Below are 56,821 nucleotides of genomic sequence, written 5' to 3'. Positions count from 1 at the left end.
GAAAAAGACGCGAAAGTGCACGACGTACTGCTGATGGCAGCGGCCAACCTGCAACTCGCCAGCCCGGATGCGGCGCTGCGCCTTAAGGCTGTCAAACTGCTCGGCGAATCCAGCGATCCCAACATGCAGGCCAGCCTCACGCGCTTAACCCAGGCCAGCAATGAACCCGATACCAGCGTGCGTGATGCCGCCGCCGCCAGCCTGAAGCAGATTAAACAGCGCCTGATGTGGGGCGATCTGCTCGGTCAGGCGTTTACCGGCCTGTCGCTCGGTTCGATTCTGCTGCTGGCCGCGCTCGGTCTGGCGATCACCTACGGCCTGCTGGGCGTAATCAACATGGCGCACGGCGAAATGCTGATGCTGGGTGCCTACGCCACCTGGTTTGTGCAAAGCCTGTTCCAGCAGTTCGCACCGCAGTGGCTGGCCTGGTATCCGCTGCTGGCGCTGCCGGTGGCCTTTCTGGTCACCGCCTGCATGGGCATGCTGCTGGAGCGCACCATCATCCGCCATCTGTACGGACGTCCACTGGAAACGCTGCTCGCCACCTGGGGTATCAGCCTGATGCTGATTCAACTGGTGCGCATGCTGTTTGGCGCGCAGAACCTGGAAGTGGCGAACCCAGGCTGGCTCTCCGGCGGGCTGCAGCTATTACCGAATCTGGTGCTGCCGTACAACCGTATCGCGGTGATCCTGTTCGTGTTTGCCGTGCTGGCCCTCACCTGGCTACTGCTGAATAAAACCCGTCTCGGCCTGAGCGTGCGCGCCGTGACGCAAAACCGCGCAATGGCCGACTGCTGCGGCGTGCCGACCGGACGTATCGATATGCTGGCGTTTGGCCTCGGTTCTGGCATCGCCGGACTCGGCGGCGTGGCGCTGTCGCAGCTCGGCAACGTCGGGCCGGAGCTCGGTCAGGGCTACATCATCGACTCCTTCCTCGTGGTGGTGCTGGGTGGCGTCGGCCAACTGGCGGGCACCGTGGTCGCGGCCTTTGGTCTTGGCATTCTTAACAAAGTGCTGGAGCCGCAGATTGGCGCGGTGCTGGGAAAAATCCTCATTCTCGTGCTGATCGTGCTGTTTATCCAGAAACGTCCGCAGGGCCTGTTTGCCTTCAAAGGGAGGGTGATTGACTGATGAGCCAGCCAATGACGTTAACTATTGCGCGCAAAGCGCCACGCCTGACGCTCAGCCTCGGCGTGGTGATCGCTGCGCTGCTGCTGGCGCTGCCGTTCTGCGCCCTGCTGCCCGCCACCCATCCGCTGTCGATCTCCACCTACACGCTAACGCTGGTCGGCAAGATTCTCTGTTACGCCGTGGTCGCGGTGGCGCTCGATTTGGTGTGGGGTTACGCCGGGCTACTGTCGCTCGGTCACGGCCTGTTCTTCGCGCTTGGCGGCTATGCGATGGGCATGTATTTGATGCGCCAGGCATCCGGCGACGGCCTGCCTGCGTTCATGTCTTTTCTTTCATGGAGTGAGCTGCCGTGGTTTTGGGCGGGCACGCAACATTTTGCCTGGGCGCTGTGCCTGATCATGCTGGTGCCGGGTTTACTGGCGCTGGTGTTTGGCTTCTTCGCCTTCCGCTCGAAAATCAAAGGCGTTTACTTCTCAATCATGACGCAGGCGCTGACCTACGCTGGCATGCTGCTGTTTTTCCGCAACGAAACCGGCTTCGGCGGTAATAACGGCTTTACCGGCTTCACCACATTGCTCGGCTTTAACGTCACCGCTACCGGCACGCGTATTGGACTGTTTGTCGCCACGGTGCTGCTGCTGCTGGTAAGCCTCGGCATTGGCTTCGCGCTGGCACGCAGCAAGTTTGGCCGCGTGTTGACCGCGGTGCGCGATGCGGAGAACCGCCTGATGTTCATCGGATACGATCCCAAAGGCTTCAAGCTGTTTGTCTGGACGCTGTCGGCGGTGCTGTGCGGGCTGGCGGGCGCGCTCTACGTGCCGCAGGTTGGCATTATCAACCCCAGCGAAATGTCGCCAACCAACTCGATTGAAGCGGCGATATGGGTGGCGCTGGGCGGACGCGGCACGCTGATTGGTCCGCTGCTTGGTGCCGCCATCGTTAACGGAGCCAAAAGCTGGTTCACCGTCGCCTTCCCGGAATATTGGCTGTTTTTCCTTGGCCTGATGTTTATCCTGGTCACGCTGTTCCTGCCGCGTGGCGTGATTGGCCTGCTGCGCCGGAGGCGTGATGACTGAACAACTGTTTACCCAACCTCATCCCTCGGATCGCTATCGTGAACAAAGCGATCCGGTATTGCAGCTGGAGAAGATCAACGTGTCGTTCGACGGCTTTCGCGCGCTCACCGATCTCTCACTGAAGATCGGCGTGGGCGAACTACGCTGTGTGATCGGCCCCAACGGCGCGGGAAAAACCACGCTGATGGATGTGATCACCGGTAAAACCCGGCCGGATAATGGCCAGGTGATCTACGACCAGGATACCGATCTCAGCAAAATGTCGCCGGTGGAGATCGCGCGCGCCGGTATTGGGCGCAAGTTCCAGAAACCCACGGTATTCGAAGCGCTAACGGTATTTGAGAATCTGGAAATCGCGCTGAAAAACGACAAATCGGTGTGGGCCAGCCTGCGTGCGCGGCTGAACGGCGAGCAGCAGGATCGCATTGATGAGGTGCTAAAACTGCTGCGGCTGGGTGCCGAACGCCAGCGCAAAGCCGGTTTGCTGTCGCACGGCCAGAAGCAGTTTCTGGAAATCGGCATGCTGCTGGTACAGGACCCGCATCTGCTGCTGCTGGATGAACCGGCAGCCGGCATGACCGATGCCGAAACCGAATACACCGCCGAGCTGTTTCGCAGCCTCGCCGGTAAGCATTCGCTGATGGTGGTCGAGCACGACATGGGCTTTGTTGAAACCATTGCCGATCACGTCACCGTGCTGCATCAGGGTCAGGTTTTGGCCGAGGGATCGTTACGCGAAGTGCAGGCGGACGATCGGGTTATCGACGTTTATCTGGGGCGTTAACATGCTGCAAGTCGCGGAACTGAATCAATATTACGGCGGCAGCCACATTCTGCGCGGCCTGTCGTTTGAAGCGAAGCCGGGTGAAATTACCTGCCTGCTGGGACGTAACGGCGTGGGTAAAACCACGTTGCTGAAATGTTTGATGGGGCTGATCCCGGCTAAATCCGGCGAAATTCGCTGGCAGGATAATGTGATCAACAGCCGCAAGCCGCATCAGCGCGTGCAGGCCGGTATCGCTTATGTGCCGCAGGGGCGCGAAATCTTCCCGCGTCTGACGGTGGAAGAGAATCTGCTGATGGGGCTGGCGCGTTTTTCTGGCGCACAGGCCAAAGCGGTGCCGGAGGAGATCTATCAACTGTTTCCGGTGCTGCGTGAGATGAAAGCGCGCCGCGGCGGCGACCTGTCGGGCGGACAACAGCAGCAATTAGCGATTGGCCGCGCCCTCGCCTGTTCACCAAAGCTATTGATCCTCGATGAGCCAACCGAAGGGATTCAGCCGTCGGTGATCAAGGAGATCGGGGCGGTAATCCGTCAGCTGGCGCAGCGCGGCGATATGGCGATCCTGCTCGTCGAGCAGTTTTATGATTTCGCCGCCGAACTGGCCGACAGCTATCTGGTGATGTCGCGCGGCGAGATCGTGCAGCGCGGCGCCGGATCCGCCATGGAAGCCGAGGGCGTACGCGGATTAGTAGCGATTTAGTTGCACCGTTTCTTTGTACGGTGCGCATTTATGCATAGCTGGAGATCAGGTTGCCATGAATGGCGCCCCTAAGGGATTTATAGCGATTTTGAGACTGGACATGCACTGCAGCCGCAGCGTGGGTGTTGAGGCGACATCCCAACCCGCTGAACGAGTGAGGGATTCCAGGGCGAGCCGCATGGATGCGGCGAGAGGTGGCGCTGAGCAGGAGCGAATCGACACCGGTCCGTCAGGAATCGTGAAGGAGTGAAGGGACCGCGTAGCGGCGGGTTGGGCTGGCGCAAGGCCCGGGAGTGCAGAGGGCGCGGCCAGGCGCCCTCTGCTCGGTCGCCGCACAAAAATGCTGTAACTGCCTAAGCTCAAGGCGAACGAAAGTCGCACTGCGCTTGAGTTATTGGCATTACGCCATGAATGGCGCCCCTACAAAATCCCGGTCTCAACGCTGAAATGGCGCTGTTCGCCGGGGGCCAGCTCAATCAGCGTGCCGGCGCGCTGTGCGGCTTTGAAACCCTCCGGGCGGCAGGTTGACGGCAGCACATAGGCGGCGACCTGCTGATCGCGGTTATGCAGCATCCAGCGCGTGGCGTGCGGGAACTGTTGGCTGGAGAAGCGTGTCATCAGGGCAAACCCTTGCGGTGAGTGCAGCTCGAACTGCATCTCATCACCGTACTGCTGGAGATCGTCGGCGAAAAACACGATCTCCGGATCGCACATCTGCGGCTGATCCAGCTGCTGAAACGCCTGCGGATCGCGCGCCAGTTGATCGGTGTATGCGCGCCACTGCGGGGTAGGTTTGACGTGCGCCGGGATCGAACTGCGCAGCTGGAACGCATCGGTCGGGATCGACTGCTGGAAACGCCCTTGATCCAGCCAGGCGCTGTTCAGATGACACATATACTGCAGCGGCATCGGAGCGCCTGCCAGGTTAGTGACGTTCATCTCAATGTGCAGGCGCGCAGCATTGGCCTCAAGGCGCACCGCCGGTGCGGCAAGATAGTGATGGCCAAAGCCCTTCACATACTCGGTTTCGCCCTCCAGCGACAGGCGATCGTCCTCCAGTACCATCCACGCGCTGTCCATGCGCGCGCAGGCCATTTCGCCATGCAGCGGATGATCGTCATCCTCTGCCGGACAGCCGTTGGCCAGCAGCCCGGAGTGGAAAGCGAAACAGCCGTAGGTATCAATGATCGAACTGCCGGGCAGCGGCTGCTTAAAGCTGTGGCCCATGGTCAGCGAATGGCCGTCAAAGTTAGCGTCCCACACCATCTGACCGTAAAACGGCAGTACGATCACCGTGCCGCGTGGATTGCTGATGCGTACCGCTTCCACGCCTGCGGGATAGCGAAACAGCTCGACGTGGAACGTTTCGTTGCGCAGCAGCGTGGCTGGCGTTTCATGAAACTGCTCACGACGTAACGGTAAACGGGTTTTCATGGCATCTCCTCAACTAAACGACCGGCTGCTTCTGCCTGTTTTTTATGACGCAGCTCGCCCCAGAAGAAGTAACCCACCCAGGCGAAGCACAGCAGCGAAACGCCGAACGCCAGCTGCATCGATCCCAGATGATCGGAGACGAAGCCCTGAATCGCAGGAATAAAGGCAGCACCGACAATCGACATCACGATAAACGCGCCCGCTACTTCGGTGTATTTGTTATCGACGGTAGCCAGCGTTCCAGCGTAGATCGTCGCCCAGCACGGACCAAACAGCGCACTGACCAGGATGGCGGCATACACGGCGGTAAAGTTTGGCACAAACATCACATACGCCAGCGCCAGAGCACCCAGCAGCGAGTAGGCAATCAACACTTTTTCCGCACGGAAGCGCGTCATCAGGACGTTGGCGATAAATTTACCGATAAAGAAGCCGATGAAGCTGTAAATCATAAAGTTAGAGGCATGGCGTTCATTGACCGCGCCGAGCGTCAGCGCCAGACGAATGGTGAACGACCACACCGCCACCTGCATGCCGACATACAAGAACTGCGCCAGAATCCCGCGTTTGAAGTGACGATTCGCCGCCAGGTAGCGGAAAGTCTCGCCGAGCGACGGCAACGATTTTTCACTGCTTTCCGGTTTGCAGCGCGGATAGCGGGTGAAAAGGAACAGCAGCATCACTACCACCAGCACCATCACCAGATATTTGTAGGGTTCCAGCGTATGCTCCAGCATGGTGAGACGGAACGCATGCGCCTGTTCCGCATTCATGCCGGCCAGCTGACTTTCCAGACTGTCGCCCTCCTGAAACACCAGATATTTGCCCAGCACGATGCCCATCAGTGCGCCCACCGGATAGAAGGTCTGGCTGATATTCAGGCGCAGCGTGGCGTGATCGCGATGACCAATCATCGAGCTGTAGGTGTTGGCGGCGGTTTCGAGGAAGCTCAAACCGATGGCGATGGCGAAAATCGCCGCCAGGAACATGGTGTAGGTTGCCATGTGCGACGCGGGATAGAACAGCACGCAGCCCACGATATACAGCGCCAGTCCCAATAAAATCGCCAGTTTATAGGTGGCTTTGCGGATCACCAGCGAGGCCGGAATAGCGATCAGGAAGTAGCCGCCATAGAACGCGCTCTGCACCAGCGCGCTGGCGAAATCGCTTAACGCGAACACGCTTTTGAACTGGGTGATCAGGATGTCGTTCAGACTCGCCGCACAGCCCCACAACGGGAACAGGCACGAGAGCAAAATGAACTGGAACAGCGGCGTTTTATTCAGATAGCCATCAGATTGCTGAACAATGTTCGGTTGCATAACTCGACCTCAGTGAACGTTGAGAAAACGCTGGAAGGTTTCCGCGTCGGGATAGGAGCGCTGCGTGCCGCGACCGGTCACGCTGCAGGCGGCATAAGCCGAGGCTTGCGCCATCGCGGCCGGGATATCGCCGCTTTTCACCAACTCGTGGGCGAAGCAGCCGATAAAGGCATCGCCCGCGCCGCTGGTATCCACCGCTTTTACCGCGGTGGGGGCAACCTGATGCACGCTGTCGCCAGACATCCACAGCGAACCGCGCCCGCCCAGCGTGATGATCAGGTTTTTCAGCCCGCGTTTGAGCAGCGATTGCCCCGCCAGCTTCACCTCTTCATCCGTGGTGACCGGCATGCCGGTGAGGATCTCCAGCTCGGTTTCATTCGGCATGAAAAAGTCGCATTTGCAGGCGTAGTCGATATTGAGATCCGCCACCGCCGGTGCCGGATTGAGGATCACTTTGATGTCATGCTGACGGGCAAAATCAATGGCGTAATAAACGGTCTCCAGCGGGATCTCCAGCTGCAGGATGATCAACTGGCAGCTTTTCAACGCGTCAGCGGCGGCATCGATATCGGCTGGCTTCAACTGTTGGTTGGCACCTTTAATAATCAGAATGCGGTTCTGCGACTCATCGTCGACGAAGATAGGTGCCACGCCGCTGGAGGTGCCTGGCGCGGTGGTGACGAAGCGGGTATCAACGCCTTGCTGCTGCAGATTGGCCACGGTATTCGGCGCGAACAGATCGTCGCCGACTTTACTCACCATCATCACGCTGCCGCCCATCTTCGCCGCTGCCACAGCCTGATTGGCACCTTTACCCCCGCAGCCGATGGCAAAATCGGGTGCTTCCAGCGTTTCGCCCGCTTTAGGCAGCTGATTGGTATAGGTAATGAGGTCCACCATATTTGACCCAATAACCGCAATATCCATTGTTTTCTCCCGGTGAATTTTTAGCTTTATAATGTTATTAAAATAACAATATCAGGTTAATAAAGTTAATTATGTGATAAATTTCACACCTCGACATCCTGATAAAAAGCCGATAAACAGCCCTTCATTCGTAGAAATGAATGTTATTATTCTAACAATGGAACAACATTGAGAATCAGAGCGAAGCGGCTTGAGAGCAACACGTTGGCGGCATTGCATGAGGTTTGCGGGCCGATCTCATTACAGGTAAGATTGAAAACTGGCCTGCTGGATACGTCGCAAATCATTAAAATATGTGAGATTTATCGTGATTTTTGACCAGGCCACTTCGACTTCAGGATTAATTACGCAGAGATGATCATGGAAACCCGGCGCGACGAACGTATTCACAAGTTGGCTCAGGCGCTGAAACGCACCGATAAACTGCACCTGAAAGACGCGGCGCAACTGCTGGGCGTGTCGGAAATGACCATCCGCCGCGATCTCACCGAACCGGCTTCAACCGTGGTGCTGCTGGGCGGCTATATCGTCAGCGATCCGAAAAGCCACGCCGGACACTACTTCATCTCCGATCAGCACGGTCAGAACGCCGCACGCAAACAGCGCCTGGCGCAGGCTGCTGCGGATCTGATCAGTGAAAATGACACGGTATTTTTTGATTGCGGCACCACGCTGCCGTACATCGTAGATGCGATTCCTGACACCTTGCCGTTCACCGCCATCTGCTGCGCGATGAACACTTTCCTGGCGTTGAAAGAGAAACCGGCCTGCAACGTGATCCTGAGCGGCGGTGAGTTCCACGCCGATAACGCGCTGTTCACGCCGATTGGCGCGCACTCGATCCTCGACGATCTCTGCCCGACGCTGGCGTTTATTTCAGCGGCAGGTATCGATCAGGAACAGGGCGCCACCTGCTACAACATTAACGAGCTGGCGATGAAGCACCACGCGATGCTGCGCGCACGTCAGCGCGTGCTGGTGGCGGACAGCAGTAAATTTGGCAAAGTGCTGCCCGCGCGTATCGGTGAATTGCGCCGTTTTGATTTGCTGGTCAGCGATAGCGCACCCGAACCGGCGCTGAAGAGCTGGCTGGCACAACAGAATATTCCGCTGCGATTGCCTAAAGCTTAGAATTCCTCTGTTTCTATTACCGGGAAACAAAACCAGACCCTAAATACTTCGTGTTGCAGGAAGGCGGCAAGTGGGTTCATCCCCAGGAGCATACATTAGTATGTGACTGGGGTGGACACACGCAGCCAACGCACCTGCAGCGCGAAGTATGACGGGTATGAATAAAGGGTGAAAACAGCTAAACTTCTGTACCTAAAGTTCATAACTCACAGACCAAAAGGCTCAATACAACGTGGCTCAATTCGTCTATAGCATGCATCGCGTCGGCAAGGTCGTTCCGCCGAAGCGTCACATCCTGAAGAATATTTCTCTTAGCTTCTTCCCTGGAGCAAAAATCGGTGTACTCGGCCTGAACGGCTCGGGTAAATCGACGCTGCTGCGCATCATGGCCGGTATCGATACCGATATCGAAGGGGAAGCACGCCCACAGCCGGGCATCAATGTGGGTTATCTGCCGCAGGAACCGCAGTTGAACCCGGAGCACACCGTGCGTGAATCCGTTGAAGAAGCGGTTTCAGAAGTGGTGGGCGCGCTGAAGCGCCTCGACGAAGTGTATGCGCTGTATGCCGATCCCGATGCGGATTTCGACAAGCTGGCCGCTGAACAGGGCCGTCTGGAAGAAGTGATCCAGGCGCACGATGGTCACAACCTCGATACCCAGCTGAACCGTGCCGCCGACGCGATGCGTCTGCCAGACTGGGACGCCAAAATCGCTACCCTTTCCGGTGGTGAGCGCCGCCGCGTTGCGCTGTGCCGTCTGCTGCTGGAAAAGCCAGACATGCTGCTGCTCGATGAACCGACCAACCACCTGGATGCCGAATCCGTGGCGTGGCTCGAGCGCTTCCTGCACGACTTCGAAGGCACCGTTGTGGCGATCACGCATGACCGTTACTTCCTGGATAACGTGGCTGGCTGGATTCTGGAACTGGACCGCGGTGAAGGTATTCCGTGGGAAGGTAATTACTCTTCCTGGCTGGAGCAAAAAGATCAGCGTCTGGCGCAGGAAGCTTCTTCTGAAGCGGCGCGTCGCAAATCTATCGAGAAAGAGCTGGAGTGGGTGCGTCAAGGCGCGAAAGGCCGTCAGTCGAAGGGCAAAGCCCGTCTGGCACGCTTTGAAGAGCTGAACAACACCGATTACCAGAAGCGTAACGAAACCAACGAACTCTTCATTCCACCTGGCGCACGCCTCGGCGACAAAGTGCTGGAAGTGACCAACCTGAAGAAATCGTATGGCGATCGCGTGCTGATCGACGATCTGACCTTCTCTGTACCGAAAGGCGCGATTGTTGGCATCATCGGCCCGAACGGCGCGGGTAAATCTACGCTGTTCCGCATGATGTCAGGTCAGGAGCAACCGGATTCCGGCACCATCGAGCTGGGCGAAACCGTCAAGCTGGCGTCGGTTGATCAGTTCCGTGACGCGATGGACAATTCCAAAACCGTGTTTGAAGAAGTGTCTGGCGGTCAGGACATTATGCGCGTTGGCAACACCGAGATGCCAAGCCGTGCTTACGTTGGTCGCTTCAACTTCAAAGGCACCGATCAGGGCAAACGCGTGGGTGAGCTGTCAGGGGGTGAGCGCGGTCGTCTGCACCTCGCCAAGCTGCTGCAAGTCGGCGGCAACCTGCTGCTGCTTGATGAACCAACCAACGACCTCGACATCGAAACTCTGCGCGCGCTGGAAAACGCCCTGCTGGAATTCCCGGGCTGTGCCATGGTGATCTCGCATGACCGTTGGTTCCTGGACCGTATCGCCACCCACATCATCGATTATCAGGATGAAGGCAAGGTGGAGTTCTTCGAAGGTAACTTTACCGAGTACGAAGAGTACAAGAAACGCACCCTCGGCGCCGATGCGCTCGAGCCGAAGCGTATCAAGTACAAGCGTATGACGAAGTAAGCCTGTTGCTGTGAAAAAGGCGCCATTAGGCGCCTTTTTTTATGGCTGAATCAGCTGCCCAGCATCTGCTTTACTAACTCGACGCAACGTAGGAAGCGCGTGTCGTAGTCATCTTCTTTAACGTGCACAAACTCAATATTGTTTTCACGCAGCATGGTGATCAGCATGGTCTGGAACTCGCGACGATCCATTGAGCTGCCGAGGCTGCGCAATCCATCCGCCACCCAGGGCACGTTGTTTTCCAGCAAAATCACCAGGTCGAAACGGTATTCATCAATTAACGCCTGCACAAACGGGTGCTCGCGACCTTCGTACTTGAGGCAAAACGCCTGCGTAGTGATGAAATCGGTATCGATAAAGGCGACTTTACTGGCGTACTTCACCGCGAAGTCGATGTACTGGGCCTGACCGAGCGCGATTTTGTCGTAGTCGGAATATTGCAGCGCCATTTCGTCGCCACCGAGGTGTGAGAAGACATAATCACGGCCATATTCCCATGCGCTGGTGGTGTTGAAGATGTTCGCCAGCTTGTTCACCAGCGTTGATTTGCCGCTCGACTCGCCGCCCAGCACCGCCACGGTGCGCACGAAGAATGGCTTCACTTCGGTCGGGATGTATTCCCAGTAGCGGAACGGATCCTGACGAATCTGCCCGCCGCTGATGTTCATAAAGGATCGATTGGGATCGATCACCACCGCCGGAATGCCGAGGTGCTGCTCATACATCGCGGCATCCGGCTCTTCACTGGTGTAGATACAATTCGGCTCAATGCCCTGCTCAGCCAGAAAGGTTTTGACGCCGCCGCTCCACACATCCCAGCCGTGCGGATAAGGTTCAATGCCCTCTTCATCAAACGAATGGATGCGGATATTTTTCTGGTATTTGAAGGTTTGCAGCAACCAGCGTAGTCGATCGCTGATGGTCGGCTGCTGCGACATGGCGCTGTTTTCAAACAGTTCACGATCGCGCGGCTCGTCGTGGCCCATGATGATATGCAGCTCATCCACCTGACTGCAGGCGCGCTGGATTAAATAGATGTGGCCGGTATGCAGCGGATAAAATTTCCCGAACACCACGCCAACGGTTTTATCGCGGCGCGGAAATTCCAGGCCAAGAAAACGGTGCAGCGCTTCCAGCTTCTGCGCGCTCGGGCTTTTAATTTTGGCGTTGAGCAGCTGGCTTAAGTAGCCTTTGGTCATTCCGCTGGCGTCGGCAACCTGCTGCAGCGTGTGGCCTTGCTGGCGAATGGCTGTTTTCAGGTAGTCAAACGATGACATTTAGTGCCTCCTGCGTGGAATAAAGGGCGGTGCGGCCTTTAAGACGGTGCGCATAAATGCGCACCCTACAAACGTAGGGTCGGCATTCATGCCGACCGGTAAAACTTACAACTCATCCAGAATCGCTAACGCATCCGCCAGCTTCTTCGCGCTGTACACCTTCATCCCTTCGACCGGTTTCTTCGGTGCATTACCGGCCGGGACGATGGCGCGCTTAAAGCCGTGTTTCGCCGCTTCGGAAATGCGCTCCTGGCCGCTCGGCACCGGGCGAATTTCGCCGGCAAGGCCCACTTCACCAAAGATCACCAGATCCTGCGGCAGCGGACGATCGCGGAAGCTCGACACCATCGCCATCAGCAGCGCCAAATCGACGCTGGTTTCGGTGACTTTTACGCCGCCGACCACGTTAACGAACACATCCTGATCCGCCATCTGCAAGCCGCCGTGGCGATGCAGTACCGCTAACAGGATTGCCAGGCGATTCTGCTCCAGACCCACCGCGACGCGGCGTGGGTTGCCCATCATCGAATGGTCCACCAGCGCCTGAATCTCGACCAGCAGCGGACGCGTACCTTCCCACAGCACCATCACCGAACTGCCCGAGGTGATCTCATCACCGCGTGACAGGAAGATGGCCGACGGATTGCTGACTTCGCGCATGCCTTGTTCGGTCATGGCGAACACGCCCAGCTCATTCACCGCGCCAAAGCGGTTTTTATGGCTGCGTAAGGTGCGGAAACGGGAATCAGCGTCGCCATCCAGCATCACCGAACAGTCGATACAGTGTTCCAGCACTTTCGGGCCGGCCAGCGAACCGTCTTTGGTGACGTGACCGACCATGATGATCGCCACGCCGCGCGTTTTGGCGAAGCGTGTCAGGTAGGCGGCCGTTTCACGCACCTGCGCTACGCTGCCCGGCGAGGATTGGATCTCCGCCATGTGCATTACCTGAATCGAGTCGATCACCATCAATTTCGGCTGCTCCTGCTCGGCGATCAGGCAGATCTGCTCGATGCTGGTTTCCGACAACATATTGAGGTTTTCGGTCGGTAATCCCAGACGATGGGCGCGCATCGCCACCTGTTGCAGTGACTCTTCGCCGGTGACATACAGAGTTTTCATCCCTTCTGCCAGCTTGCACATCACCTGCAGCAGCAGCGTCGATTTACCGGCACCCGGATTACCACCAATTAAGATGGCGCTGCCCGGCACCACGCCGCCGCCCAATACGCGATCGAACTCTTTGAAACTGGTTGAGAAACGCGGCAGGGCTTCGAGGCTGATCTCCGACAGCTTCTGCACGCGGCTAACGCCCGCGTTGCCGCCGGCATAACCGCTCAGGCGCTCATTACGCGCCGCCGCAGGCGAGGCGGCAATGCGCACCTCGGTGATGGTGTTCCACGCATGGCAGGCGCTGCATTGCCCCTGCCAGCGCGGATAATCAGCGCCGCATTCGTTACAAACGAAGGCGCGTTTTGCCGCTTTGGCCAAATCAAATCCTCAGTTAACGCTCTTCGTGAATCAGGCTGCCGGTCAGGATGCAGAACACACCCATCAGGTCAGCATGACGGATGATGATTTCCGTCTGCTCATTCACTTTAGGTTTAGCATGATAGGCGATACCCAGCGCCGCGGTTTTAATCATCGGCAGATCGTTGGCACCATCGCCAATCGCCACGGTTTGTTCCGGAGCAATTTCAAAGCGCTGTGCCAGATCGTTCAGGGTATCGGCTTTAAATTGGGCGTCGACAATTTGTCCCAGCACCTGGCCGGTTAGCTTGCCGTCGCGAATTTCCAGCTCGTTGGCCACCGCCGCGGCTAAATGCAGCGTCTGGCGCAAATAGTCGGCGTAGAAGGTAAAGCCGCCCGAGGCGATCGCCACCTGCCAGCCCAGCGCCTGCAGCTTCTGCACCAGCGTGGTTAAGCCTGGCATCAGCGGCAGCGCATCGCGCACTTGCATCAGGATATTGGCATCGGCGCCCGCCAGGGTGCCGACGCGCTCGCGCAGGCTGGCTTTGAAATCCAGCTCGCCGCGCATCGCGCGCTCGGTGACTTCCGCCACCTGCTCGCCGCAGCCCGCCAGTTTGGCGATCTCATCGATGCACTCAATCTGGATCGCGGTGGAATCCATGTCCATCACCAGCAAACCTGGCGTTTTCAGATGTGGGATTTTGCCAAGCGGCGCCACATCAAAACCGGCTTCATGCGCCAGTTTGCTGGCGCGCGGCGTCAGCGAGCCTGCCAGACGTATCACCTGATACTCATCGACATTCCAAGCGCTGACGATCACCATCGCCGCCCCCAGCTTATGCTGATAATCGGTGAGTTTTTGTTTATCGAGCCCGCGCCCATACAGCAACCAGCCAGTCCGACCAGCACGGTAATCCAGCGGCATCACTTCATCACCGCTGAGGGAAAGGGGTAAACCCGGCCAAAGTGAAACATCGGCGGGCAGATCGCACCAGGTAAGACGATTTGGCATTACAGCTCCTGTAGGGACAACAAAACCACGCAAGAGGCTACCTTGTCTGCGCGGGTTCTGGCAACATAATTGCCAGCCTTTCTGCTGTTACATCACACGGGTTTCTGATGGTTAAAACCGCACTGAAATTTCGCCTGCATCGCACGGTGATTGTTCTTATCTCGCTGGCTCTGTTAGTGGTTCTGATGCAAGGCGCATCCTGGTTTAGCCTCGGCCATCAAATGGCTCGCTCTGAACAAGTGGAAGAACTGGCGCGCACGTTGACCAAACAGGTGGCGTTTAGCCTTAAACCGTTGATGGATAACAGCGACGATAACCGCACGCAGATTGCCGCCATCCTCAATCAGATGACCGACAACAGCCGCATTCTTGATGCTTCCGTCTACGCCGATGATGGCAGCCTGGTGGCGCACAGCGGCGAAAGCATTAATGTGCGCGATCGGCTGTCGCTGGATGGCAAACGCGCTGGTAGCTACTTCAACCATCAAATTGTGCAGCCGCTGGAAGGCAAAGATGGCCCGCAAGGTTTCCTGCGCGTCACGCTGGATACTCACGTGCTGGTGACGGAATCACGTCAGGTGGATAACACCACCAACATCCTGCGCCTGATGATGTTACTGGCGCTGGCCATCGGCATTATCCTGACGCGCACCCTGCTGCGCGACCGTCGCACCCGCTGGCAGCAATCGCCGTTCCTGCTAACGGCGAGCCGCACGGTGAAAGAGGATAAAGAGAAAGAGCAAGAAGAGGCGGCGGCGGCAGCCACTGAGAATGAAAAAGAGCGTTAAGCCATTTTATGCATTGTTACTTCCATCGCTTCCAGTTGCTGTAATGCCTGCCCGGCAATGCTGCGGAAGTTCGCGCTAAACGCAGCATCCTCTGCAATCGCTTGCCAGTAGATTTTCGCCATAGCGCTGGCAGCGCGCCACACGGCGCCTGGCAGCGCGAAATCCAGCGTCAGTTTGACTTCATCGCGCATGTGCCCCTGAGAATTGGGCGCCAGCGCCATCGGCAGCATGTCGTAAGCCGGTGTCAGGCTGAAACGTTCTTCATCAGTAAAGAAAGACAGATTGCCCGCGTGCATGTCGCTATTGGCAATCAGTCGTCCAAACGCCCACTGCAAAGTCCCGCGTTCAACCGCTACCGCATCAACACGTTGCTGACGCTGCAACTCACGCAGCGCATCCGGCCAGTGTTGTTGATGGCCGATAAACTCTGCGCTTACCGCTTCTAATGAACTCATGCAGCGTCGACCACGTTGATGAATGCGATCAAAACGCTGCACTTCGAGGAACAATTGTCCATCGCTATCAATCAGCTGGCTATGTGCGGCAGGCAATCCCGCCGCCAGTAAATGCTGCAACGCCAGATGCTCCGCGCGTAACAAATCACGCCAGCGCTCAGCATTATCACTTTGACGGGCGACGGTAAATTTCACCAGACAATGACGATCGCCATTCGCCGTTGCGGCATAGCACAGGAATTTCGGTTGTTCGCCGCCAGCCGATGAGCCCGGTTCATCGCCGCTCAGCGCCTGTTGTGCCATCAGCGGATAACGCGCGATTTTTTGCGCCTCGCTGATGGCTTGCGGTGCGGGCTGTTGCAGCCAACGCTGGTATGTCATGTCGCCAACAATAAAAGCGCCCGGCATATCGATGCCGCCGCTTGCCAGCGCCATCAGGCACTGCTCATCACTCCAGAGACGAATATCATCCGTCAGCCCGAGCTGTGGCGCGTATTCACGGCCCCATTGTCGGCCCAGAAAACCTTGCGGACGCATCTCCTGCAGGAACCACGGTAAGCCGTCATAAAAGCGGCCTTGATCGTGCTGGTCCAGATGCAGACAACTGCCCTGCGGCCAGGTTGGCAAAAGGATGCCAGCGGGCGATGCCTGACCTTCAGCAGAAATACGATACAGCGGGAAGCGGCTTTCACCCCGGATGGGCCGCAGCAACGCATAACGCGTCGCGCGCGCTTTGCCCCATTTGATAATCTGCGGCTGCTGACGCAGTTGGCGTGAAAGCGTGGCCTGGCTGATATGCAATCGAGCCAGCAGATCCGCCGCGCTAAGCGGTCCTTCCAGCAGCAAACTTTGTAGCTCAGCCATTGCCGCCACCTTACCTGATGAATAGATTGATGAATAGATTCATGCATAGATAATAACATAAAAAAAAGCCCGCATAGCGGGCTTCTCAGCATCATCACGATGGTAACGATGAATAGATACTTTTAACCTTCCGTCAGAATCGTTTCCAGCTCGGCCAGCGTTTTCACCTGCCAGGTTGGCGTGATGTGATCGGGTAACGGACGCGTACCGTGATCGATCCAGCAGGTCTTCAGGCCGGCATTCATGCCGCCGAGAATATCTGATTCTGGCGTATCGCCGACCATCAGCACGCGGCTGCGATCCGGGTTGCCCAGCAAGGCCAGCGTGTGATCAAAAATCGCCACGTCAGGTTTCGGTACGCCAACTTCTTCAGAAATCACCAGCGCATCAAACACATCGAGGAATCCGGTACGCTCAAGTCGCGCCTGCTGTAACGCAGTGAAACCGTTGGTGATGATAGCGATTTTCACTTTGCCTTTCAGCGTTGATAACAGGTGGGCTGCGCCTTCCAGCGGCAGGCAGATATCGGCCATTGCGCTGAGGAAATCACTGTTGAGTACTTCGGGTGCGACGCTCAGCTTTTCACCCCACAAGGTGAAGCGGCGCGTTTGCAGCTGCAGTGCGGAAATGGTGCCGTTCTGGTAATCGACCCACAGCGGCTTGTTGATCGCCTGATAATCGGTGTAATCCTGCGTAGAAAATTGCACGTCATAGCGGGCAAACATGCGCTGCAAACCGGCATAAGCATCGAAATGGAAAAGCGTTTCGTCTGCATCAAACAGGATGCAGTCCCAATCGTTTAGCATGGTGCTCCTTAAAGCGTTAGCGCCATAATGATGGCATCTTCTCGTCCGCTGGCAGTGGGATAATAGTTGGGGCGTACGCTCACCTGATGGAAATCCAGCTGCTCATACAACGCAATCGCCGGCGTATTTGAGGCGCGCACTTCCAGCCATAGCGTCATGACGTCGCGCTGCTCGAGCTCAGCAATCAGATGCTGCAACAGCTGGCGCGCCAGGCCGCGGCGCTGGAAGTCGGGATCCACCGCAATATTGAACAGCGACGCTTCATCCAGCACCACTTGGGTGATGGCGAATCCGGCCAGCTTACCTTCAACTTCAATGCGGATATTAACGAAACGTTCGCCTTGATTGCTGCTAAACGTCTGCTCGCTCCACGGAAAAGCATGTGCGCGGCGCTCGATCGCCAGCAGCTGCGGCTGGTCTTCAGGGGTGACTAAAGAGATGGCTGTCATGGTTACACATCTGTTGCCACAGGGCGCGTTTTGCTGCGCCGCTGCTGATCAGTTCATTGAAAACGGCGGTGTTGAAGGTAATGCCGTTAAAGGGATGTTCGCTCTCAACGCCCAGCAGCCAACCGGCGCAATCGACCTGCTCCGGCAGCATTTGCAGCTGGTCTGGCGTTAACGCCATGACCTGCGCGGGTTGAATGTTCAGCGCGCGCAGCACGTCGCGAATCAGCGGTTCTTGTAGCGTGGGTGCCTGTTCGGCCACCAAAACCAAACGCGTGTCGGGCAAAAGCGTGACGGCAATTTCCCCTTGCAGCACGCGCGGACGCCGCAGCTGATACTGCGTAATCCCCATTTGCTGTAGAAGCCAGTCGCGCCTTGTGCTCATGCTATTACCCGTTATGCTGCCAGAATGCGACGCTATGCTAGCAAACCCATCGAACATGCGCCAACAAAGCACTATAATCGCGGCTCTGATTTAACAGGAGCGTTCCATGTCTGCTTTTACCCCGGCCAGCGAAGTGATTCTGCGCCACAGTGATGAATTTACTGCCCGCAACGTTTTATTTGCTGGCGACCTGCAGGATGACCTGCCCGCCCAGCTAGAAACCGCGTCGAGCCGCGTGCATACCCAGCAATATCATCACTGGCAGAACCTTAGCCATCGCCTTGGTGAACGTGCGGTTTACAGCATGGTTGCAACCGCGGCCGATGTTGAAGGCTGCGATACGCTGGTTTATTACTGGTCGAAGAACAAACCCGAAGCGCAGTACCAGCTGCAAAACCTGCTCTCTCTGCTGCCGGTAGGCTGCGATATCTTCGTGGTGGGTGAAAACCGCAGCGGCGTGCGCAGCGCCGAAGGCATGCTGGAAGCGTGGGCGACGCTGGAGAAAGTTGATAGCGCGCGTCGTTGTGGCCTGTATCACGGTCGTCTCGATAAGCAGCCAACCTTTGATGCCAGCAGCTACGGCCATACTTATCAGCTCGAGGATCTCACCATCCATACCTTGCCGGGCGTGTTCAGCCGTGATGGTCTGGATATCGGCAGCGATCTGCTGCTCTCCACGCTGACGCCGCATTTCCGTGGCAAAGTGCTGGATATCGGTTGTGGCAGCGGCGTGCTGGCAACTGTGATGGCGAAAGTGTCGCCGCGCGTGCGTCTGTGGCTGTGTGATGTGCATGCTGCTGCGATTGAAGCGAGTAAAGCTACGCTGGCCGCCAATGAACTGGAAGGTGAAGTGTTTGCCAGTAACGTTTTCTCTGACGTTACCGGCCGTTTCGATATGATCATCTCCAACCCGCCGTTCCACGATGGCCTGCAAACCAGCCTTGAAGCGGCTAACACGCTGATTCGCGGTGCGCTTAAGCATCTGAACAGCGGCGGCGAACTGCGTATCGTGGCTAACGCCTTCCTGCCGTATCCACAGATTTTGGATGAAACCTTTGGCAATCACGAAGTGCTGGCGCAAACCGGACGCTTCAAAGTTTATCGCGCCGTATATGGTCGCGGTGCCAAAACGCGTTAACAGCAGCGCGGCGGCAGAAACGTTGCTTTTTACAGCGATCGTTTTGCCGTCGCGAAATATGTGTTGACGCAATGAGTAAAATCTCTAAAATGCGCCTCCGTGGTTAGCAATACTTTAGGGTGTTGTTAGTTTGCGATGGTGGCGGAATTGGTAGACGCGCTAGCTTCAGGTGTTAGTGTCCTTACGGACGTGAGGGTTCAAGTCCCTCCCTTCGCACCAAACTAAAATCACACAGTTTATATCTGCGCACTGAGCGATGGTGGCGGAATTGGTAGACGCGCTAGCTTCAGGTGTTAGTGTTCTTACGGACGTGAGGGTTCAAGTCCCTCCCTTCGCACCAATGCGACGATATAAACAGACAACTAAGATGCGATGGTGGCGGAATTGGTAGACGCGCTAGCTTCAGGTGTTAGTGTTCTTACGGACGTGAGGGTTCAAGTCCCTCCCTTCGCACCAACAGTTGTCACTCCTTTCGAGCAGTAAATCCCCCCGAAAGATTTTTCAACGAACTTCACGCTCTCAGCGTGATGTTGTCGTTTCTGCGATTTGATCAGATAACGTGGAAATTGACCGACACCGCCGCTAAGCCGCCCGCCAATGCCAGACAAGATGGCAGCAACAGATAGTGACGCAGGCGATGGTGAAACAGCATCACCACGGTCAGCAGCAGTGCCACAATCATCACCACTCGCCATTGACTGAAACTCGGTTCCCATAACGCAAAAATCGGCATCGCCGCGCAGGGTAATAACACGCCCCAACCGCTATCCAGACGTTTACCCATTACCCAGCTCACGCCCCATAGTCCGCAGGCGGCTATTATCGCCATGATCATCGCGCAACCCTCAAATGATAAATATTCGCATTATCATATGACAATATTTCTCATCTTGCAGCGAATTTTTGTCGCAAGCCATGCCGGATGACAGAATTACTGGAAAATGCTAAATTGCCGCCGATAACAATATCGCTAAAACAACAATAACGTGCTCTCTATCCGGGTAGGTAAACTATTACTTGCGGGTAGCGCTTTGATATATCAGGGCTGTCACGAGAATAATAATGAAATTACAATCTTATGATAAGTTGAAACAGAGTAAATATCGGCTGTCGCTGATGCTATTTCTGTTTCTTAATGTCGCCGTTTCGCTTTTTTGCCTGCTGCCGATTTTAGGCAGCGATAGCCCAATACGCTCGCTGCCGGTGGACGTTGTAGCGGGCTTCAGCTCCACGCTGCTGGTTATTTGCTTAATGGCGTCAAAACAAAAATTACCGCTATTAAATCCTGTGGCTTTTATTTTGGGTGCGCTGTGGGCGTGGCATATTAACCACAGATATCATCTGGTTTACTATTTTGATGGCAGCTTTTTAATTATCAGCCTGTTAAGCGTGTTCTTTATCAGTGCCATTGCGCTGAGTGATTATTTGATTGCATTCTGTTTACACATCACACCGCCGGTATTAACCGTGCTGTTATTGGATGATGGCCAGCATTTAATGATGATCTTATTCACCATTACGCTGCCATTAATCGGCTTTTCACTGCACCATTTAATGCGTCGTCGCTTTGATACCTTCACCCGTCGGCTGGTGAGCCAGCTGTATGAGGAAAAAGAGAGCTTCAGCGATTTGAGCATGCTCGATCCGCTTACCGGCTTGTACAACCGCCGTGGATTGAAGAATCGCCTTGATACCATTCTGGAAAACCACGCCGGCAGCCACTTTGTGCTGCTGCTGGATATCGACCACTTTAAAGCCTACAACGACAATTACGGCCATGCGATGGGCGATCAGGCGCTGGCGCGCGTGTCCGTGGCGATCCGCGACGCGGTGCGTTCGCGCGATGTGGTCACTCGCTACGGTGGCGAAGAGTTTCTGGTGCTGATGACCAATGTAAACGCCTCAATCGCAATGAAACTGGCTGAACGCATTCGTCAGTACGTGGTGGATTTGGAAATTCCGCACCGCTTCAATGAGAAAGTCTCGACGCACGTCACCATCAGCGCTGGCATCGCGCCCATCTTTGCTGACGATTTTGACCAGGCAGTCGCCAATGCTGACCGCGCGCTGTATGTGGCGAAAAATCAGGGACGTAACACTATTCTGGCGTGGGAGGATTTGCCGAAATTGACGCAGGCGAGTAATGAACTGATATAAGGCCTTGTCATTACCCAACGCACACCTCGTCGCGGCGCAATTTATTGCGCGATAAAACGCGCCGCGACGAAATGTGCGTTAACAGTTGCATGTGCAGAAATGTTGTTCAAAATGCTGGGAACGATTATCATTTGTCTCTCGATTCCCGTTATCACTCAGGACCGGCATGGCCATCATCACGCGTCAGGATCATCGCTTCAGCGAGCATCCACTGATCTTTATGCAGAGCGATCGCAGTTTAGCGAGCGCACTGGAAGATCTGATGCGCGATCAACGCAGCTACATGCTGGATAACCTCAAGCTTGGCCAGCCGGCACCCGCCGGGACGTTAACTCTGGCTGAATGGTCCAATCCGCTTCACTATCGCCGCCTGACGCAGCGCTACAGCGATTATCTCTATCGCGATCATCCTGATGCGCAGCAGGAAGCTAAGCCGCTGCAATCGCTGTGGGCGCAGTGGTATTTTGGCCTGCTGCTGCCACCGCTGATGATGGCGTTATTGCAGGAACCGCGTGCGCTGAACTGCTCGCCGCATCTGATTCACGTTGAGTTTCACGAAAACGGCCATCCGTGCGCATTCTGGCTGGATGTGCAGGAAGATGAGGATGCGCGCTACCTCAATGCCCAGCAGCGTATCGATCGCCTGATTCAGCAATGCCTGATTCCGGCGGTTAACGGCATGACGCAGCACGGTGATATCAATGCGAAGCTTATCTGGAACAACATGGGCTTTTCGTTTTACTGGTTCCTTGGCGAATTGAAAAACCAGTTGCCAGAAGAGACGATTTTGCAGCTGGAACAGGCGCTATTTTTCAGCAAATCCCTGCTCGATGGCAGCGATAATCCGCTGTATCGCACCATGATCCCGCGTAATGGCGAAATGGAACGACGCAGCTGCTGCCAGCGCTATCGTATCCCCGATGTAGAACGTTGCGGTAACTGCACGTTAAAAGCGGTGTAGCCCTCGCGCATTCTGTTACAGATTCTCCTTTTCTCCCGTTTACACTTTTCCAGGCTTATGGCATTTTTTCGGCTCTGTTTTTACCGGAGATAACAATGAGCCTGGAGTCGGTACGGCACTTCTTTGCCGAACATGCACCGGATATCGACATCATCGAGATGCCGGAAAGCACCGCCACCGTTGAGCTGGCCGCACGCGTTCATGGCGTTCAGCCTGGGCAAATCGCCAAAACCCTGTCGCTGAAAGTGAAAGATGCCATCGTGCTGATCGTTACGCGCGGCGATGCGCGTCTCGACAACCGCAAGCTGAAAGCTGCGCTCGGCGCCAAGGCGCGCATGTTAAGCGTGGATGAGGTGGTGAACTGGACCGGACATCCGGTCGGCGGCGTTTGCCCGTTCGGGCTGGAAAATCCGCTTACCGTCTATTGCGATGTGTCGCTGCGCAGCTTTGATGAAGTGCTGCCCGCAGCCGGATCGATTCATAGCGCGGTGCGCATTTCGCCGCAGCGCATGGCGGAACTCACCGCGGCGAAATGGGTTGACGTCTGCGAGGCGCTTTAAGACGACTCGCGCGCGGCGGCACCGGAGATTTCGATGCCGCGCGTCTCGCGACCAAAGGCCACTAATACGCAAATCAGCACCGCCACCGTTCCGGCGACAATCGCCATGCCCAAACCATAATTGCCGCCGTGCGCCTCGGCGATACGCGACTGCAGCGTCGCATTCACGGAGGCGATCAAATTCCCCAGCTGATAGACAAAGCCCGGCAGCACCGCGCGCGCATTGGCGGGCACCAGTTCGGTAAGATAGGTCGGCACCACGCCCCACGCGCCCTGCACCATAAACTGCATCAGAAACGCGCCGATACCGATCATCCATGAACCGCTGGAGAAGGCCCACAGCGGCAACACCGGCAGCGCGAGGAATGACGCCAGAATAATCGCGCGCTTGCGGCCAATGCGCTCGGAGAGTGCACCAAAGGTAATGCCGCCCAGCATCGCCGCGATGTTGTAGCTGATGGCAATGATGCTGACGGTGTGCGGATCAAACTGATGCTGCACTTTCAGGAAGGTGGGATAGAGATCCTGCGTACCGTGGCTGAAGAAGTTAAAGCAGGCCATCAGCAGCACCATATAGATACAGATTTTCCAGTGCTGGCGGATAATCGGCAGCAGCGCATTGCTCTCTTTCCGCTCGCGCGCCGCCAGCCACACGGGCGATTCCGGCACTTTGAAGTAGATAAACGGCAGCAGCAGAATCGGCAACGCGCCAATCAGGAACATGCCGCGCCAGCCGACCGTTTCGAAGAACAAACCAAAAATCACCGACGCCAGCAGATAGCCGCACGGATAACCAGCCTGGAAGATGCCGGACATCAAGCCGCGCGAGCGATCCGGAATGGTTTCCAGCGCCAGCGACGACGCCACGCCCCAAATCCCCCCCATCGCCACGCCGTAAATCACGCGGAAACCGAGGAACGCCGTGAAGGTCGGCGACCACGCCGACAGAAGCTCAAACGCCGAGAACATCACGATATTGAGCATCAAAATCGGTCGGCGGCCATACTTCTCCGCCAGCCGACCAAACAACAGCGCGCCGATCGGGCGCACGGCGAGCGTGAGCATGATGGCAAGAGAAACATCGGAGACGCTGGTATGGAAATACTGGGCAAGATCGCTGAGGACAAACACTAAGATGAAGAAGTCGAACGCATCCAGCGTCCAGCTCGCGAAACTGGCAAAAGCCACGTTGCGCTGGGTCGCAGTCCAGTTGAACATGTTGGTATCCTGTCTGATTAGCTTCCGGTTCGTTGGCCGGATTTATAGTAGAAGTTACCGCGCGAATAATTTCACGGGTTACTAATTTGTTAACTATTTGTATATAGCATGTCAGAAAGGCGGGCTGTGGCGGGAATTGCCAGCGAGTGATGCGCGGTGTAAAAAAACGTGTCATTGATGGAGGCAATATCCTGTAGCGGCGCGTTTTATCGCGCCGTTACGGCAGGTGCAGTCAACAATTTTATAACTGATTAAATGCCTTTTCGATCATCTCAAGCAGCAGCGCATTATTAACGGTTTGAATCACATGCACCAAGGCGCCGGTCTGCGGTGGCACGCCAATATCCAGCCGCAGCGGCGTGCGATAACGCCAGCTTTTGCCGCGCGTGGCGCCAGGTCGCAGCTCAATATCCACATGATAATCCACGCCGTCGGCGACACGCTGATTCAGCAGCCACGCCACCACCAGCGCATCGTGTATCCAGCAACCTGGCAGATGACGGGTGCGGATCGAATAATCGATCCACGGCCGCAACGTCTCGCGCACAAACTGCGGCAACGGATGATCGTTAGCGGTCAGTCGCGTGAGATCCTGCTGCGTCATCAGAGTTTGCGTGGTGGCGTCCATTGGTACCAGCGTGATGGCAGCACCGCTGTGCAGCACCTGATGCGCGGCTTCCGGATCGAGGCCAAAATTGGTGTCTTTGATGTAATCATCCAGCGCGAACACACCGCCCATAATCACAATCTCTGCCACCGATTCAGCCATCTCTGGATAACGCTGCAGTGCCAGCGCCACGTTGGTCAACGGGCCAATGGCTACCAGCGTAAACTCGCCGGGATTGTCACAAATCAGTTGGCCCATTACGCCAGCCGCATCATGTCCATCCGCCGGAATACGCTGCGGTTGACGAACGCCGCGCCACAGTTCACCGAGCTTTTCATCAGCAACGTGGTCAAGACGCGCACGCCACGGCGCAGGATCTTCACGCAGCGCCTGCAGCGCGCCCTGCACCACCGGAATGTTGCGTCCCAGCCGCTGCAGCAGATCTTTCGCAACCTGCGCACCCACCGCGCTCGGCGTGTTGCCGGTCACAGTGGTAATCAGTTCCAGCGACAGTGACTTTGAGGCCAATGCTAACGCCAGCGCGAGGCCATCGTCGGTGTTGGCGCCCGCTATACCGTTTCCCGGATCACAATCAATAATCAATCTTTTCATAGTGTTATAATTTTATTCTTGTTGAGTAAGCACGCAGCCACAGGACTCACCGATTTCTAAATGGTGAGGAAATTCCGCCAGCTTCGCGTCGCCATCCCAATTTTTGAGCATAGCAATCGCACTGCGCGCCATATCGCGCAGCGGCTGACGTACGGTGGTGAGCGTCGGCACATGAAACGCCGACTGATCGGTACCGTTAAAACACACCAGCGCGACATCCTGCGGCACGCGCAGTCCATGCTCCGACAGCGCACGAATGCAGCCAATCGCCTGGCCTTCATTACTGGTAAACAGCGCGCGCGGCACACGACCGCTGGCCACCATGCGCTGCGCGGCGTCGTAACCGCCCTGCCGCGTGTAGCTGGCAGGGAAAATCATTGCCTCATCTGCCAGCAACCCTTTCTGCGCCAGCGCATCGCGCCAGCCGTGAATACGGTCCTGCGCGTTAAGCATGTCCAGTGGACCGCTGATCATGCCCACCTGCTGATAACCGTGGCTGAGCAGATGCGCGGTCACCTGGCACGCCGCTTCGCGCTCATTGACGCGCAGCATGCCAACGCCTGGACGCGGCTCAATGCGATCCAGCATCACCAGCGGCGTACCGCTGGCCTGAATCACATCGATGTAGGGATGGCGATCGACGCTGTTGTAAAACAGGCCATCAACCTGACGATTTAACAGGCCCTGAATAATCTCCAGCTCGCGTTTGCGATCGTCGCCGGCATCCCCCAACAGCATGACGTGGCCGTGATTCATCGACTCCTGCAACAGCATGTGCGCCATCGAGGCAACAAAGGGATTGCCGATGTTTGGCACCACTAAACCAAAGGTTTTAGTGCTGCCCGAAGCCAGCGCGCGCGCTACCGCGTTGGGGCGATAGCCGGTCTGTTTGATCGCCTCCAGCACGCGCTGACGCGTGGCTTCTGCCACCGGACGCGGGCCGTTATTGATCACGTAACTGACCACCGCCACCGAGGTGCCGGCGATTTTTGCCACGTCCGTGCGCGTTACGTTTCCGGTTGGAGATTTCGCCATTCCTTTGCCCCTGCGTAAATGCCATTGGCCGGAATATCCGGCCAATGGGGGTTGTGATTTACGCGATCCTGCTGGTCAGATGGCATCTTCCGGCAGATTGAGATCGCGTCCGCGCGTTTCCGGCGCCACGAAAGTGGTGAGAAAACCGATGCTGGCCATCGCCGTGAAGTAAACCGCGATCGGCCACCAGTGTCCGGTAAACGACAGCAGCGCCGCCGCCACTAATGGTGCGGTGCCTCCTGAAAGGATAGACCCTAGCTCTTTCGCTACCGCCATCTTGGTGTAACGACGCTTCACGCCAAACATCTCGACGCCCCACGCTGCCTGCACGCCGAAAATACCCAGCGATGCCAGCGCCATGCCGACCACAATCACCGCGATGACAATCGTCGGGTCGCGGCTGTCCATCAGGCTAAAGGCGGGCCAGGCGTAGAACATCAGCAATAAGCAGAAGCAACGATAGGTTATACGGCGACCGAAGCGATCCGACAGCCAACCGGCAAACGGAATAATCACGAAGCCAAGTAACGAGGCGATGAACACCGCGGTGGTGGGCACCGACTTATCGATCATTAGCACTTTGGCGACGTAACCGACGATAAAGCCCTGCGCCAGATAAGAAGGGCCGTTTTCGCCGATGCGTAAACCCACCATGGTCCAGAAGGCGCGGGTGCGACGCCAGAAACTGCGCGTATCCACTTCTGCTTTCGCCTGCGCCAGCGTGGCGTTTCGTTCGGCCTGCAATTCCGCCTGCTGGCGTTCAAACACTGGCGTTTCTCGTAGATGACGACGAATCCACAACGCCACCACCGCAATCAACACGCTGCTGAGGAACGGAATACGCCAGCCCCACGCCAGTAAGCTCTCTTTGTCCATCTGGATCACCGCCAGCCAAACCAGCGAGGCGATCAGCGTACCGCTGTTTGAGCCCAGCGCAATCACCGACGAGACCAAACCGCGACGCTCAACCGGCGCGTATTCGCCCAGCATCACTGTGCCGCCGGACAACTCTGCGCCCGCCCCCAAACCCTGGGTAAAGCGCAGCAGCACCAGACACGCCGGTGCCCAAACGCCAATGCTGGCATAGGAGGGAATCAAACCGATTAATGTTGTGGAGGCGCCCATCAGAATGATGGTCGAGATCATCACCGTTTTGCGGCCTTTACGATCGCCGATCCAGCCGAAAAGCAAGGCACCAATCGGGCGGGCAATAAAGCCAACCGACCAGGTGGCAAAACTCGAGAGCAAGGCGATAGTCGGGGTGGCTTCGGGGAAGAAGACATCACCAAAGATAATGCCGGCAGCGAGGCCATACAGCGCAAAATCTGCATATTCCATCGCGGTGCCGAGCCAGCACGAGAAGGTGGCGCGCCAGAAATCTTTGCGGCCGGATGATGTTTCAAGCCGCGCGTCGGCAGCTGAGGAGGATGTCAGTGAGCTTTGTTGCGAAACCGTCATAACCCAATCCCTGAATGAGGTAAAAACAGCAAACGCCCTTCCGTGGGTCAGTTCCCTTGCAACAAGCGGAACTCCCCGGTGGCGACGTTCAGTAGGCAAACCTGGATGAAAAATCAGTAATGAATTCCCTGGTGTTGGAATCCGCTTCTTCGCCTGTTCCCGCCGATGTAATTTTCATCGATCGCATTAGTAAGGCAAATGTAACTGGGTCATCTCAAGGCCAACTTCGTCTCTGGCACCGTGAGTTATCACTATGGGCATAGTCTATCTACGCGCGTAGATAAATCAAGCAAAAATAGTGAAATTTATTAGATAAACTTCACTATAACTCATGAGCACAAGATAAAAGAGGCGTTAATTCATGACATTACATCTAATGCGCGTATGCAAGAAATGTCTGATTACAACGTAATTAACGATTATTGCTTACCATTTAACGGCGCATACTGCATCTTCATCGCGCTGGTTTTCGCACAGTTCAGTTAAAGTTTAATGACACACCCGCAATATTCTTAAATGCCGTTACCGGTGCGCGACTGACTCAGCGTCTGCATTACACTGGAGAAAGATCACTCAGGAGCGCTATGACCATTATTCTTATGCGACACGGTAAACCCAATCATCCGGTCACGGGGCGCTTCACGGCTCGGGCGCTGGCCGACTGGTGTGAAGGTTACGATCAGGCTGATATTTGCGACTCCCCGCCGCCGCGCAGTCAGACTATTGCGCGCCTGGCGAGTGTGATCGCCACCAGCCCGCTGCCGCGCGCCCGCTCGTCGTTAACGCGGCTGGGCTTGCAGCCGCACGCGGTGGATGAGGTTTTTAGCGAAGTGGCGATACCGACGTTGCCGTTTGAGCGTTTACATCTGCCGCTCAACGTCTGGCTGGCGCTATTGCGCTTGTTGTGGCTGTGCGGCTATGCCGGCCATGTCGAATCGGTGCAGCATGCGCGTGAACGTGCCCGTCTGGCGGCGGATAAACTGGTGGTGCTGTCGCAGCAAGGCACGGTGTTATTGGTTGGGCACGGCATCATGAATAAGCTGATTGCACGCGAGTTACGCAAGCGCGGCTGGCAAGCCGAAAAACATGCCAGCAGCCGCCACTGGAGCAGTGCGATTTATCATCGCCCGTTTATTTAAGGTTTGAGCTGAAAGTAACTCAGCACTTCACAACCGGTACCGGCCTGCGGCGTGGCAATCACTTTCATCTGCTGCAGATCAATCAGGCTGAGCGAACCGTCGCCCTCATTAGCAATCAGCAAGCTGTGATTATCCTCACTGAAGCAGCCATCCATCGGCTTGTTGCCGACATGAATATCGCCGAGCGGATTGAGCAGCTCGTCAAACAGCGTCACCACCGGCTCCTGATCGCCAATCGCCACCAGCCGCTCGCCGTTGGCACTGAAGCGCACCACCTGACACGGTTGCTGGTGGCCCGGCAACGTCAGGCGCTGGCGGATACGATGGCTTTGCCGATCCACCACATACAGCAGCGGCGCATCGGCGGCGCTCGCCACCAGATAAGGATGTTTCGGCGAGGCGGCGATGCCGGAAATCGAGCCGGGCATCAGAATATTGTCAATAATCCGCCCTTCCGCCTCACACAGATCCACCACGGTAATGCTGGCGTCCTCTTCATTCTCGGTGAACAACTTGCGACCGCTGGGCGACAAAGTGAGTCGGTGCGCATTGTGCGAAGGCAGCTGAATGGTTTTCTCCACGCTATCGCTAACGGGATCAATCACCGCCACCACCGCGCTGTTTTCACAGCAGAGATAAACTTTACCGTCTCGTCCCAGCTGGCCGCTGTGCGGTGCTTTTAACGGCGACAGATCGATAAAACCACTGATCTGCCGCAGGCGCAGATCGATGATCGCCACTTTGTGGCCGGGATGCGGATTGTCGCCGTGAATGCCGTCGCCGTAGATCGGCACGTAAGCTTTCTCCAGCTGCGGCAGCATCAGAAGCTCGTGTGGACGCGGCGGAAAGGTATTTAACTCTTGTTCAACGGCAAAGGTTTCGGGATTGAGAAACAGCACGCGATTGCCCTGCTTATCGACCGCCAGTAATCCACGGTGGTGTCGCTGCATAGTGTCTCCTTTTGTTCGTCACCTCCTTTAAGCGTAGCCAACCCGCAATCAGGAGGGGATTTTCGCGGCAGGCCAGCGAAAAATGCAGCGAGGTTAACACGTGATCTCACACGCAATTTTTAATCCGCCCCGCGACTTACGCCACGCAATTGTTATTTTATTAGGAATAGTCTCAATGAGATAAAATAGAATAATCAACAATCCACGCGGTTATTTATCGTTAATTTAAAGCTTAACGGATCCTTGATTTTCCGGTTTATCTGAAAGGATCAAAAAGTGATAGCCGCGCCGCACAGAATGTTTTATTAAGCATAGGAGAGTACTTTTTACACACAGCCTAAAGGACAATCAAGAGCGCTCAGCGCCGCGATCAGGGACGCCTTGCCACCATAATCACAATAATCAGGTGCATCATGAATAAAAAACGCCTTCAGCCAGCGTTAACCCTCTGGCATAACTGGAAAAGACTCGCTTTTACCAGCCAGACTTTCCTGCAGAAAAAACAGCATAATGCGCTCTGTGCGCCGGAATACGATCCCAGCCAGGAGGACAATATCGTGTTACTTTCTGGCGAAAAAGATCTGCCAGAGATTCCAAAGAAAGTCTGGATGTATTGGGATAATGAATATTTACCGAAATCAATGGCGTTAAATATTAAAAAGATTCGTCAGGATAATCCCGATCATGAAATTCATTTATTAAATCGTTTAACGATAAAAGAAGTTTTACCGGATTTTATCTTTACCTCGACCCAATTAACCGCCCAACAACGCAGCGAAGTGATTCGTCTGGAATTACTGTTGCGTTATGGCGGCATTGCCATTGATTGCAGCACTTTATTATTTGAAGATCTCTCCTGGGTACATCGCGCGCATCAGGAACGTCGCATGGATGTGATTGGTTATTATCACGAAAACGCCACCGTCAACTATCTCGCGCCGGTGATTGAGAGCTGGTTCCTGGCGGCAACCGCCAATAATCCCTTTATCCGCGAGTGGCAAAAACATTACGCACCGATCAAACATCTCGGCGAACAGAATTACTTCAGTGAATTGACCAAGCGCGATGATTATTCCCTGCTGACGCAGAAAATTGCGCAGCCGCAGCAGCAATTAGGTTCTCTGGCGCAGCAGATCGCCATGCGTGAACATCGCCGGGTGAATCTCTATCTGCGTAAATGCGAGGCGAACGCTTATTACTATCAGCGTTTAAGCGGCTGGAAAAGCGAGGCGTTTGCCCACGCGGTGCTGTTTCACCAGCGTCCACTCACGCCGCCACCGGTGATTAAACTCAGCGGCAATGAGCAGTTGCATCTCGACTTCAACCTGCGGCTCGGCAACTACAACCGCGGCAGTTTGTTGGGTCAGATGATGCAAACGCCTGCGCCGATCGCGCTGGCATCACCCATCAACAAAGCGCGCGCGTAACCAGTGAATTAAGGTGGTTACCGCCCGTGGTACCTGTGCGGCATACGGGCGCACCACCCACAACCGGTCGGCGAACGCATCCACCGCTTGCCACTGCGGCAGCACCTGCTGCAGCGTGCCGCTGGCGAGTGCCGCGCTGGCACTGAAATCCGGCAGCATCGCAATGCCCAAACCCTGCAATGCGGCATCGCGGATCGACTCGCTGTTGTTGGTGGCAAAGTTGCCCTGAATCTTCACCTGCACGGTTTCGCTGCCGCCGTCCGCTAATCGAAAGCGCCACTGCGGCGACTCGAGTCCGCGCGGATAATAAAGACAATTATGCTGCTGCAACGCCTGCGGTGAATCCGGCAGGCCGTTTTGCGCCAGATATGCCGGCGACGCCACCAGCAGCGCGCGGGTTTCACACAGCGGCAGCGCAACATGGGTTTCCGGCAGGCTATCACTGTGGCGAATCGCCAGATCAAAGCCTTCACTGCCGAGCGACACCAGACGATCGGTGACATCCAGCTGCAAGCGCACCTGCGGATAGTCACGCAGGAAATCGCCAATGATTGGCACCAACTGCTGACGCGCAAACGCCACCGGCGCTGTGACGCGCACCATGCCACGCACCGGACCGGCTTCATCGCGCACGCTGAAAAAGCTCTGCGCGATACGCGCGAAGGGATCGCGCAGCTCATCCACCAGCTTTTCACCGGCGGAAGTCAGTCGCACGCTGCGCGTAGTGCGCTGCACCAACGCCACGCCCGCCATCTTTTCCAGCTCTTTAATCTTCTGACTCATCGCCGCTTTACTGACGTCTAATCGTTCCGCCGCGCGCGTAAAACTGCCGAGCTCAGCCAGCACGGTTAACCAGTGCAAATGGACCCAAAGGCTATCGGTTTTAATTTCTTTCATATCGATTGTTCAAAATAATAAATAATCAATTCAACCAGCGCGCTTTTTCTTTCCGGCAGCAAGCGGCAGCATAGCGCCACATCCTACTCTTTTCATGTGAGCAAAAACGAGGTTTTATTTATGCCGTTACTGACATTCGACGTTATTCAGGGCCGTTCAGAATCAGAAATCCGCACATTGCTGGATGCCGCACACCGTGCGGTCTTAACCGCCTTCAAAGTCCCGGCGCGTGATCGTTATCAGATTGTTCACGAAAACAAAGGTTATCAGATGGTCTTTCAGGATACCGGCTTAGGCTTTGCGCGAACCGACAATCTGGTCATGGTGCGCGTATATACCAGCCCGAGAAGTGAAGAACAGAAGTGCCTGTTTATGGCAGAGTTAGCACGCGAGCTGCTGGAAAATTGTGGCGTACAGGGCACGGATTTGATGATTAGTTTTATCACCAACAGTAAAGGCGACTGGAGCTTTGCCGACGGCGAAGCGCAATACCTCACTGGAAAACTCTGATTCCCTTCTCTGCCCTCACTGGCAGCAGCCCGTCCGTTGCTGCCAGGCTAAACCACAGTCAGCCTGAACCCGCCTTAAACGAATCGGAATGCATCGCACAAATCTGGTTGGATGTGTTGCAGCCATGTGACACCCAATATAGATTGTCGCAAAATCCCCGCAGAGGGTCGTTGGCGCAAGGATTGCGTATTCATTCAAAATGAGGATCTGACGTTGTCCGAATTGGTTTCGGTTGTACTCTTTTTGGCTGCGATTGCAGTCTACTCCTTCAAAGCCGGGCGAAATAAATTTTGGTTTAGTCTGATCCTGCTGCTGCTCACGCTGTTTATCGTGCTTAACGTCACGTTGGTCGCCAGCAACTATTTTACCGGCGATGGCATTAACGACGCGGTGCTGTATACCCTGACCAACAGCCTGACCGGCGCGGGCGTGAGCAAATATGTGGTGCCCGCCATCGGACTGATCATCGCGCTGTTCTCGCTATTTTGCCTGCTTTCATGGTTACTGCGCCGCCGTAAGCGGCCGCATCACCTCGGCTGGAGTTTGCTGGCGATTGCCTGTGCTGCGGGTTCGGTACAAACCACGCCTGCGTTCCGCCAGGTGAAAGAGCTGATCGCCTCACATTCGCGCCTCGCCGATTCGGACTTCGAAACCTATTACAAAACGCCTAATAAGGTGATCGCCGAGCCAAAGCTCAACCTGGTCTACATTTATGGCGAAAGTCTTGAACGCACCTACTTCGATCAGCAGGCATTTCCCGGTCTGGCCCCGGAACTCAGCCGCGAAAAAGATAACAGCATCGATTTCAGCCAAACCGAACAATTGCCTGGCACTGATTACACCATCGCGGGCATGGTGGCTTCACAGTGCGGCATCCCGCTGTTTGCGCCTTTTGATGGCAACGCCTCGGCCTCGCTCTCCAGCTTCTATCCGCAGAATATTTGTCTGGGCGACATCCTGAAAAACTCTGGCTATGAGAACTGGTTTATTCAGGGCGCCGATTTACGCTTCGCCGGTAAAGACACTTTTCTGCTGTCACATGGCTTTGATGCGGCCAATATGTATGGCTCGCAGGAGCTGAAAAGTCGCGTCGCCGATCCCGGCTATCGTAATAACTGGGGCTACTACGATGACACGGTGATGGACGAGGTGTTTGAGAAATACGAAGAGCTGTCGCGCGCGCAAAAACGCTTCGCATTGTTCACCCTTACCGTCGACACCCATCACCCGGATGGTTTTATCTCGCGCAGCTGCCAGCGCAAAAGCTACAGCTATGATGGCAAACCAAACCAATCCTTTAGCGCGGTCGCCTGCTCGCAGGAGCATGTGGCGCGTCTGATTGAACGCATCAAAGCGTCGCCGTGGTTTAAAAACACCATCATCGTGGTGACCTCCGATCATCTGGCAATGAATAACACCGCGCATCAATACCTGATCAAGCAGCCGCGCCGTGACCTGTTTATGGTGATTCGTGGCGATCAGCCACAGGTGGAAGTGCTCGACGCCAAACGCAGTACGCTGGATAACGGCGCCACGGTGCTGGATATTCTCGGCGGGGATAACGCGATTGGACTTGGTCGCAGCGGCCTCTCTTCCACCTCGCTGTCAACCGAGTTTGAAGACATGGCGAAGCGCGTCACGGCGTGGAAAGCGGATATCATTCAACTGTGGAATTTCCCCAGTAAGATGGACAGCTTTACCGTCGATCAACAAAAAAACACCTTCACCTTCTCCGGCGCAACCTTCAAATTGCCGATTCTGTTCCGCGTCTCCGATAAGCATGTTGAACCGCTGCCCGAAGGCGAATACGCGGAGCCACTGCGTTATCAGCTGGCTAAATTTGCTGCCGACGACAAATTTGTTTGGGTCGATCGCTGCTTTAAAATGGCGCGCCTGTGGCAGCCAGATTTAGCTCTGTCGAACGATTTGTGTGTTTCGATGGGACAGATGGGCGCCAAACCGAGCGTTACCCGCATTGATAAACCGCAGTGGAAAGCGAAAGTCAGCTTCCCCAAAGCCGAAGTGAGTGCGGCAACCTTCCAGCTCAACGAGCAGCAGATTCGGATTGAAGACAACGCGATTCGCTACAACGCGGACAGCTTCCTGTTGTCAGTGCCCGGCGCGCCAACCAGCGTCAAAAGTTTTAAAGGGATCTCTCGCCCGGAAGAGTGGGGACGCTGGTCAAATGCCAATCTGGCGCCGGAAGTGAATATTGAGTACACCGATCCGCTGCCGGAACGCTTTGATGTGGTGATCACCGCGCGGGCGTTCGGTCCGAATGCGCACCGTCCGATTCCGGTGCGCGTTGGCGATGAAGAGCAGCAACTGAATTTAGGTGAAGATTTCTCCACCACCACGCTGCATTTCACCAATCCAACCGGCAGCCGCAATTTGATCATTGCGCCGCCGGAGCCGCAGGAGTCAAATGTCGGCAATATTATCGGCCAGGATCCCCGCAAACTGGGGATCGGCATGGTGGATATAAAAATAATTCCGCAAAACTAACGTAGGGTGCGCAGCGCCTCCAGCTTTTCGCGTTGCGTCCCCTCCGCCGTAAAGTTCTCTGCCGCCAGCCAGCGTTCGAAGCCCTGTTTCACCTGCGGCCAATCGCTATCAATAATCGAGAACCAGCAGGTATCCCGGCTGCGGCCTTTATAGACAATCGCCTGACGGAAAGTCCCTTCGAACTGAAACCCTAAACGCTGTGCCGCGTTTCGTGATGGCTGGTTGCAGCTGTCGCACTTCCACTCATAGCGCCGGTAGCCCAGTTGCTCAAAGGCGTAGCGCATCAGCAGATAGTGCGCTTCAGTGGCCATGCGCGTTTGTTTGAGCAACGGCGAGAAGGCGACGTGACCGATCTCCACCGATCCGTTTGTCGCATCGATGCGCATTAACGCCAGGCTACCGACCGCGCGGTTGCTAACGGGATCGATCACCGCGAAATGCATCGGATCACGTCCGTTTTCCAGCTGACGCGCATAGGCAATATAGGCCGCTTCATCGGCAAAAGGTTCGGCGAACATATAGGTCCAGTCACGGCCATCTTCAGCCAGCGCATAGGCAGCATAGAGTTCGCGGCCATGACGCTCGGCACTCAGCGGTTCAAGGCGGCAATAGTCACCGGTGAAGGTTTCATAGCTCGGCCAGGCGCGGGGTTGCCAATCTGGCAGCGGAAATCCTACCGGTTGTCCGTAATCATTCGTGTGTTGCGACATAGCTTAATTCCTTTATCAATCAGGGCCAGAATCGCAGAGTGCCACTTTGCTGGTGTGTTAAAAAGCGCCACAATGGTTGAAATTGATGGATCCACGGAACCGCGTAAATGAGTGATATTGCACTGCACCGATTATTGTTGGCCCCACTAGAGACCAACGGCGAGCTGACGCTGCAACAGCAGCTGTTCCAGCGTATCAAGCAGGCGATTCTGACCGGCAAACTCGCTGCCGGTACGCGTTTGCCCGCAACACGCCAGCTGGCGCTGGATCTCGCGGTTTCACGCAATACGGTGATCGCCGTCTGGGCGCAACTGCAGGCTGAAGGATTTTTGCTGAGCGATCGCCAGGGCAGTCGCATCAGCAATATGGCTCAGCTACCGCAGGAAACTCAGCCGGCCGCCAGCAGCGAAATTGTCTTGTCACCGCGCATCGCTCAGTTGCGATCCAGCCATCGCACATTGAGTCAGGAGATGGCGCTGCGGCCCGGCGTTCCTTCGTTGGCACATTTCCCGCTGGCTCAGTGGCGACGGGCGCTGAACCGCGTGATGCTGCATCAGCCGCAGCAACTGCTGGGCTATGGCGATCCGCTCGGCGAACGCACGCTACGCGCAGCGCTGGCGCAGCATCTCGCATTAGCGCGCGGCGTGCGCTGTACGCCCGAACAAATCGTAATTACCGAAGGCGCGCAGCAGGCATTAACGCTGTGCGTGGCGCTGCTCAGCAGCCCTGGCGACATCGGTTGGGTGGAGGAGCCGGGATATCGCGGTGCCAAAGCGGCGATGCGGCTGGGAGATATGCGTATTGAACCGATAGCGGTCGATGCACAAGGTCTGGCGCCGCAGCCGCAGGACTGGCAGCAGCGTCCGCCGCGCCTGATTTACACCACGCCAACGCACCAATATCCCACCGGCGCAATCATGAGCGCACCGCGTCGTCTGGCGCTGCTGGCGGCCGCGCGGCAACAGCAAACGTGGATTATCGAAGATGATTACGACAGCGATTTTCGTTACAGCGGCGAGCCAATCGCCGCCATGCAAGGCATGACGCAGCCAACGCCGGTGATCTACGTCGGCTCGTTCAGCAAAACGCTGTTTCCGGCGCTACGCCTCGGGTTTATGGTGTTGCCGCCGCAGTTGGTCGCGCCGCTGCGCCCTGCGCTGCATGAACTGCTGCGCGGCGGGAATCGTCCTGAGCAGCAGGCGCTGGCGCTGTTTTTACGCAGCGGTGATTTTAGCCGTCATTTGAGCAAAATGCGCCGTCTGTACCGCCAACGGCAAGCGACGTTGCGACAGGCATTACAGCAAACGTTTGGCGCACAGGTTCCGTTGCTGGGCGGCGAATGCGGCATGCATCTGGTGTTATCACTGGCAGCGGATCAAAACGATATGGCATTGGTGGATCGGCTGATCCAGAGTGGCTACGCGCCGGGCGCGCTGTCGGGATTTTATCTCGGTGAGCAGAAGCAACAAGGGCTGGTGCTGGGTTACGGTAACACCAGCACCAGCCAGATTACGGCGGGCGTCGCGCAGTTAGCGCTTCTGCTGCGCAGGAATTAACCGCGGAAGAAGATTTCGCCTGATTTGCCCATCACGATCTTACCGGTGTCATCGGTGATCAGGATGTAGTTGGCATTGATGTACGCCCAGTGCGTGCCTGGCTGCGGCGCTGGCAGATGGCGTGGCTTCCACTCAACAATGGTGTACTGTTTTTTACGGTACTCATCTGGCACCACATCGCCCACTTTGTACTCTTTGTAGTCGATGATGATGGTGTTCAGATCATAGTTGTTTGGCGCAGCCGCATTGCCGCTTTGCGGTGGACGAATCGGCGCGACATCGCCGCTGGATTCAGCCGGTTCATTGCTGACAGGCGCATCGGCGGCCGGCGCCTGAGCGGGTGCATCAGCGGCGGGTGCCTGGGTTTGCGCGTCGGGTGCGGTTTGCTGCACCTGTGGCGGCATGGGTACGGCGTCTGTTTGCTCGCCTTCCGCCAGCGCGGCCGGAGCAAGGCTTAAAGCGCCCAGAAAAATTCCTGCAGAAAGAAGATTGACGTGTGTCCTGCGCATGGGTGATTTCCACTCTGGTTAATTATTAACTGTCCATTTAACTGACACGTTAAGCACGCAGAAGGTTCCCCCGGCGCGCTTAGCGCGTCAAATTTCGCTGCTCAGCATACCTCAGCTCAGGCGCTTTTTGGCGCAGTAAAATTGCAAGCAACCATGTTAGTTTTTGTCGTGCGCTTTATTTGCCAGATCCCTCAATAACGCGATGCCCAGATAGTTACTCCAGTTAAACGCGTTCTGCAGCACCACAATCGCATTGCCGTTCTGTTTATCAAAGCCAATAAAGCTGGAGTAACCGCCGATATAGCCAACCTGATAGGTAATCTGCTGATCGCCGTAGGTATCCGTAACCCAGGCGATATTTTGTGACTGATTGCCGTGCTGTTCGTAGCCGTGATTGACCTGCGCAAACGCCGCATTGAGCGAAGCGCCCGCGCCGTCATGCAGGTGCGCATCCAGATAGCGAATCAAATCGCGCGCGTTGCTGTAGAGGCTGGCGGCCGCCACCATATTGTTTTTAAACGCCCAGTCCGGCGTGATTTGCCCGCGAGGAATCAGCTTAGGCTGATCGCCGGCATGACCGAGCGCACGCCACGGATAGCCGCGCAGGCTCTGCGGCTTGAAGCTGCTGCTGGTCATGCCCAGCGGCTGGAACAGATTACGCTGCGCCAGCGTTTCGATGTCCTGATGGAAGCGATATTTAAGGGTGTAGCCCAACAGCGCATAGCCGAGATTGGAATAGCGTGCGCCAGGATGCGCGGGCGCGTCAAAGTCGGCCAGATAATCCAGCACGGCGTCGCTGTCGAGGTTGCCATAAAAGTTCTCGCCGCTACGCAGATAGCGCATAAATTTCATGAACATCGGCAAATCCATATCCTGACGCGGCAAGCCCGAGGTGTGCGTCACCAGCTGCAACAGCGTGATGCGTTTGGCATCGGCGCTGAGCGGCACGTTGGGCGGCAAAAGCGTCGCTAAGGTGTCGTTCCAGTGCAGTTCACCGCGATCCACCAGCTCAATAATCACCTCCGCGGTGATGCCTTTACTCAGCGAGCCGAGCGCAAATAAAGTGTCTGGCGTAATGGGATAACGGTGCAGCGCATCGGTGACACCAAAACTGTAAAATTCAGGCTGGCTGCGTTGATGGATAATGGCGATGCTGATGCCAGAAACCTGCTTTTGCTGCATGTAATGGCGCACGATGTCATCGACGTTTTCATTAAAAGTCGCGTGTGAAAGATAGACTTTATCGCTGACGGGCGCGGAGGTTTGCGACAAGGTGCCGCAGGCGCTGAGCAATACGCTCATGCCCAGCACAATGATGCATATTGTTAAACGATGGCACAGCACCCGTTTATTCCTGGCGAAGGTAATCATGGCAATGGATTGAGCGAATTTTTATGTTTTATAAAGGGTGCGACGGGTGTTGGTGGCGAAATATAGCACAGAAGAAAGTCAGCGCCACCTGCCAAAAACAGGTGGCGGCGGGGATTATTGATTAACGGGAATAACCGATCCTTTATAGTGCTGGTTAATAAATTCAGCAGTTTGCTTTGACTCCAGATCTTTCGCTAGTTCCAGAATACGCGGATCGTGCGCCAGTTTCGGCGTGGTGACCAGCACGTTGGCATACGGATTATCTTTCGCCTGTTCCAGCGCCAGCGCATCCTTCGACGGCACTAAACCGGCCTGCAACGCGTAGTTGCCATTGATGATCGCCAATTGCGCATCATCCAGCGCGCGCGGCAGCTGCGGCGCTTCCACTTCGATAATCTTCAGATGGTGCGGGTTGTCAGTAATGTCTGCGGAAGTCACCAGCGTGTTGGCGCTGCTGCTTTTCAGTTTGATCAAACCATTGGCCTGCAACAGATAAAGTGCGCGGCTCAGATTGGTGACATTATTCGGTACCGCCACCTGCGCGCCATCAGGCAGATCTTTCAGTGATTTCACTTTGTGCGAGTAGATGCCAAGTGGCTCAATATGCACGGTGGCGACCACAGAAAATTTCTCGCCCAGCGCTTTTTCCTGATCGCGCAGATAAGGCACATGCTGGAAGTAGTTGGCATCCACGTCACCGCGCGCCAGCAGTTCGTTGGCGTTGAGGTTGCCGTTGAGTTCAATCACTTTGAGATCGAGTTTCTTGTCGCTCTGTTTGATGTGGTTGAGGATTTCGCTGTGCGGTACGGCATCGGCCGCCACGCGCAGCGCGGCCGCCGAGGCGTAAGTGCTGAACACCGAAACCATCGCCAACGCGGCTATCACCTTTTTATTCATCTGCTTCCCTTAGTTTCTTATGATTTAACGCTATTGAGAGTGTCAGCGTAATAACGCTGCGCCACGTCGCGATGCGATCGCAAACGTCCTTTGAGATAGTTCCAGCCCACTTCACGCAGCAGCGGATTGCTGGGATCGCTGGTCGGTCCGCGCGCTTCTGCCGCCAGCTGCGGCGGTAATTGATACAGCGGCACTTCGGCGTCGAGCTGCGCGCCGAGAAAGAAAGCAATGGAGATGCGCTGCTGTTTGGCCGGCGGCGACACCACGCGATGCACGGTGGCGCGCAGATAACCGTTGGTGGCGATCTCCAGCAGTTCGCCGATGTTCACCACAAAAGAGCCCGGTTTCGGCAGCGCATCAATCCATTGATCCGGCATGACTTCAACCTGCAATCCGGGTTGATCGTCCTGCAACAGAAAGGTCAGAAAGCCGGAATCCTTATGCGCGCCGACACCTTGCTGGCTGGCAGCGGCATCCTGACCCGGATAGCGAATCAGCTTCACATGTTCGTTGGGGTGCGTGCCGTACAGCGCGTCAAACGCGTCCGGCGGCAGCGACAGAGATTTGGCGAAGGCGCGCAGTAAACGCAGCGCCACGTCAGTCATCGCCTGCTGCCACGCGTGGATCACCGGACGCAGCTGCGGTAGCGCCTGCGGCCACAAATTGGGTCCTTGCAGCTGCTTCCACGCCGGATCGTCTGGTTGCAACGTCAGGGCGGCCCGTTCTGCACCGATATCAAACTGCTCACGCTGATCGCGCTGCTCACGGGTGTATTCCACGCCCGCGCGGTTGTAGCCACGAAAATGCGGTGAATGGATCATCGAAACGCGCTGCTTCTCTTCATCTGGCAAGGCAAAGAACGCGCGCGTGATGCTTTGCACGTTCTGCAGCAGCTGCGGATTGATGCCATGATTCACCAGATAGAAGAAGCCGACGTCTCGCGCGGTTTCGCGCAGCTCGGCGAGGTATTGCGCCTGTTCCGCATCCGGCAGTTCCAGCAGGGCTAAATCCAGTACCGGCAATGTGCTGGCCATACTTTTGCATCCTTCGTGCAGAAAAATTCTGCCTTTACGCTGCCATCTGCTGACAAATGCAGCCAATACTGTTGCGCGATAAGTTATGGCGAATCATTTTTAGGAGAGGTTCAGCAATCGATATGCAAAAAGCGATAAATCGCGCCCGCTTCCCGCTATAATCGCCGCCAATTAACTTTGGGCATGGCCCATCAATGAACAGCAGGAGACGCCGTATGAACCAGGGTCCGTTAACCGAAAAAGAGCTCAACTGGCTTGAAGATATGCTGGAGAAATACGGCAACGAACACTCGGTGGTGGATACCGCTGAGCTGGACGGCATGCTGACGGCGTTGCTCTCAGGCCCGAACGACATCGAACCGAGCGAATGGCTGGTGGCGATGTGGGGCGGCAAAAAGCACATTCCAAAGTGGTCGAATGAGCGTGAGATGGATCGCTTTATGACGCTGACCTTCCAGCATCTGAACGACATCGCCGAGCGCCTGGCCGAATTCCCGGAGCAGTTCGATCCGCTGTTTGGCACCCAAGAGATGGAAGGCCAGGAATTCACCGTGGTGGAAGATTGGTGCTATGGCTATTTGCGCGGCGTGGCGCTGGATGCGGACTGGTCGCTGCTGCCAGAATCACTGCAGCCGATGATGGATACGATTGCCTTGCACGGCAGCGAAGATCATCTGGCGAAGCGCGAAGCCTTCACGCCGGAAGAGTTTGAAGCCAGCATCGAGGCGATTCGCCCCGCGGCGCTGGAGCTGCATGAATACTGGCAGGAACAGCGCATGGCGCAGCCCGATCCTGAACCTCAACTGCCGCACTTTGCCGGCGAGAAAACCGGCCGTAACGATCCTTGCCCGTGCGGCAGCGGTAAAAAATATAAGCAGTGCTGCGGTAAATAATATTTGCGCCTTCCGTAGCGGCGCAATTTATTGCGCGTCCCTGGCCTTTAAATCGCGCCGCTACCGATATGTGCGGTTTTTATCAGGGAGCCGGTTTCACCTCGCTCACCCAGGTTGGCAACTGCCATGCGCCGCCCGCACGAATCGCGCGGCACATGCCGGTGGTGGCATCGCTGCTCTGCTCAAACGCTTTGCCATCCCACACCCACGCCGCTGTACTCCAGCAATCGCCGATGCCGCGCCCTTTCTGCGCTTCTGAGATCACACCTTCACTGTAATCAGAGCCGGAATCCGTCACCAGCTGCGGCGTGCCCTGCAATGCTTTATCGATCAGCCAATAGCCATAACCTTCGTTATACGCTCCGCGCCAGCACAGCGCGGCGATCAGCACATGCGCATCATCAACCGGCGTTAAGGTCAGCGGCTCCGCGCCCTCTTCCGGCTGATCGTCGGACGGAGCCAGATTGTCGCAGCTGTCGTCGTCGGTGAGTGAGGCAATCAGCTTTGGCTTCAACAGCGCCAGCTCATCGGCCGTCAACGGACGCGCATCGGCCTTAGTCACTTTTACCTGCTGAATCACCGGCATCGCCATCGCTGCCGGTACGCTGCTTTCCGGCTTGTTGCCTTTGCGCACCAACGCGCCCGGCGTACTAAGACGACCTTGCGCATCATCCATCTTCAGCAGCACCGCAAATGCGCCATTGCTGGAGAGATCGAAAGGCTCTTCACCACCGCGAAATTCCACTTTGCCGCTGCCTTTAATGCCGTTGATCAGCGCCTGGGTTTGTTCATCCGTCAGCGTCCATTCGTCGTTATCAGCTTTCGCCACGTCGCCCAGCGCATGGTCATCAATCCACAACGCTAAGTTGTTCACCACTTTAGAATCGTCATCGCCGGTATCGGCCAGCACCACGCGACCGTGCGTCACCGCATTGGGACCGCCCGCGCGCACCAGCAACACCGAGCCGCCCGCGCCCTCTTCGGCGCTGTAACCGGCGGCACGACAGGTCAGCGTGTTATCGCAGGCCAGTTCCCAGTCTTTGTGGCTAAACGAGACGCCGTCTTGATCTGCCAACAGCGGCGCACTCAGGCTGGCAAGTAGCGACATCGCCAGCAGCAATCGGGTAATCATGCCATCTCTCCATAATGGTAAAGGTGGCTAGTGTGATGATTTTTGTGACGCGGGAGAAGTGAATTTTTAAGGTCACGTGGATGGCCAAGAACTAGCATCTGCCGGGTCGTTTACCACTAACCATTCCACAGATGAGCTAATCATTGAAAGCTAAGCGTTCAAAGCAGTAGTATAAGAATTAGCAGGTAAACATTCAGAGGATATAAATTTTCATGGACGAGCAAAGCAAAATATCGAGTACTCAACAGGCCATAAATATTCTTGATTATTGGCACAAAATAGAGTTTTTCGAATCAACTGACATTAAAGATCTTGAAGATAATGCGGATGGCGTAATTCAACTTAACATTGAAGAATTACAAGATATTACTTCACTCCCCTGGATTGAACCACAGCAAGTCAGGCGCGCAGGCAGTGACTATTTACCTGAGAAAAAATACCGCTACGAACTCTTTTTTGGCATTTTTGATCGTGACGAAATATTCCAGCAAGCCAAACCTTTCGTTGCTGAAAACAGTGATATCGAGAGTGATGCACTCGGTAATGAAGGTCGTACATGCTCGATAAAATGTAAGATTGACCATAATGGCGTTATCGATAGTGATAGTTTCGAATTTTCCACCGTAACCTGGGCATTAGGTCAGATAGCAGAAGGTGGATTAGATCGGCTTAACTTTGATTCATATGAAGTTGATACAAAAAAATTACAACAGCGCTTTAAAGAAATTATTACGGTCGCTGATAATTTAAAAAAACAACACCACCTACCGTCTATTTTAACCACTTTCGAAATCATTGCATTTTTAAAAGCAATGGCACAATGGACGACTTTCACTCCTCAAATCCCTGCTCCTGCGTTATTCATTAAGTTAAATGAAACTACACCTAAAAAAATTCATATCTCGTCCCCGCTAGACCTGGATTTAATTTCAGGCCTTAGCGACATAGCTGAAAAGAAACTTTTAAACGAACCGGAGTATTCTTCGAACTCTGCCGCCCACTACTCAAATGAAATAAGTATATTAAACAGCTTCTACTTACATGATATCGAGCTGATAATACAAGATATCAAGCGGAATAAGCTAGAAGCTAATTCTCCATTAGGTCGCTATCTAACCGGAAGTCGTAAAAGAAAAGCAGATCTTCTTCTACCGGCAGGACGAACGCTATTAATTAATAAATTACGATTATCCCAGCTTCCTGCCGGGCGCTGGCTTTCAGATAGCAGACACAATATGAGTTTAATGCAACAATTTGCCATTAATACTCTTGAACAAGAACTGACGCATCAAGGGCTATATTCAGTTAATGGTCCTCCAGGAACGGGAAAAACCACATTACTACGTGATGTAATTGCGAATAATATAGTCAAGCGTGCTGCTATTCTTGCAAGTTTCGATCGGGTTGAGGATGCCTTTTCTGGCTCGTTTACCATCGACGTTAATGGCGACACACGAAAGATTCCCTGCCTGCGCTCTGAACTGTGTGGCTACGAAATGGTGGTTGTTTCAAGCAATAATGCTGCTGTTGAAAACATCTCTCGCGAACTACCGCAGTTAAAAAGTCTTGGCGATGATTGGCAACATCATGATTATTTTAAATCAGCCGCGCGTAAACTTGCAGCATTTTCACGCATTTTGAAAGAAGATGAAAAACAAGAAGATAAAACCTATTTAATTAAACCTCTTGCGCCAGAAGATGATTGCTGGGGATTGATTGCTGTAGCTTTAGGTAAGAAAAAGAATCGCGATCGCTTCAAAGAAAAAGTTTTCACACAAAATCATACAAAAGCTGTAACTACACCACCGGCTGATGAATACAGACATCTGTTTGAATCCTTAAAAAATAAAGACATAGTGAGCTTCTCAACAGCTAAAAAAGCCTTTATTCAGGCGCAACAAAACTATCAAGGTATCATTCAGGAAGTTCAGCAACTTGAACGTCTGAATGATCTGTCCAATATTTTCCATCAACAGCAGCTTAAAATAGAACAGTTACGCTTACGAATATTTTCACTCCACGCCCGAACAACGCGGTGCGCTGAACGTTTACCAAAATGGTGGACGTTAAGATTTGGAAAGATCTCTCGTCTTAAAGTCATTATTAAAGGATTAAAAAAGAGATTAGGCTCTGCTTCGGCACTATTGGAGTTGACTGAACAAAGTTTAAGTCAAACGAGACGTGAACTGGATGCAAAACAACAATATTGCTCGACGTTAAAGATTAAATATCAAGATACCATTTTTGCTGCGGATGATATCAATATTGAGGCTGAGGACATTCAACGTACCGCTTTCGGCCAAGGCGCAATATTGAATGCAGCCCGTAGTCGGCTTTCAGCATGTGCCCTTGATTTACACCAATCATGGCTGAAAGAAGCTTATAAAGAGTGCAACTTACTTAAAGTTATATTCTCCGTCAGCGACGCCATAAACGGTGGTGTAGCAGATAGCAAAGCCTGCCGTGCGTTGTGGCAACTTCTATTTATGATTGTGCCGGTGGTTTCTTCTACATTTGCCTCCGTGCATCGTCAGTTCATGCATTTAGGTGCTGGCGATATTGGATGGTTATTTATTGATGAAGCTGGGCAGGCAACACCTCAACAAGCGGCTGGAGCATTATGGCGCGCGAAACGTACTGTTGTGGTGGGAGATCCATTACAGATTGAGCCCGTTTTTACTATTCCTCCAGCATTCGTTGAAGCTCTTGCACAGCGTGCCTTTGCTGATGATTGGCGCCAGTGGTCTCCAACAACACAATCAGTACAAAATCTTGCAGATAGAGTGAACCCGTATGGTTCAGCACAAATATCTAATAAGAATTGGCTCGGCAGTCCGCTGCGCGTCCATCGGCGCTGTGATGAGCCAATGTTCAGTATCGCCAACACAATTGCTTACAACAATAAAATGCTACATGGTCGGGACAAGCGTTGGCCTACTGAAAATGATATTTGGGGAGAGAGTTGCTGGTTAGATGTCTGTGGTGAAGTGGAAGGAAAACATTACGTTCCCGCACAGGGGAAAAAAGTCCTCATGATGGTAAAGGACTGGTTTGAATATCATGGCGCGCTGCCCGACGTCTATATTATTTCACCCTTCAAACAGATAAAAAACCAACTTAAATTCCTATTGAGTCAGGAACTAAAAGGCATCAAGGATATCAATCGCTGGATTGATGATAGGATTGGTACTGTTCATACCTTTCAGGGAAAAGAAGAAAAAAATGTCATTATTGTGCTCGGTTTATCGGCTAATAATTCTGGCGGAGAGAAATGGGCATCTTCAAAACCCAATTTGTTAAACGTTGCAGTAACGCGTGCGCAGAAACGGGTTTATATCATCGGCAGCAAGGCCATTTGGGCAGGATGCGATTATTTTAATATCGCTAACGAAATGCTAAGCAAAATGGCGCCTCCGGAAATCTCGGAAAAACTTGAGGTTGTGCAGTTTGATTAAGAACGTGACAGCGCCGCCACAATCTGCTGCCGCAGCCACTGCTGGGCCGGATCGCGGTGCAGACGTTCATGCCACAGCAGCAAAATATCAAAGCCCGGCACTTCCAGCGGCAGATCGATAACCGCGAGGTGCGAAGCGTGACGCACCAACCGCTCGGGCAGCACCGCCACTAAATCACTGCTCGCCAGCGTTTCCTGCATAAACAAGAAGTGCGGCACCGACAGCACCACGCGGCGTGAACGCCCGAGCTTCGCCAGCGCATTATCGGTGGCGGCGCTAAAGCCACCGCCATCGGGCGATACCATGACAAATTCCAGCTGACAGAATTGATCCAGCGTCGGCAGACGTTGCAACTGCGGGTGATCGCACCGTCCCGCCAGCACGTAGCGCTCGCTGAACAGTTTGCGTTGATGCAGCGTCGGCGGCGCGTTATCGCCCGTATGAAACACCACATCCAGCTCGCCTTTTTCCAACTGCTGCGCCACCAGCGGCGGATTCAGCGCCAATATCGCCATGCGACTTTGCGGCGCAGCAGCGCGGATCAGGTTGAGCGCAGGCAGCACCAACGCTGACGAGGTGTAATCGGTGGCGGCGATGCGCCAGGTGTTATCGGCATTGGCCGGATTGAAGGCATCGGGCGGCGCGACCGCACGCTCAACCGCTTCCAGCGCCAGGCGCAGCGGCTCACGCAGAGCTGCTGCGCGCGCCGTTGGCAGCATGCCACGCGGCCCCGGTAACAATAGCGGATCGTCAAAATGCCTACGCAATCGCGCCAACTGAGCGCTGACGGAAGGCTGCGAGAGATGCAAACGCTGCGCCGCGCGCGTGACGTTGAGTTCGCTTAGCAGCACGTTGAGCGTCTGCAGCAGATTCAAATCCAGCGAGTCGATATTCACTATGGCTATACCTGAGATATCAGCAATTGATTTCCACTATAGCCAGCGCCGACTTAATCTGCAGTGGTTTTCATCTCACAGGATTAAGCCCATGAATGTACTGATTGTGTATGCCCATCCGGAACCGCGTTCGCTGAGCGGTTCACTTAAAGACTTTGCCGTGCAGCATCTGCAGCATGCCGGACATCAGGTGCAGGTCTCTGATCTCTATGCGATGCAGTGGAAAGCGCCGCTCGACGCTGCCGACACGCGCGCCCCATTTATGGGCGATCACTTCGATGCGACGCTGGATTCTCGCTTCGCCTACGATCATCAGCTACAGGCCGCCGATATCGCCGCGGAGCAGGAAAAATTGCGCTGGGCCGATACGGTGATTTTTCAATTTCCGCTGTGGTGGTTTTCGATGCCCGCCATCATGAAAGGCTGGTTTGACCGCGTTTACGCCAACGGTTTTGCTTACGGCGTGGGCGAGCACAACGAACAGCATTGGGGCGATCGTTACGGCGAAGGCAATCTTAGCGGTAAACGTGCAATGCTGGTGGTGACGACCGGCGGATGGGAATCGCACTACAGCCCGCGCGGCATTAACGGCCCGATCAACGATCTGCTGTTTCCGATTCAGCACGGCATGCTGTTTTATCCCGGCTTTAGCGTGCTGCCGCCGCTGGTTTTCTATCGGGTACAAAAGTCAGCAGCAGAACGATTTGCTGGCTGGTGCGATGCGCTGGCTACAAGGCTAGATACGTTGGCGGAAACCGCGCCCATTGCCTACCGTCAGCAGAACAGCGGCGACTATGAGATTCCTGCGCTGACCTTAAAGGCGGAGTTTGTCCCGGAAGAGAGTGGCTTTGGCGTGCATGTGAAGCGGTGAAAGGTGGCAGACTCGGCGCTGAGCCTGCTGTTACTCGTACAGCCAGCGCCCCGCTTTTGCTGATTCAATCAACATTCCCAGCGTGAAATCGGGTACCACCGGCACTTCACGCTTATTGAATGGATTGAGAATCTGCGCCAGCGAGGGCTCATCGGGATAGTAGGTTTCAATGACGAATCCGCCGCGATCAACGCTGAACTCGCCGAAGAACTCATCCATCAGCGCAGCGGCTTCTTCACGCTCGAAGTTAAGATCGCTATCGATATCAATTTGCGGCGTCAGCGTTTTTTGCTTAAACAGGTAAACGCCGTCGTAACGTCGCACCAGCTCGTAGATACGCTGCTCAATTTCAACTGTCATCGCTTCTGCACCTCCACTGATTTCACCGGAGCGCCATTCTGCCATGCAATCCCAACAGTTGGATGAAAAAAATCTCCATGGAAGAATTTTGAGACAAAGAGCCAGTTTTCCAGCCGGGATGCCTGGTTTATTGCGTTAATGCATCCTGCGCTTCTTTCAACTCATCACGCGCGTCAGCCAGTTTACGCTGCTGCTTCTCAATTTTATCGCTGCGGCCTTTGGCCTGCGCTTCCCTTAGATCTTGTTCGCGCTCCTGCACTTTCAATTGCTTCTCGGCCACTTTCTGCTGGCGCGCTTTGAGCAAGCCGCTGTCGGTGCAGTTTGCATTGGTTTCGCGTAACGCCTTTTCGAGACCGGCGATGCGCGCAGCATTGCCATGCTCACGCGCCATCGCCAGCTCTTGCTGGATATCCTGCTTTTTAGCGGCGCAGCCAGTAGCTGGGTTGGCAGCCTGAACAGACGTCACGGTCAAAGCAGAGAAAAGAATCGACAGGGAAATCAGGGTGTTTTTCATGGTGAACTCTTGGTTTACATTGATGGGCGCTATTATACGAAGAGTTCTTAACAAGATCTTAAGGACCACACATCAGCACTAACTTTGCGTAGAATCAGTATGGCTTTGCCGTGATAACGACGGGAATGGTATAAATGGAATTATTGTATTTATAAGCAGGGAGATTATTAAAAGAAAAAACCTTACCTTTCACATTTAAATAAATCACTCCATTTTCAATCTTATTTAGTGCTTTGGAATCAGAAGTAATGAGGAAGGGTGAATAATCATTACTTAAAGCCTTCTTGAATTCCTCCACGGTTTTACTTGCATCGTATAAGTAAAAACGATAGGAAAAATCCGTCGTAGCGCCTGCACTTGCCTCAGTTATGAAAACAGTAGCATGAGTATTAACCGCCTGCTCATGGACAATTGATTGTTCCAACGGAGATAATTTTGATAAAAAATAAGCACCTAAACAAATAATCATTATAATAAACATTATTAAGGCATGACGCTTCTTAAAAGCCTGAGCGTTTAGCATATTCAATTCCTGCTCTTATCCAATACTGGTCTTCCGGATCGTCGCCAAATGGGCTAGAACCATACCAACTTCCAAATTCTATGTTGCTTGTTCCTGCGCGACTTTGCGCCCATCCTGCAGCTCTTAATAATACAGCCTCGGTAATTCCAGCCGCATGTCCAACAGCACCATAATTGAAGTTCCCAAAGTTGGCATACTGTTTACCACTTTGATTTTTATAATCCCATGGGCCATGTCCTCTCACTTGACTATAAAACCACACATAGGTCATGGCTGACGGGCCTTTGTGCAAACGAGCCAGCATCATATTGTTGAGGATTGAAACTCCCGGCGGGCTAAACGAGATAATATCAAATGGCGGCTGCGGCGATGCAGCCAAAGTTGGATAGCGCATTGATTATGCTCTCTCATTCCAGCTATCAGAGAACATAATATTGCCGTCACAATATTTCCATGTAATTTTTTCGTATGCAAACTCAACACATTCGAGGTGATTATGTTTCTCTTTTGCAGGGTCTTTTGTATCGTGCATTACTGGTGACACACCAATTATTTTCACACCTTCGATCAGGATATTGAAATATTCGACTTCCTGTCCAGCATCATTAATGTGATACCACTTAAATTCAGCTGATGCTAAGTTTTGACCTGTTGCTACAGCCTTGTAAAGATACGGTGAAGAAGCATCAAATTCTTTTTGAATGATTATAGGTGCATGCTTTCGTGTGCCAGTGGGTTTACCTGTTTGAGGCTCAGTTGGGAGTCTAACGTTATGAGAAAATCCGGTAACTTCAATACTGCCCTCACGATTTTGCACATCAACGGAGCCACGAATATCAGCCCCGCCATCATCTTTTAGCCAGAGATTTGCTGGAATAGGCATTTTACATCGTCCTTTTTTTGTTCATCCTTTAAGCGAGGATACACAAAAAAACCAATAACACACAGTTATTTCATGGTGTTTAGAGCAAATTTTTATTTAGATGCTGTATTGGAATCGATGTTTTAAAACTGATAGAAATGCGGAGGGAAACACCCTCAATTTTAAATTAGGAGTTCGCATAAAAGATTCCAACAATAATGTTGAAACGACGAACCGTAGTTTTAACTTTTTGAATACTTACTGATGGCGAATGTGTAATGAACTTCATTTTGGGCATTTTTCTACGGAGCCAGACAGAATTTCAGACACATAAAAAGCGCTCGTAAGCGACTTAATTAAGCTGGTAGCGATGCAGGATTGCTTTCGCTGTGCGATTCACCCGGTTATCTTCTTCATACCCAGGTGAAATTGTTAGCATTCATACTGCTGAAGTTAGCAATACTCGCGGCATATCATTTACAAAGCGAACCTATCCAGGCCAGCTAGAGCGAATAAAAATGATCACATTTGATCTTAGGGGCGCCGAGCTTTAGGGAGAGGCTGTAAGCCGTCTCTTTCATTATCTTGCCCACACCGCTGTCGCGCATCGATTGCGTTAAACGCGATGACGGACCTGTTAATGCCAGCGCCGCGAGCAGTTTATTTCCCTCACCAAAAACAGGAAGAGAGAATGCAGCAATGTGCGGATCACGCATGCCGGAGGTAAAGAGCGGTAATTCTGGGGCAGATTCAAGAAGCGGTTCATTGAGTCCCCAATGGCGAAGCACTTGCCCTATTGCTGAATTATCCAGCGGCAAAAAAGTACCGGGTAAGCGCGTTTCTCGTAATCCTTCGGAGGGCTCCGCTCTGAATAAGCAAAGCCTTTGACCGTTCTCAATCACATACCATGTGGCGCTTTCACCCGTCGCCGTTGCCAGCGCGTGCAGTTCAGGCTGGACAATACTGGCCAGATGAAATGACTGTTCATAGAGCTTGCCAAGATAAAGCAGTCTGGGACCCAACGTGTAAACGCCGCTGTCGCGTCTGATGACGTAGTTCATGCGTTCAAGTGAGTTCATAAGACGGTAAACCGTCGTTTTATGGTAGCCCGAAAATTGTGCCAGAGCGGTGAGCGTCAACGCCTCTTCGCCAGGCTTAAAACAATCCAGTAGTGCCAGCGCTTTCTCAACGGCAATTACGCCTTCATTCCCCATCGGTAAGGTCTCCTGTTTGCGACGGTAAGAGTTTACCGTGCAATTTGTGATTCACATCGTATTTACATCACAAATGAAAGCTTAACGCTGGTGCGATCTGATTTAACATCGATATAGTGGTTTTACATAGTACAACATAGTTGTATCAGGTAAAACATGAAGAGGTGATTTATGCCACACGCAGAGAATACGTTCATCAAGCGCGACCTTACCCGTACAGCGCCCGAGCTGGTCAAACAGGCTGCTGAGTTTCAGGCCGCTATTCTTGCCGATGTTGCCGGACGTCGCGGTACGCTGCACGGTCGCGTAAAGCCCGTTTCACCCACCATGAAAGTTGCTGGCCCCGCCATCACGGTTGAGGTTCGGCCGGGCGATAACCTTGCCATTCACGCGGCGCTCGCCATCGCTCAGCCTGGCGATGTTATCGTCGTCGACGGTAAAGGCGATATCAGCTGTGCTTTGATTGGTGAAATCATGTCCACTCAGGCAGAAGCGTCGGGCATCGCAGGAATCATCATCGATGGTGCAGTTCGCGACGCCGACGCACTGTGCGAAAACGGCTTCCCGGTGTTTTCCGCAGGTCTGAATCCTTGTGGCCCGACCAAATCTGTCGCGGGCCGCGTTAACTATCCTGTTTCTGTTGCCGGAGCGACTATCCAGCCTGGTGATTTGATCATTGGTGATGTCGACGGCGTGGTCGTTCTGCCACGTGAAGATGTACCAGCGCTGATTGAGCTGGCACAGAAAAAACGGGATGCCGAGACCAAACGCATTGCCGCCATCCGTGAAGGCGATATTCGCGCACCCTGGCTGGAAAAAGCCCTGCTTGCGGCTGGAATGTTGAATGAAGGGGAGGAATTGTGATGGCATCTTCTCATCCCGTAATTTTGGTAACCGGCAGCGATTTGGCGCAGGAAGCGTTAGGCTTGCTCAAGGGCTTTGATATCGTTTACGCAGGCATAAAGCCCAGCGAAGACGAATTGTGTCAGCTGTGTCACCAGCACGATCCGGTGGCGATTATTGTTCGATACGGCAAAATCAACGCCCGCATCATGGATGCCGCACCTCACCTGCGGGTTATTTCCAAGCACGGCAGCGGCATTGATGTTATCGATCAAAAAGCGGCGGCTGAGCGCCATATCAGCGTGCAGGCAGCGCCCGGTGCTAATGCAGCAGCGGTGGCTGAACATACATGGACGATGATATTGGCCTGCGCCAAAGCGGTTCTCCCACTGGATCGCCGAATGCGTCAGGGACATTGGGACAAGTCGACCCACAAGTCGGTTGAGCTTGAAGGCCGAACGCTGGGTCTGATTGGATTGGGTGCGATTGGCGGTCGGGTCGCTCGCATTGGCAAAGCGTTTGGTATGAAAGTCCTTGCCTATGATCCGTTCGCCAGGTCCTTTCCCGACGAGTGTGAATCCTCCACGCTTGAAGCTCTGCTACAACAGGCAGATGTGATTTCATTGCACTGCCCATTGACGGAACAGACACAGCACATGATCAACAGCGACAGGCTGAGTCAGTGTAAAAAAGGCGCGATTCTCGTCAATACCGCACGCGGTGGCCTGATCGATGATAACGCGCTTCTAACGGCGCTGGGTGACGGCACCCTTAGCTGGGCTGCTCTGGATAGTTTTGCTGTTGAGCCGCTGACCGCACCACATGTCTGGCAGGCTGTTGATAACGTCATCCTGTCGCCGCACATTGGTGGCGTCAGTGACAACTCATACGTGAAAATGGGAACAGCTGCAGCGAGTAACGTTTTGAAGGTGCTGGCTGAACCGATCAAAAGTGAAAGTGCCCTGTCTTAATGCATTAACCTTCCCCACCATTTGTTAAACGACCTGACCAACTTGCTTGCTGGTAAGGTCGTTCATCAACCTCGGCTATCACTGCAAATCTTCGTCACTCCCTCAGCGTTGAACCTTCGATAAGACAGTTACGTCTTTCCAATCCAGACTTGTCACTGAGATCTCACTGACGTTTAGCGGCTTGATAACGAGAAGTGCATAGCTTGGATGAGGCAGAACGTGAACTTCTTTTGGAGTGGATTGATGGTGGGAGGAATGGGAGAAAAGCCTCCCGCAGACGCTCAGATAAGCGCCCGCGGGAGGGTGACGTTATTTACTCACCGGCGACGCGGTGTTTTCGACTTCAATGTTTAACTCTTTTTTGCGGCCCATGATCAGCACGGCGATACCGCCAATACCACACAGAATCGCCAGCGGCACCATAGCCAGTGTGTGGCTGCCCGTGGCCTGGTTGATGATGCCGTAAACGTTGACCATCAATCCTCCGCCGATCAGGTTAGCCATGGCGCCAATCGCAGCCAGACCGGCGGCCGCAGTAGTGGAAGACATCCATCCCGATGCGAGCGCCCAGAACGGACCTTTCATTGAATACGCGCCTACCAGCACCAGCGACAGAATCACCACGCTGCCCGTCAAACTGTTGGTGATAAAGGCAGATAACAGACCACCCGCAATCAGGAAAAGGGTTAACGCGGTATGCCAGCGACGCTCGCCGCTGCGATCGGAGCTTCTGCCCCACACAATCATCAGGATAGATGCCAGACCGTAAGGGATGGCGTTCACCAAACCGGTGGTGAAGTTATCCAGGCCATATGATTTAAGCAGTTGCGGCGACCAGACGCTCAGCGTTGAGCCTGCCGCAGAAGCGCCGGCATAAATCAGCGCCATCACCCAGATATGTTTATGGCGCAGCAGTTGCCATAAAGAGATGTGGCCGATGGCTTTCTTCTTCGCGTTCTCGGCTTCAAGCGTGCTATTCAGCCACGCTTTTTGTTCCTGATTTAACCAGCTGGCATCGCTTGGTCTGTTGCTCAGCATAAAGAAGGCGGCAATCCCCAAAACCACCGCTGGAATGCCTTCCAGGATGAACAACCAATGCCAGCCGCGCATGCCGTACCAGCCATCAAGTGACAATATGGCCCCAGAAATGGGCGAGCCGATAAAATTCGCTGCGGGGATGGCAACCATAAAGGTGGCGATCACGCGGGCGCGATATTTACCCGGAATCCAGTAAGTCAGATAGAGAATCACGCCAGGGAAGAATCCGGCCTCAGCTGCACCCAGTAAAAAACGCAATACGTAAAGTGTATTGGCACTCTCAACGAAGGCGGTACAGACCGAGATAATGCCCCACGAGACCATGATGCGAGAGATCCAAATCTTCGCACCGATTTTCTGCATCGCAAGGTTGCTGGGTACTTCAAAAAGAAAGTAACCCACAAAGAACAGGCTACTGGCCAGACCAAAAACGGCTTTAGATAATCCCAAATCTTCATTCATCTGTAGCGAGGCCATACCGATGTTGCCACGATCAATGATGGCAATCAGATAGCAGACGATGAGAAAGGGCAAAATGCGCCAAACCACCTTCTTAACGGTCTGCTGCTCTATATCGGCAGAGAAAGACGTGGTGTGCTTTTTCTCAGACATGATAATCCTCACAAGTTTGTCATGGCCTTACGCGATGATATGTTCGCAATGCCGATTGTTGTACTGTGTAAAACTTAGATGTACAGAGTACAATCATTATCTCGACAAACGCCCTTCTGTGCCTGAAGTTGTAATCAGGTTGTGTCTTTTGTCACAGAAAGGTATCTGATGATTTTCATTTTTGTGATGCTGGCGAGATTTCTTTTTCGCGCGCACCGCGGGTCTACTGAAAATCATAAGAAATGAGGTAAGTAAAACGGCAGGAATGGAAAAATTAACTGAGACTAATAAAGGAAATATAAATCAGCAATATCAATCAATTAAATGTATTTCCAATTTCGCAGGATGGAATATCAAGACCTGGTCATCAACAGGCGCTGCTGTTAAAACTCACTGTGACGACGCAAAGCGAAACCAACAAGCAAAAAGTCGGGTTTTGATCGGGCGGGCGTTGAATTGTACTTCATGAGAAAAAGACAATAGAAGAGGAAGTGCCCCGTCGACCTTAGCATAACCACAAAAAGGCTCGGACGAATTTGGACAAAAAAAAAACCTTTCGGCTTTAATTTTAGTAACTTGCGGACTGTTACGGAAGTTCTCGTATCTTTAAATGGTGCGAAGGCCGGACTCGACAATCAATTCAAATAATTGATTTTAAATAAAAAACAAAAAGCCATCACTGCTAATGCCCCCTTATGTGCCCCCGATTTTTTTTGGCGAAATCTTCATAGATATCCTTTCACTAAATTTTTTTATTGCCCGTTTCAAGTAAAAGCCTGCTTAATGTGGCGGATTCGTTCTATAGGTTGAAATCCACACAATCATTTTCCACCTAAAAAAAGATTTTAATAATTATCCTTCACATTGTTCACTTATTGATTTTTATGATTAGAAACATAACCTTATACTGTGAATGATTGGTACAGGGTGACGATTATCATTCATATCAGGTGAAGTCTGGACGTAAAAAACCGGCTTTCGCCGGAAAATATAGTCATATTGCTGTGGGCTCATCGCACCCTAGCAGCTAATCGCTCGTGCTCTCTCCCGTGAGATCGAGATTGGATTGCATCACTGACTTTTTGTGAAGCTTTAGTCAGTGATGCCCCGCGCAACCGAATGATGCTCTTAAGTAGCAGGTCAAACATATTTATGTTATGCGGAATCTTATGGCGGTTGGCTTCAATGTAAGCGCGATAGGAATGATAGAAATAGCGCTTAGGGGCTGAAGTGGCCGAAAGCTCGCATTCTACATATTGAGTGCACTTGGCTCTTACGCCCTGTGGATGGCTGAAATGCTGCCCAGTTACAGCTAGAAAGTTGTTACCTGAGCTTGAAGCATCTCGCCTTCTCCCGCGTTTATTTAACCTAATGTCCGCTTTGTGCTGTGAGTTCAATGGGTCGATGCAACGCTATCCTTAATCAAGGGGGGCGTTGCCATGAAACGAAGAACTCGGATTAACTACACGCCAGAGCAGA

General features: G+C 54.1%; 52 protein-coding genes and 3 tRNA genes (1 of these 55 cut by a window edge). 24 read left to right on the top strand and 31 right to left on the bottom strand.

Translation table 11 applies throughout. The features are described 5' to 3' along the window. The 4 genes in view from urtB to urtE are tightly spaced (at most 1 nt apart) and all read left to right on the top strand, a layout consistent with a single transcriptional unit that may run on beyond the window. A protein-coding gene (gene urtB, locus DEU53_RS13925) for an urea ABC transporter permease subunit UrtB (protein WP_110867491.1) crosses the window boundary here: on the top strand, positions 1-1,131 show its 3' portion. 435 nt of this gene lie to the left of the window's left edge; only the last 1,131 of its 1,566 coding nucleotides appear in the window; its start codon lies off the left edge, out of view; the stop codon is at positions 1,129-1,131. Continuing rightward, positions 1,131-2,207: an urea ABC transporter permease subunit UrtC gene (gene urtC / locus DEU53_RS13920; RefSeq protein ID WP_110867490.1), complete on the top strand. Its 1,077-nt coding sequence runs from the start codon at positions 1,131-1,133 to the stop codon at positions 2,205-2,207. Before urtB ends, urtC begins: the two co-directional genes overlap by 1 nt. Continuing rightward, positions 2,200-2,991 (top strand): urea ABC transporter ATP-binding protein UrtD, encoded by a 792-nt coding sequence (gene urtD, locus DEU53_RS13915; RefSeq protein WP_110867489.1) that lies wholly within the window; start codon positions 2,200-2,202, stop codon positions 2,989-2,991. The genes urtC and urtD overlap by 8 nt, the downstream gene beginning before the upstream one ends. Position 2,992: 1 nt before the next feature. Next, the gene (gene urtE, locus DEU53_RS13910; protein WP_101762174.1) at positions 2,993-3,691 is read left to right on the top strand and encodes an urea ABC transporter ATP-binding subunit UrtE; all 699 of its coding nucleotides are present in this window, start codon (positions 2,993-2,995) and stop codon (positions 3,689-3,691) included. Positions 3,692-4,111: 420 nt separating this feature from the next. Here urtE and DEU53_RS13900 read toward each other — a convergent pair whose 3' ends face one another. The 3 genes from DEU53_RS13900 to rbsK are packed head-to-tail and all read right to left on the bottom strand — an operon-like array spanning position 4,112 to position 7,374. Continuing rightward, a complete protein-coding gene (locus DEU53_RS13900) occupies positions 4,112-5,125 on the bottom strand; it encodes an aldose 1-epimerase family protein (RefSeq protein WP_110867487.1) in 1,014 nt (337 codons plus the stop codon). After that, a complete protein-coding gene (gene fucP, locus DEU53_RS13895; RefSeq protein ID WP_110867486.1) occupies positions 5,122-6,447 on the bottom strand; it encodes an L-fucose:H+ symporter permease in 1,326 nt (441 codons plus the stop codon). The genes DEU53_RS13900 and fucP overlap by 4 nt, the downstream gene beginning before the upstream one ends. Before the next feature lie 9 nt (positions 6,448-6,456). After that, positions 6,457-7,374, bottom strand: coding sequence for a ribokinase (gene rbsK, locus DEU53_RS13890; RefSeq protein WP_110867485.1), 918 nt, complete (start codon positions 7,372-7,374; stop codon positions 6,457-6,459). Positions 7,375-7,734: 360 nt separating this feature from the next. Here rbsK and deoR point away from each other — a divergent pair, with 360 nt between their 5' ends. Both deoR and ettA read left to right on the top strand, forming a co-directional pair. Further along, positions 7,735-8,505, top strand: a complete 771-nt coding sequence (deoR, locus tag DEU53_RS13885) for a DNA-binding transcriptional repressor DeoR (RefSeq protein ID WP_101762370.1) — start codon at positions 7,735-7,737, stop codon at positions 8,503-8,505. A gap of 232 nt (positions 8,506-8,737) precedes the next feature. Then, positions 8,738-10,405, top strand: coding sequence for an energy-dependent translational throttle protein EttA (gene ettA / locus DEU53_RS13880; RefSeq protein WP_008101764.1), 1,668 nt, complete (start codon positions 8,738-8,740; stop codon positions 10,403-10,405). A 50-nt stretch (positions 10,406-10,455) separates the two neighbouring features. On the opposite strand, the gene nadR is transcribed toward ettA, so the two are convergent. The 3 genes from nadR to serB all read right to left on the bottom strand — a co-directional run bounded on the left by nadR (position 10,456) and on the right by serB (position 14,164). Continuing rightward, positions 10,456-11,682, bottom strand: a complete 1,227-nt coding sequence (nadR, locus tag DEU53_RS13875) for a multifunctional transcriptional regulator/nicotinamide-nucleotide adenylyltransferase/ribosylnicotinamide kinase NadR (RefSeq protein WP_110867484.1) — start codon at positions 11,680-11,682, stop codon at positions 10,456-10,458. Positions 11,683-11,787: 105 nt separating this feature from the next. Further along, complete coding sequence (gene radA / locus DEU53_RS13870; RefSeq protein WP_007886867.1) at positions 11,788-13,173, bottom strand: DNA repair protein RadA; 1,386 nt, start codon at positions 13,171-13,173, stop codon at positions 11,788-11,790. Between the two features lie 13 nt (positions 13,174-13,186). Next, the gene (gene serB, locus DEU53_RS13865; protein ID WP_101762181.1) at positions 13,187-14,164 is read right to left on the bottom strand and encodes a phosphoserine phosphatase; all 978 of its coding nucleotides are present in this window, start codon (positions 14,162-14,164) and stop codon (positions 13,187-13,189) included. A gap of 107 nt (positions 14,165-14,271) precedes the next feature. Between serB and DEU53_RS13860 the strand changes: the two genes are divergently transcribed. After that, on the top strand, positions 14,272-14,952 hold the full coding sequence (locus DEU53_RS13860; RefSeq protein ID WP_110867483.1) for a YtjB family periplasmic protein: 681 nt from the start codon (positions 14,272-14,274) through the stop codon (positions 14,950-14,952). Here DEU53_RS13860 and yjjJ read toward each other — a convergent pair. The 4 genes from yjjJ to DEU53_RS13840 form a co-directional block, all read right to left on the bottom strand. Continuing rightward, the gene (yjjJ, locus tag DEU53_RS13855; RefSeq protein WP_110867482.1) at positions 14,949-16,271 is read right to left on the bottom strand and encodes a type II toxin-antitoxin system HipA family toxin YjjJ; all 1,323 of its coding nucleotides are present in this window, start codon (positions 16,269-16,271) and stop codon (positions 14,949-14,951) included. The genes DEU53_RS13860 and yjjJ overlap by 4 nt on opposite strands. A gap of 122 nt (positions 16,272-16,393) precedes the next feature. Next, positions 16,394-17,077, bottom strand: a complete 684-nt coding sequence (gene yjjG / locus DEU53_RS13850) for a pyrimidine 5'-nucleotidase (RefSeq protein ID WP_110867481.1) — start codon at positions 17,075-17,077, stop codon at positions 16,394-16,396. A gap of 8 nt (positions 17,078-17,085) precedes the next feature. Next, positions 17,086-17,526: a ribosomal protein S18-alanine N-acetyltransferase gene (rimI, locus tag DEU53_RS13845; RefSeq protein ID WP_110867480.1), complete on the bottom strand. Its 441-nt coding sequence runs from the start codon at positions 17,524-17,526 to the stop codon at positions 17,086-17,088. Further along, positions 17,498-17,908, bottom strand: a complete 411-nt coding sequence (locus tag DEU53_RS13840; RefSeq protein WP_101762186.1) for a DNA polymerase III subunit psi — start codon at positions 17,906-17,908, stop codon at positions 17,498-17,500. The genes rimI and DEU53_RS13840 overlap by 29 nt, the downstream gene beginning before the upstream one ends. 106 nt (positions 17,909-18,014) lie before the next feature. Here DEU53_RS13840 and rsmC point away from each other — a divergent pair, with 106 nt between their 5' ends. The 4 genes from rsmC to DEU53_RS13820 all read left to right on the top strand — a co-directional run bounded on the left by rsmC (position 18,015) and on the right by DEU53_RS13820 (position 19,502). After that, positions 18,015-19,046, top strand: a complete 1,032-nt coding sequence (gene rsmC, locus DEU53_RS13835; RefSeq protein ID WP_101762187.1) for a 16S rRNA (guanine(1207)-N(2))-methyltransferase RsmC — start codon at positions 18,015-18,017, stop codon at positions 19,044-19,046. 132 nt (positions 19,047-19,178) lie between these two features. Then, positions 19,179-19,265 (top strand) — tRNA-Leu (locus tag DEU53_RS13830). A 34-nt stretch (positions 19,266-19,299) separates the two neighbouring features. Beyond that, positions 19,300-19,386, top strand: a tRNA-Leu gene (locus tag DEU53_RS13825). Between the two features lie 29 nt (positions 19,387-19,415). Further along, positions 19,416-19,502 (top strand) — tRNA-Leu (locus DEU53_RS13820). A 94-nt stretch (positions 19,503-19,596) separates the two neighbouring features. Here DEU53_RS13820 and DEU53_RS13815 read toward each other — a convergent pair. Then, positions 19,597-19,881 (bottom strand): DUF1435 domain-containing protein, encoded by a 285-nt coding sequence (locus DEU53_RS13815; protein WP_110867479.1) that lies wholly within the window; start codon positions 19,879-19,881, stop codon positions 19,597-19,599. Positions 19,882-20,108: 227 nt separating this feature from the next. Here DEU53_RS13815 and DEU53_RS13810 point away from each other — a divergent pair, with 227 nt between their 5' ends. The 3 genes from DEU53_RS13810 (at position 20,109) to DEU53_RS13800 (ending at position 22,724) form a co-directional block, all read left to right on the top strand. Beyond that, the gene (locus tag DEU53_RS13810) at positions 20,109-21,203 is read left to right on the top strand and encodes a diguanylate cyclase (protein WP_110867478.1); all 1,095 of its coding nucleotides are present in this window, start codon (positions 20,109-20,111) and stop codon (positions 21,201-21,203) included. 166 nt (positions 21,204-21,369) lie between these two features. Continuing rightward, positions 21,370-22,164 carry a siderophore-iron reductase FhuF gene (fhuF, locus tag DEU53_RS13805; protein WP_110867477.1) on the top strand — a complete coding sequence of 265 codons (795 nt, stop codon included), beginning with the start codon at positions 21,370-21,372 and terminating at the stop codon, positions 22,162-22,164. Between the two features lie 95 nt (positions 22,165-22,259). Then, complete coding sequence (locus DEU53_RS13800; protein ID WP_008107722.1) at positions 22,260-22,724, top strand: YbaK/EbsC family protein; 465 nt, start codon at positions 22,260-22,262, stop codon at positions 22,722-22,724. Here the strand turns inward: DEU53_RS13800 and DEU53_RS13795 are convergent. From DEU53_RS13795 to DEU53_RS13780, 4 genes are all read right to left on the bottom strand, one after another. Next, the gene (locus tag DEU53_RS13795) at positions 22,721-23,941 is read right to left on the bottom strand and encodes an MFS transporter (protein ID WP_101762192.1); all 1,221 of its coding nucleotides are present in this window, start codon (positions 23,939-23,941) and stop codon (positions 22,721-22,723) included. The genes DEU53_RS13800 and DEU53_RS13795 overlap by 4 nt on opposite strands. 241 nt (positions 23,942-24,182) lie before the next feature. Further along, a complete protein-coding gene (locus DEU53_RS13790; protein ID WP_110867476.1) occupies positions 24,183-25,160 on the bottom strand; it encodes a nucleoside hydrolase in 978 nt (325 codons plus the stop codon). Between the two features lie 12 nt (positions 25,161-25,172). Beyond that, complete coding sequence (locus tag DEU53_RS13785) at positions 25,173-26,195, bottom strand: LacI family DNA-binding transcriptional regulator (RefSeq protein WP_110867475.1); 1,023 nt, start codon at positions 26,193-26,195, stop codon at positions 25,173-25,175. A 75-nt stretch (positions 26,196-26,270) separates the two neighbouring features. Next, entirely contained in the window at positions 26,271-27,653 is a 1,383-nt protein-coding gene (locus tag DEU53_RS13780) for an MFS transporter (protein WP_101762195.1), read from the bottom strand. Between the two features lie 584 nt (positions 27,654-28,237). Here DEU53_RS13780 and DEU53_RS13775 point away from each other — a divergent pair. Further along, the gene (locus DEU53_RS13775; protein ID WP_110867474.1) at positions 28,238-28,792 is read left to right on the top strand and encodes a histidine phosphatase family protein; all 555 of its coding nucleotides are present in this window, start codon (positions 28,238-28,240) and stop codon (positions 28,790-28,792) included. On the opposite strand, the gene DEU53_RS13770 is transcribed toward DEU53_RS13775, so the two are convergent. Next, positions 28,789-29,742, bottom strand: a complete 954-nt coding sequence (locus tag DEU53_RS13770) for a YncE family protein (protein WP_110867473.1) — start codon at positions 29,740-29,742, stop codon at positions 28,789-28,791. The two genes, DEU53_RS13775 and DEU53_RS13770, sit on opposite strands and share 4 nt — an antisense overlap. A 413-nt stretch (positions 29,743-30,155) precedes the next feature. On the opposite strand from DEU53_RS13770, the gene DEU53_RS13765 reads away from it, so the two are divergent. Then, positions 30,156-31,169, top strand: a complete 1,014-nt coding sequence (locus tag DEU53_RS13765; protein WP_101762198.1) for a glycosyltransferase family 32 protein — start codon at positions 30,156-30,158, stop codon at positions 31,167-31,169. Here DEU53_RS13765 and DEU53_RS13760 read toward each other — a convergent pair. Beyond that, positions 31,143-32,066, bottom strand: a complete 924-nt coding sequence (locus tag DEU53_RS13760) for a LysR family transcriptional regulator (protein ID WP_101762199.1) — start codon at positions 32,064-32,066, stop codon at positions 31,143-31,145. The genes DEU53_RS13765 and DEU53_RS13760 overlap by 27 nt on opposite strands. 120 nt (positions 32,067-32,186) lie before the next feature. Here DEU53_RS13760 and DEU53_RS13755 point away from each other — a divergent pair, with 120 nt between their 5' ends. Continuing rightward, entirely contained in the window at positions 32,187-32,576 is a 390-nt protein-coding gene (locus DEU53_RS13755; protein ID WP_101762200.1) for a tautomerase family protein, read from the top strand. 213 nt (positions 32,577-32,789) lie between these two features. Next, positions 32,790-35,081: a phosphatidylglycerol--membrane-oligosaccharide glycerophosphotransferase gene (gene opgB, locus DEU53_RS13750; RefSeq protein ID WP_110867472.1), complete on the top strand. Its 2,292-nt coding sequence runs from the start codon at positions 32,790-32,792 to the stop codon at positions 35,079-35,081. Here the strand turns inward: opgB and DEU53_RS13745 are convergent. Beyond that, the gene (locus DEU53_RS13745) at positions 35,078-35,791 is read right to left on the bottom strand and encodes a GNAT family N-acetyltransferase (RefSeq protein ID WP_110867471.1); all 714 of its coding nucleotides are present in this window, start codon (positions 35,789-35,791) and stop codon (positions 35,078-35,080) included. The genes opgB and DEU53_RS13745 overlap by 4 nt on opposite strands. 107 nt (positions 35,792-35,898) lie before the next feature. Here DEU53_RS13745 and DEU53_RS13740 point away from each other — a divergent pair, with 107 nt between their 5' ends. Continuing rightward, complete coding sequence (locus DEU53_RS13740) at positions 35,899-37,347, top strand: PLP-dependent aminotransferase family protein (protein ID WP_110867470.1); 1,449 nt, start codon at positions 35,899-35,901, stop codon at positions 37,345-37,347. Here DEU53_RS13740 and DEU53_RS13735 read toward each other — a convergent pair. The 4 genes from DEU53_RS13735 to DEU53_RS13720 all read right to left on the bottom strand — a co-directional run bounded on the left by DEU53_RS13735 (position 37,344) and on the right by DEU53_RS13720 (position 41,158). Next, positions 37,344-37,856, bottom strand: coding sequence for an RcnB family protein (locus tag DEU53_RS13735; RefSeq protein WP_101762204.1), 513 nt, complete (start codon positions 37,854-37,856; stop codon positions 37,344-37,346). The two genes, DEU53_RS13740 and DEU53_RS13735, sit on opposite strands and share 4 nt — an antisense overlap. Before the next feature lie 156 nt (positions 37,857-38,012). Then, the gene (locus tag DEU53_RS13730; protein ID WP_233501789.1) at positions 38,013-39,158 is read right to left on the bottom strand and encodes a serine hydrolase; all 1,146 of its coding nucleotides are present in this window, start codon (positions 39,156-39,158) and stop codon (positions 38,013-38,015) included. A 183-nt stretch (positions 39,159-39,341) separates the two neighbouring features. Continuing rightward, complete coding sequence (locus DEU53_RS13725; RefSeq protein ID WP_101762205.1) at positions 39,342-40,124, bottom strand: MetQ/NlpA family ABC transporter substrate-binding protein; 783 nt, start codon at positions 40,122-40,124, stop codon at positions 39,342-39,344. 17 nt (positions 40,125-40,141) lie between these two features. Next, complete coding sequence (locus tag DEU53_RS13720; protein WP_110867469.1) at positions 40,142-41,158, bottom strand: isopenicillin N synthase family oxygenase; 1,017 nt, start codon at positions 41,156-41,158, stop codon at positions 40,142-40,144. A gap of 215 nt (positions 41,159-41,373) precedes the next feature. On the opposite strand from DEU53_RS13720, the gene DEU53_RS13715 reads away from it, so the two are divergent. Then, complete coding sequence (locus DEU53_RS13715) at positions 41,374-42,051, top strand: YecA family protein (RefSeq protein WP_101762207.1); 678 nt, start codon at positions 41,374-41,376, stop codon at positions 42,049-42,051. A gap of 82 nt (positions 42,052-42,133) precedes the next feature. Here DEU53_RS13715 and DEU53_RS13710 read toward each other — a convergent pair whose 3' ends face one another. After that, on the bottom strand, positions 42,134-43,183 hold the full coding sequence (locus DEU53_RS13710) for a DUF1176 domain-containing protein (protein WP_110867468.1): 1,050 nt from the start codon (positions 43,181-43,183) through the stop codon (positions 42,134-42,136). Positions 43,184-43,395: 212 nt separating this feature from the next. Between DEU53_RS13710 and DEU53_RS13705 the strand changes: the two genes are divergently transcribed. Further along, a complete protein-coding gene (locus DEU53_RS13705) occupies positions 43,396-46,638 on the top strand; it encodes a DEAD/DEAH box helicase (protein ID WP_110867467.1) in 3,243 nt (1,080 codons plus the stop codon). Here the strand turns inward: DEU53_RS13705 and DEU53_RS13700 are convergent. Further along, positions 46,635-47,537, bottom strand: coding sequence for a LysR family transcriptional regulator (locus tag DEU53_RS13700; RefSeq protein ID WP_110867466.1), 903 nt, complete (start codon positions 47,535-47,537; stop codon positions 46,635-46,637). The genes DEU53_RS13705 and DEU53_RS13700 overlap by 4 nt on opposite strands. An 88-nt stretch (positions 47,538-47,625) precedes the next feature. Between DEU53_RS13700 and DEU53_RS13695 the strand changes: the two genes are divergently transcribed. Beyond that, positions 47,626-48,405, top strand: coding sequence for an NAD(P)H-dependent oxidoreductase (locus tag DEU53_RS13695; protein ID WP_101762210.1), 780 nt, complete (start codon positions 47,626-47,628; stop codon positions 48,403-48,405). A gap of 30 nt (positions 48,406-48,435) precedes the next feature. Here DEU53_RS13695 and DEU53_RS13690 read toward each other — a convergent pair whose 3' ends face one another. The 6 genes from DEU53_RS13690 to DEU53_RS13665 form a co-directional block, all read right to left on the bottom strand. Further along, a complete protein-coding gene (locus tag DEU53_RS13690) occupies positions 48,436-48,765 on the bottom strand; it encodes a DUF1493 family protein (protein ID WP_008107769.1) in 330 nt (109 codons plus the stop codon). 127 nt (positions 48,766-48,892) lie between these two features. Beyond that, the gene (locus DEU53_RS13685; RefSeq protein ID WP_110867465.1) at positions 48,893-49,279 is read right to left on the bottom strand and encodes a DUF1090 domain-containing protein; all 387 of its coding nucleotides are present in this window, start codon (positions 49,277-49,279) and stop codon (positions 48,893-48,895) included. Between the two features lie 94 nt (positions 49,280-49,373). Then, positions 49,374-49,802: a hypothetical protein gene (locus DEU53_RS13680; RefSeq protein ID WP_110867464.1), complete on the bottom strand. Its 429-nt coding sequence runs from the start codon at positions 49,800-49,802 to the stop codon at positions 49,374-49,376. Continuing rightward, positions 49,780-50,196: a polymorphic toxin type 44 domain-containing protein gene (locus DEU53_RS13675; protein WP_110867463.1), complete on the bottom strand. Its 417-nt coding sequence runs from the start codon at positions 50,194-50,196 to the stop codon at positions 49,780-49,782. The genes DEU53_RS13680 and DEU53_RS13675 overlap by 23 nt, the downstream gene beginning before the upstream one ends. 3 nt (positions 50,197-50,199) lie before the next feature. Next, positions 50,200-50,685, bottom strand: a complete 486-nt coding sequence (locus DEU53_RS13670) for an Hcp family type VI secretion system effector (RefSeq protein ID WP_110867462.1) — start codon at positions 50,683-50,685, stop codon at positions 50,200-50,202. 482 nt (positions 50,686-51,167) lie between these two features. After that, entirely contained in the window at positions 51,168-51,878 is a 711-nt protein-coding gene (locus DEU53_RS13665; RefSeq protein ID WP_110867461.1) for an IclR family transcriptional regulator, read from the bottom strand. Positions 51,879-52,049: 171 nt separating this feature from the next. Between DEU53_RS13665 and DEU53_RS13660 the strand changes: the two genes are divergently transcribed. Both DEU53_RS13660 and DEU53_RS13655 read left to right on the top strand, forming a co-directional pair. Further along, a complete protein-coding gene (locus DEU53_RS13660) occupies positions 52,050-52,742 on the top strand; it encodes an RraA family protein (RefSeq protein ID WP_110867460.1) in 693 nt (230 codons plus the stop codon). Then, on the top strand, positions 52,742-53,692 hold the full coding sequence (locus tag DEU53_RS13655; protein WP_110867459.1) for an NAD(P)-dependent oxidoreductase: 951 nt from the start codon (positions 52,742-52,744) through the stop codon (positions 53,690-53,692). Before DEU53_RS13660 ends, DEU53_RS13655 begins: the two co-directional genes overlap by 1 nt. Before the next feature lie 309 nt (positions 53,693-54,001). Here DEU53_RS13655 and DEU53_RS13650 read toward each other — a convergent pair whose 3' ends face one another. Then, positions 54,002-55,342: an MFS transporter gene (locus DEU53_RS13650; protein WP_110867458.1), complete on the bottom strand. Its 1,341-nt coding sequence runs from the start codon at positions 55,340-55,342 to the stop codon at positions 54,002-54,004. Positions 55,343-56,821 lie beyond the last annotated feature (1,479 nt).

The sequence above is a fragment of the Pantoea sp. AG1095 genome (assembly GCF_003208415.1).
GTDB lineage: Bacteria > Pseudomonadota > Gammaproteobacteria > Enterobacterales > Enterobacteriaceae > Pantoea > Pantoea leporis.
This window is presented reverse-complemented; position numbering and strand designations above follow the sequence as displayed.

What these genes read in the sequence shown, in the direction of transcription:
- urtC (WP_110867490.1), top strand. Translation starts at nt 1,131, where the DNA reads ATGAGCCAGCCAATGACGTTAACTATTGCGCGCAAAGCGCCACGCCTG.
- urtD (WP_110867489.1), top strand. Translation starts at nt 2,200, where the DNA reads ATGACTGAACAACTGTTTACCCAACCTCATCCCTCGGATCGCTATCGT.
- urtE (WP_101762174.1), top strand. Translation starts at nt 2,993, where the DNA reads ATGCTGCAAGTCGCGGAACTGAATCAATATTACGGCGGCAGCCACATT.
- DEU53_RS13900 (WP_110867487.1), bottom strand. Translation starts at nt 5,125, where the DNA reads ATGAAAACCCGTTTACCGTTACGTCGTGAGCAGTTTCATGAAACGCCA.
- fucP (WP_110867486.1), bottom strand. Translation starts at nt 6,447, where the DNA reads ATGCAACCGAACATTGTTCAGCAATCTGATGGCTATCTGAATAAAACG.
- rbsK (WP_110867485.1), bottom strand. Translation starts at nt 7,374, where the DNA reads ATGGATATTGCGGTTATTGGGTCAAATATGGTGGACCTCATTACCTAT.
- deoR (WP_101762370.1), top strand. Translation starts at nt 7,735, where the DNA reads ATGGAAACCCGGCGCGACGAACGTATTCACAAGTTGGCTCAGGCGCTG.
- nadR (WP_110867484.1), bottom strand. Translation starts at nt 11,682, where the DNA reads ATGTCATCGTTTGACTACCTGAAAACAGCCATTCGCCAGCAAGGCCAC.
- serB (WP_101762181.1), bottom strand. Translation starts at nt 14,164, where the DNA reads ATGCCAAATCGTCTTACCTGGTGCGATCTGCCCGCCGATGTTTCACTT.
- DEU53_RS13860 (WP_110867483.1), top strand. Translation starts at nt 14,272, where the DNA reads ATGGTTAAAACCGCACTGAAATTTCGCCTGCATCGCACGGTGATTGTT.
- yjjJ (WP_110867482.1), bottom strand. Translation starts at nt 16,271, where the DNA reads ATGGCTGAGCTACAAAGTTTGCTGCTGGAAGGACCGCTTAGCGCGGCG.
- yjjG (WP_110867481.1), bottom strand. Translation starts at nt 17,077, where the DNA reads ATGCTAAACGATTGGGACTGCATCCTGTTTGATGCAGACGAAACGCTT.
- rimI (WP_110867480.1), bottom strand. Translation starts at nt 17,526, where the DNA reads ATGACAGCCATCTCTTTAGTCACCCCTGAAGACCAGCCGCAGCTGCTG.
- DEU53_RS13840 (WP_101762186.1), bottom strand. Translation starts at nt 17,908, where the DNA reads ATGAGCACAAGGCGCGACTGGCTTCTACAGCAAATGGGGATTACGCAG.
- rsmC (WP_101762187.1), top strand. Translation starts at nt 18,015, where the DNA reads ATGTCTGCTTTTACCCCGGCCAGCGAAGTGATTCTGCGCCACAGTGAT.
- DEU53_RS13815 (WP_110867479.1), bottom strand. Translation starts at nt 19,881, where the DNA reads ATGATCATGGCGATAATAGCCGCCTGCGGACTATGGGGCGTGAGCTGG.
- DEU53_RS13810 (WP_110867478.1), top strand. Translation starts at nt 20,109, where the DNA reads ATGAAATTACAATCTTATGATAAGTTGAAACAGAGTAAATATCGGCTG.
- fhuF (WP_110867477.1), top strand. Translation starts at nt 21,370, where the DNA reads ATGGCCATCATCACGCGTCAGGATCATCGCTTCAGCGAGCATCCACTG.
- DEU53_RS13800 (WP_008107722.1), top strand. Translation starts at nt 22,260, where the DNA reads ATGAGCCTGGAGTCGGTACGGCACTTCTTTGCCGAACATGCACCGGAT.
- DEU53_RS13795 (WP_101762192.1), bottom strand. Translation starts at nt 23,941, where the DNA reads ATGTTCAACTGGACTGCGACCCAGCGCAACGTGGCTTTTGCCAGTTTC.
- DEU53_RS13790 (WP_110867476.1), bottom strand. Translation starts at nt 25,160, where the DNA reads ATGAAAAGATTGATTATTGATTGTGATCCGGGAAACGGTATAGCGGGC.
- DEU53_RS13785 (WP_110867475.1), bottom strand. Translation starts at nt 26,195, where the DNA reads ATGGCGAAATCTCCAACCGGAAACGTAACGCGCACGGACGTGGCAAAA.
- DEU53_RS13780 (WP_101762195.1), bottom strand. Translation starts at nt 27,653, where the DNA reads ATGACGGTTTCGCAACAAAGCTCACTGACATCCTCCTCAGCTGCCGAC.
- DEU53_RS13775 (WP_110867474.1), top strand. Translation starts at nt 28,238, where the DNA reads ATGACCATTATTCTTATGCGACACGGTAAACCCAATCATCCGGTCACG.
- DEU53_RS13770 (WP_110867473.1), bottom strand. Translation starts at nt 29,742, where the DNA reads ATGCAGCGACACCACCGTGGATTACTGGCGGTCGATAAGCAGGGCAAT.
- DEU53_RS13765 (WP_101762198.1), top strand. Translation starts at nt 30,156, where the DNA reads ATGAATAAAAAACGCCTTCAGCCAGCGTTAACCCTCTGGCATAACTGG.
- DEU53_RS13760 (WP_101762199.1), bottom strand. Translation starts at nt 32,066, where the DNA reads ATGAAAGAAATTAAAACCGATAGCCTTTGGGTCCATTTGCACTGGTTA.
- DEU53_RS13755 (WP_101762200.1), top strand. Translation starts at nt 32,187, where the DNA reads ATGCCGTTACTGACATTCGACGTTATTCAGGGCCGTTCAGAATCAGAA.
- DEU53_RS13745 (WP_110867471.1), bottom strand. Translation starts at nt 35,791, where the DNA reads ATGTCGCAACACACGAATGATTACGGACAACCGGTAGGATTTCCGCTG.
- DEU53_RS13740 (WP_110867470.1), top strand. Translation starts at nt 35,899, where the DNA reads ATGAGTGATATTGCACTGCACCGATTATTGTTGGCCCCACTAGAGACC.
- DEU53_RS13735 (WP_101762204.1), bottom strand. Translation starts at nt 37,856, where the DNA reads ATGCGCAGGACACACGTCAATCTTCTTTCTGCAGGAATTTTTCTGGGC.
- DEU53_RS13730 (WP_233501789.1), bottom strand. Translation starts at nt 39,158, where the DNA reads ATGAGCGTATTGCTCAGCGCCTGCGGCACCTTGTCGCAAACCTCCGCG.
- DEU53_RS13725 (WP_101762205.1), bottom strand. Translation starts at nt 40,124, where the DNA reads ATGAATAAAAAGGTGATAGCCGCGTTGGCGATGGTTTCGGTGTTCAGC.
- DEU53_RS13720 (WP_110867469.1), bottom strand. Translation starts at nt 41,158, where the DNA reads ATGGCCAGCACATTGCCGGTACTGGATTTAGCCCTGCTGGAACTGCCG.
- DEU53_RS13715 (WP_101762207.1), top strand. Translation starts at nt 41,374, where the DNA reads ATGAACCAGGGTCCGTTAACCGAAAAAGAGCTCAACTGGCTTGAAGAT.
- DEU53_RS13710 (WP_110867468.1), bottom strand. Translation starts at nt 43,183, where the DNA reads ATGATTACCCGATTGCTGCTGGCGATGTCGCTACTTGCCAGCCTGAGT.
- DEU53_RS13705 (WP_110867467.1), top strand. Translation starts at nt 43,396, where the DNA reads ATGGACGAGCAAAGCAAAATATCGAGTACTCAACAGGCCATAAATATT.
- DEU53_RS13695 (WP_101762210.1), top strand. Translation starts at nt 47,626, where the DNA reads ATGAATGTACTGATTGTGTATGCCCATCCGGAACCGCGTTCGCTGAGC.
- DEU53_RS13690 (WP_008107769.1), bottom strand. Translation starts at nt 48,765, where the DNA reads ATGACAGTTGAAATTGAGCAGCGTATCTACGAGCTGGTGCGACGTTAC.
- DEU53_RS13685 (WP_110867465.1), bottom strand. Translation starts at nt 49,279, where the DNA reads ATGAAAAACACCCTGATTTCCCTGTCGATTCTTTTCTCTGCTTTGACC.
- DEU53_RS13680 (WP_110867464.1), bottom strand. Translation starts at nt 49,802, where the DNA reads ATGCTAAACGCTCAGGCTTTTAAGAAGCGTCATGCCTTAATAATGTTT.
- DEU53_RS13675 (WP_110867463.1), bottom strand. Translation starts at nt 50,196, where the DNA reads ATGCGCTATCCAACTTTGGCTGCATCGCCGCAGCCGCCATTTGATATT.
- DEU53_RS13670 (WP_110867462.1), bottom strand. Translation starts at nt 50,685, where the DNA reads ATGCCTATTCCAGCAAATCTCTGGCTAAAAGATGATGGCGGGGCTGAT.
- DEU53_RS13665 (WP_110867461.1), bottom strand. Translation starts at nt 51,878, where the DNA reads ATGGGGAATGAAGGCGTAATTGCCGTTGAGAAAGCGCTGGCACTACTG.
- DEU53_RS13660 (WP_110867460.1), top strand. Translation starts at nt 52,050, where the DNA reads ATGCCACACGCAGAGAATACGTTCATCAAGCGCGACCTTACCCGTACA.
- DEU53_RS13655 (WP_110867459.1), top strand. Translation starts at nt 52,742, where the DNA reads ATGGCATCTTCTCATCCCGTAATTTTGGTAACCGGCAGCGATTTGGCG.
- DEU53_RS13650 (WP_110867458.1), bottom strand. Translation starts at nt 55,342, where the DNA reads ATGTCTGAGAAAAAGCACACCACGTCTTTCTCTGCCGATATAGAGCAG.